At 71.6% G+C, this 55,828-nt stretch carries 57 protein-coding genes, 1 tRNA gene and 1 pseudogene (1 of these 59 cut by a window edge); 33 read left to right on the forward strand and 26 right to left on the reverse strand.

Features of this window, described 5'->3' with window-relative positions; translation table 11 throughout:
- The first annotated feature begins 198 nt into the window (after window positions 1-198).
- From urtB to urtE, 4 genes are read left to right on the forward strand one after another with little or no spacing between them, the layout of a single operon-like run.
- A complete protein-coding gene (urtB, locus tag ACIB24_RS00005) occupies window positions 199-1,080 on the forward strand; it encodes an urea ABC transporter permease subunit UrtB (RefSeq protein ID WP_398273312.1) in 882 nt (293 codons plus the stop codon).
- A complete protein-coding gene (urtC, locus tag ACIB24_RS00010; protein ID WP_398273315.1) occupies window positions 1,077-2,327 on the forward strand; it encodes an urea ABC transporter permease subunit UrtC in 1,251 nt (416 codons plus the stop codon). Before urtB ends, urtC begins: the two co-directional genes overlap by 4 nt.
- Window positions 2,324-3,109, forward strand: coding sequence for an urea ABC transporter ATP-binding protein UrtD (gene urtD / locus ACIB24_RS00015; RefSeq protein ID WP_398273318.1), 786 nt, complete (start codon window positions 2,324-2,326; stop codon window positions 3,107-3,109). Before urtC ends, urtD begins: the two co-directional genes overlap by 4 nt.
- 44 nt (window positions 3,110-3,153) lie before the next feature.
- Window positions 3,154-3,846, forward strand: coding sequence for an urea ABC transporter ATP-binding subunit UrtE (gene urtE, locus ACIB24_RS00020; protein WP_398276655.1), 693 nt, complete (start codon window positions 3,154-3,156; stop codon window positions 3,844-3,846).
- Here the strand turns inward: urtE and ACIB24_RS00025 are convergent.
- The 3 genes from ACIB24_RS00025 to ACIB24_RS00035 form a co-directional block, all read right to left on the reverse strand.
- A complete protein-coding gene (locus ACIB24_RS00025; protein WP_398273321.1) occupies window positions 3,813-4,898 on the reverse strand; it encodes an acyltransferase family protein in 1,086 nt (361 codons plus the stop codon). The genes urtE and ACIB24_RS00025 overlap by 34 nt on opposite strands.
- Before the next feature lie 77 nt (window positions 4,899-4,975).
- Window positions 4,976-5,458, reverse strand: a complete 483-nt coding sequence (locus ACIB24_RS00030) for an NUDIX hydrolase (protein WP_398273324.1) — start codon at window positions 5,456-5,458, stop codon at window positions 4,976-4,978.
- Between the two features lie 10 nt (window positions 5,459-5,468).
- Window positions 5,469-6,152 (reverse strand): TetR/AcrR family transcriptional regulator, encoded by a 684-nt coding sequence (locus tag ACIB24_RS00035; protein ID WP_398273327.1) that lies wholly within the window; start codon window positions 6,150-6,152, stop codon window positions 5,469-5,471.
- A gap of 99 nt (window positions 6,153-6,251) precedes the next feature.
- Between ACIB24_RS00035 and ACIB24_RS00040 the strand changes: the two genes are divergently transcribed.
- From ACIB24_RS00040 to ACIB24_RS00060, 5 genes are all read left to right on the forward strand, one after another.
- The gene (locus tag ACIB24_RS00040) at window positions 6,252-7,679 is read left to right on the forward strand and encodes an MFS transporter (protein WP_398273330.1); all 1,428 of its coding nucleotides are present in this window, start codon (window positions 6,252-6,254) and stop codon (window positions 7,677-7,679) included.
- 110 nt (window positions 7,680-7,789) lie between these two features.
- The gene (locus ACIB24_RS00045; RefSeq protein WP_398276658.1) at window positions 7,790-8,263 is read left to right on the forward strand and encodes a nucleoside deaminase; all 474 of its coding nucleotides are present in this window, start codon (window positions 7,790-7,792) and stop codon (window positions 8,261-8,263) included.
- 231 nt (window positions 8,264-8,494) lie between these two features.
- Window positions 8,495-8,797, forward strand: a complete 303-nt coding sequence (locus ACIB24_RS00050; protein ID WP_398273333.1) for an urease subunit gamma — start codon at window positions 8,495-8,497, stop codon at window positions 8,795-8,797.
- Window positions 8,798-8,809: 12 nt separating this feature from the next.
- Window positions 8,810-9,121, forward strand: a complete 312-nt coding sequence (locus tag ACIB24_RS00055; protein ID WP_398273336.1) for an urease subunit beta — start codon at window positions 8,810-8,812, stop codon at window positions 9,119-9,121.
- Window positions 9,118-10,839 carry an urease subunit alpha gene (locus tag ACIB24_RS00060; RefSeq protein WP_398276661.1) on the forward strand — a complete coding sequence of 574 codons (1,722 nt, stop codon included), beginning with the start codon at window positions 9,118-9,120 and terminating at the stop codon, window positions 10,837-10,839. Before ACIB24_RS00055 ends, ACIB24_RS00060 begins: the two co-directional genes overlap by 4 nt.
- A gap of 7 nt (window positions 10,840-10,846) precedes the next feature.
- On the opposite strand, the gene ACIB24_RS00065 is transcribed toward ACIB24_RS00060, so the two are convergent.
- Genes ACIB24_RS00065 through pnuC form a run of 3 tightly spaced genes read right to left on the reverse strand, consistent with a single transcriptional unit; the run spans window position 10,847 to window position 13,403 of the window.
- Window positions 10,847-11,581, reverse strand: coding sequence for an NUDIX hydrolase (locus tag ACIB24_RS00065; protein ID WP_398273339.1), 735 nt, complete (start codon window positions 11,579-11,581; stop codon window positions 10,847-10,849).
- Window positions 11,578-12,717, reverse strand: a complete 1,140-nt coding sequence (locus tag ACIB24_RS00070) for an AAA family ATPase (RefSeq protein ID WP_398273342.1) — start codon at window positions 12,715-12,717, stop codon at window positions 11,578-11,580. The genes ACIB24_RS00065 and ACIB24_RS00070 overlap by 4 nt, the downstream gene beginning before the upstream one ends.
- A 2-nt stretch (window positions 12,718-12,719) precedes the next feature.
- Window positions 12,720-13,403, reverse strand: a complete 684-nt coding sequence (pnuC, locus tag ACIB24_RS00075; protein WP_398273344.1) for a nicotinamide riboside transporter PnuC — start codon at window positions 13,401-13,403, stop codon at window positions 12,720-12,722.
- A 69-nt stretch (window positions 13,404-13,472) separates the two neighbouring features.
- On the opposite strand from pnuC, the gene ACIB24_RS00080 reads away from it, so the two are divergent.
- From ACIB24_RS00080 to ACIB24_RS00090, 3 genes are read left to right on the forward strand one after another with little or no spacing between them, the layout of a single operon-like run.
- Complete coding sequence (locus ACIB24_RS00080) at window positions 13,473-14,156, forward strand: urease accessory protein UreF (RefSeq protein WP_398273347.1); 684 nt, start codon at window positions 13,473-13,475, stop codon at window positions 14,154-14,156.
- 49 nt (window positions 14,157-14,205) lie between these two features.
- On the forward strand, window positions 14,206-14,886 hold the full coding sequence (gene ureG / locus ACIB24_RS00085; protein ID WP_398276664.1) for an urease accessory protein UreG: 681 nt from the start codon (window positions 14,206-14,208) through the stop codon (window positions 14,884-14,886).
- Between the two features lie 7 nt (window positions 14,887-14,893).
- On the forward strand, window positions 14,894-15,601 hold the full coding sequence (locus ACIB24_RS00090; RefSeq protein WP_398273350.1) for an urease accessory protein UreD: 708 nt from the start codon (window positions 14,894-14,896) through the stop codon (window positions 15,599-15,601).
- 52 nt (window positions 15,602-15,653) lie between these two features.
- On the opposite strand, the gene ACIB24_RS00095 is transcribed toward ACIB24_RS00090, so the two are convergent.
- Window positions 15,654-16,883 carry a glycoside hydrolase family 16 protein gene (locus ACIB24_RS00095; protein WP_398273353.1) on the reverse strand — a complete coding sequence of 410 codons (1,230 nt, stop codon included), beginning with the start codon at window positions 16,881-16,883 and terminating at the stop codon, window positions 15,654-15,656.
- A gap of 211 nt (window positions 16,884-17,094) precedes the next feature.
- Here ACIB24_RS00095 and ACIB24_RS00100 point away from each other — a divergent pair, with 211 nt between their 5' ends.
- Window positions 17,095-17,868, forward strand: a complete 774-nt coding sequence (locus tag ACIB24_RS00100) for a hypothetical protein (protein WP_398273356.1) — start codon at window positions 17,095-17,097, stop codon at window positions 17,866-17,868.
- A 9-nt stretch (window positions 17,869-17,877) separates the two neighbouring features.
- On the opposite strand, the gene ACIB24_RS00105 is transcribed toward ACIB24_RS00100, so the two are convergent.
- Window positions 17,878-18,333, reverse strand: a complete 456-nt coding sequence (locus tag ACIB24_RS00105; protein ID WP_398273359.1) for a peroxiredoxin — start codon at window positions 18,331-18,333, stop codon at window positions 17,878-17,880.
- Window positions 18,334-18,459: 126 nt separating this feature from the next.
- On the opposite strand from ACIB24_RS00105, the gene ACIB24_RS00110 reads away from it, so the two are divergent.
- The gene (locus ACIB24_RS00110; RefSeq protein WP_398273362.1) at window positions 18,460-19,893 is read left to right on the forward strand and encodes an MFS transporter; all 1,434 of its coding nucleotides are present in this window, start codon (window positions 18,460-18,462) and stop codon (window positions 19,891-19,893) included.
- Here the strand turns inward: ACIB24_RS00110 and ACIB24_RS00115 are convergent.
- From ACIB24_RS00115 to ACIB24_RS00125, 3 genes are all read right to left on the reverse strand, one after another.
- Window positions 19,872-20,438, reverse strand: coding sequence for a TetR/AcrR family transcriptional regulator (locus tag ACIB24_RS00115; protein ID WP_398273365.1), 567 nt, complete (start codon window positions 20,436-20,438; stop codon window positions 19,872-19,874). The two genes, ACIB24_RS00110 and ACIB24_RS00115, sit on opposite strands and share 22 nt — an antisense overlap.
- Window positions 20,439-20,466: 28 nt before the next feature.
- Entirely contained in the window at window positions 20,467-20,904 is a 438-nt protein-coding gene (locus ACIB24_RS00120) for a hypothetical protein (protein ID WP_398273368.1), read from the reverse strand.
- A gap of 138 nt (window positions 20,905-21,042) precedes the next feature.
- Window positions 21,043-21,273 carry a hypothetical protein gene (locus ACIB24_RS00125; protein WP_398273371.1) on the reverse strand — a complete coding sequence of 77 codons (231 nt, stop codon included), beginning with the start codon at window positions 21,271-21,273 and terminating at the stop codon, window positions 21,043-21,045.
- Between the two features lie 166 nt (window positions 21,274-21,439).
- Between ACIB24_RS00125 and ACIB24_RS00130 the strand changes: the two genes are divergently transcribed.
- From ACIB24_RS00130 to ACIB24_RS00155, 6 genes are all read left to right on the forward strand, one after another.
- Window positions 21,440-21,512 (forward strand) — tRNA-Arg (locus ACIB24_RS00130).
- A gap of 106 nt (window positions 21,513-21,618) precedes the next feature.
- Entirely contained in the window at window positions 21,619-21,984 is a 366-nt protein-coding gene (locus tag ACIB24_RS00135) for a nuclear transport factor 2 family protein (protein ID WP_398273374.1), read from the forward strand.
- A 44-nt stretch (window positions 21,985-22,028) separates the two neighbouring features.
- A complete protein-coding gene (locus ACIB24_RS00140) occupies window positions 22,029-22,511 on the forward strand; it encodes a hypothetical protein (protein ID WP_398273376.1) in 483 nt (160 codons plus the stop codon).
- On the forward strand, window positions 22,508-23,746 hold the full coding sequence (locus ACIB24_RS00145) for an NRAMP family divalent metal transporter (protein WP_398273379.1): 1,239 nt from the start codon (window positions 22,508-22,510) through the stop codon (window positions 23,744-23,746). The genes ACIB24_RS00140 and ACIB24_RS00145 overlap by 4 nt, the downstream gene beginning before the upstream one ends.
- 29 nt (window positions 23,747-23,775) lie before the next feature.
- Window positions 23,776-24,141 (forward strand): hypothetical protein, encoded by a 366-nt coding sequence (locus tag ACIB24_RS00150; protein ID WP_398273382.1) that lies wholly within the window; start codon window positions 23,776-23,778, stop codon window positions 24,139-24,141.
- Window positions 24,128-24,469 (forward strand): PRC-barrel domain-containing protein, encoded by a 342-nt coding sequence (locus ACIB24_RS00155; RefSeq protein WP_398273385.1) that lies wholly within the window; start codon window positions 24,128-24,130, stop codon window positions 24,467-24,469. Before ACIB24_RS00150 ends, ACIB24_RS00155 begins: the two co-directional genes overlap by 14 nt.
- Window positions 24,470-24,532: 63 nt before the next feature.
- Here the strand turns inward: ACIB24_RS00155 and ACIB24_RS00160 are convergent, their stop codons facing one another.
- Window positions 24,533-25,735, reverse strand: coding sequence for a permease (locus ACIB24_RS00160; protein WP_398273388.1), 1,203 nt, complete (start codon window positions 25,733-25,735; stop codon window positions 24,533-24,535).
- Between the two features lie 95 nt (window positions 25,736-25,830).
- On the opposite strand from ACIB24_RS00160, the gene ACIB24_RS00165 reads away from it, so the two are divergent.
- Both ACIB24_RS00165 and ACIB24_RS00170 read left to right on the forward strand, forming a co-directional pair.
- Entirely contained in the window at window positions 25,831-27,426 is a 1,596-nt protein-coding gene (locus ACIB24_RS00165; RefSeq protein WP_398273390.1) for a cation:proton antiporter, read from the forward strand.
- Between the two features lie 53 nt (window positions 27,427-27,479).
- Window positions 27,480-28,166, forward strand: coding sequence for a GTP pyrophosphokinase family protein (locus tag ACIB24_RS00170; RefSeq protein ID WP_398273393.1), 687 nt, complete (start codon window positions 27,480-27,482; stop codon window positions 28,164-28,166).
- 7 nt (window positions 28,167-28,173) lie between these two features.
- On the opposite strand, the gene ACIB24_RS00175 is transcribed toward ACIB24_RS00170, so the two are convergent.
- On the reverse strand, window positions 28,174-28,515 hold the full coding sequence (locus ACIB24_RS00175) for a YkvA family protein (protein ID WP_398276667.1): 342 nt from the start codon (window positions 28,513-28,515) through the stop codon (window positions 28,174-28,176).
- A 95-nt stretch (window positions 28,516-28,610) separates the two neighbouring features.
- Entirely contained in the window at window positions 28,611-29,057 is a 447-nt protein-coding gene (locus tag ACIB24_RS00180) for a hypothetical protein (protein WP_398273395.1), read from the reverse strand.
- Window positions 29,058-29,288: 231 nt separating this feature from the next.
- On the opposite strand from ACIB24_RS00180, the gene ACIB24_RS00185 reads away from it, so the two are divergent.
- Together ACIB24_RS00185 and ACIB24_RS00190 are read left to right on the forward strand one after the other, a co-directional pair.
- Complete coding sequence (locus ACIB24_RS00185; protein WP_398273398.1) at window positions 29,289-30,374, forward strand: glycosyltransferase family 4 protein; 1,086 nt, start codon at window positions 29,289-29,291, stop codon at window positions 30,372-30,374.
- 20 nt (window positions 30,375-30,394) lie between these two features.
- On the forward strand, window positions 30,395-32,527 hold the full coding sequence (locus tag ACIB24_RS00190; RefSeq protein ID WP_398273401.1) for an amylo-alpha-1,6-glucosidase: 2,133 nt from the start codon (window positions 30,395-30,397) through the stop codon (window positions 32,525-32,527).
- Between the two features lie 174 nt (window positions 32,528-32,701).
- Here ACIB24_RS00190 and ACIB24_RS00195 read toward each other — a convergent pair whose 3' ends face one another.
- A complete protein-coding gene (locus ACIB24_RS00195) occupies window positions 32,702-33,556 on the reverse strand; it encodes a hypothetical protein (RefSeq protein WP_398273403.1) in 855 nt (284 codons plus the stop codon).
- 134 nt (window positions 33,557-33,690) lie between these two features.
- Window positions 33,691-33,822, reverse strand: a complete 132-nt coding sequence (locus ACIB24_RS00200) for a hypothetical protein (RefSeq protein ID WP_398273406.1) — start codon at window positions 33,820-33,822, stop codon at window positions 33,691-33,693.
- Between the two features lie 236 nt (window positions 33,823-34,058).
- Here ACIB24_RS00200 and ACIB24_RS00205 point away from each other — a divergent pair, with 236 nt between their 5' ends.
- On the forward strand, window positions 34,059-35,366 hold the full coding sequence (locus tag ACIB24_RS00205; RefSeq protein WP_398273409.1) for a DNA adenine methylase: 1,308 nt from the start codon (window positions 34,059-34,061) through the stop codon (window positions 35,364-35,366).
- 7 nt (window positions 35,367-35,373) lie between these two features.
- Here ACIB24_RS00205 and ACIB24_RS00210 read toward each other — a convergent pair whose 3' ends face one another.
- The gene (locus tag ACIB24_RS00210; protein ID WP_398273412.1) at window positions 35,374-36,579 is read right to left on the reverse strand and encodes a site-specific DNA-methyltransferase; all 1,206 of its coding nucleotides are present in this window, start codon (window positions 36,577-36,579) and stop codon (window positions 35,374-35,376) included.
- A gap of 322 nt (window positions 36,580-36,901) precedes the next feature.
- Between ACIB24_RS00210 and ACIB24_RS00215 the strand changes: the two genes are divergently transcribed.
- Together ACIB24_RS00215 and ACIB24_RS00220 are read left to right on the forward strand one after the other, a co-directional pair.
- Entirely contained in the window at window positions 36,902-38,389 is a 1,488-nt protein-coding gene (locus tag ACIB24_RS00215; protein ID WP_398273415.1) for an acyltransferase family protein, read from the forward strand.
- A 63-nt stretch (window positions 38,390-38,452) separates the two neighbouring features.
- Window positions 38,453-39,088: a hypothetical protein gene (locus ACIB24_RS00220; protein ID WP_398273417.1), complete on the forward strand. Its 636-nt coding sequence runs from the start codon at window positions 38,453-38,455 to the stop codon at window positions 39,086-39,088.
- Between the two features lie 27 nt (window positions 39,089-39,115).
- Here the strand turns inward: ACIB24_RS00220 and ACIB24_RS00225 are convergent, their stop codons facing one another.
- Window positions 39,116-39,535, reverse strand: a complete 420-nt coding sequence (locus tag ACIB24_RS00225) for a hypothetical protein (RefSeq protein ID WP_398273420.1) — start codon at window positions 39,533-39,535, stop codon at window positions 39,116-39,118.
- A gap of 85 nt (window positions 39,536-39,620) precedes the next feature.
- On the opposite strand from ACIB24_RS00225, the gene ACIB24_RS00230 reads away from it, so the two are divergent.
- Window positions 39,621-41,933, forward strand: a complete 2,313-nt coding sequence (locus tag ACIB24_RS00230) for an ATP-binding protein (RefSeq protein WP_398273423.1) — start codon at window positions 39,621-39,623, stop codon at window positions 41,931-41,933.
- Here the strand turns inward: ACIB24_RS00230 and ACIB24_RS00235 are convergent.
- Together ACIB24_RS00235 and ACIB24_RS00240 are read right to left on the reverse strand one after the other, a co-directional pair.
- On the reverse strand, window positions 41,911-42,570 hold the full coding sequence (locus tag ACIB24_RS00235) for a hemerythrin domain-containing protein (RefSeq protein WP_398273426.1): 660 nt from the start codon (window positions 42,568-42,570) through the stop codon (window positions 41,911-41,913). The genes ACIB24_RS00230 and ACIB24_RS00235 overlap by 23 nt on opposite strands.
- 65 nt (window positions 42,571-42,635) lie before the next feature.
- Window positions 42,636-43,289 carry a response regulator gene (locus ACIB24_RS00240; RefSeq protein WP_398273429.1) on the reverse strand — a complete coding sequence of 218 codons (654 nt, stop codon included), beginning with the start codon at window positions 43,287-43,289 and terminating at the stop codon, window positions 42,636-42,638.
- A gap of 148 nt (window positions 43,290-43,437) precedes the next feature.
- Between ACIB24_RS00240 and ACIB24_RS00245 the strand changes: the two genes are divergently transcribed.
- The 4 genes from ACIB24_RS00245 to cydC are packed head-to-tail and all read left to right on the forward strand — an operon-like array spanning window position 43,438 to window position 49,340.
- Window positions 43,438-44,874 (forward strand): cytochrome ubiquinol oxidase subunit I, encoded by a 1,437-nt coding sequence (locus tag ACIB24_RS00245; protein ID WP_398273432.1) that lies wholly within the window; start codon window positions 43,438-43,440, stop codon window positions 44,872-44,874.
- Between the two features lie 16 nt (window positions 44,875-44,890).
- Window positions 44,891-45,928, forward strand: coding sequence for a cytochrome d ubiquinol oxidase subunit II (gene cydB, locus ACIB24_RS00250; RefSeq protein ID WP_398273434.1), 1,038 nt, complete (start codon window positions 44,891-44,893; stop codon window positions 45,926-45,928).
- The gene (cydD, locus tag ACIB24_RS00255) at window positions 45,925-47,670 is read left to right on the forward strand and encodes a thiol reductant ABC exporter subunit CydD (RefSeq protein ID WP_398273437.1); all 1,746 of its coding nucleotides are present in this window, start codon (window positions 45,925-45,927) and stop codon (window positions 47,668-47,670) included. The genes cydB and cydD overlap by 4 nt, the downstream gene beginning before the upstream one ends.
- The gene (gene cydC / locus ACIB24_RS00260; protein ID WP_398273440.1) at window positions 47,667-49,340 is read left to right on the forward strand and encodes a thiol reductant ABC exporter subunit CydC; all 1,674 of its coding nucleotides are present in this window, start codon (window positions 47,667-47,669) and stop codon (window positions 49,338-49,340) included. The genes cydD and cydC overlap by 4 nt, the downstream gene beginning before the upstream one ends.
- On the opposite strand, the gene ACIB24_RS00265 is transcribed toward cydC, so the two are convergent.
- Window positions 49,304-50,278, reverse strand: coding sequence for a helix-turn-helix transcriptional regulator (locus tag ACIB24_RS00265; protein WP_398273443.1), 975 nt, complete (start codon window positions 50,276-50,278; stop codon window positions 49,304-49,306). The two genes, cydC and ACIB24_RS00265, sit on opposite strands and share 37 nt — an antisense overlap.
- A 62-nt stretch (window positions 50,279-50,340) precedes the next feature.
- On the opposite strand from ACIB24_RS00265, the gene ACIB24_RS00270 reads away from it, so the two are divergent.
- Window positions 50,341-50,742 (forward strand): VOC family protein, encoded by a 402-nt coding sequence (locus tag ACIB24_RS00270; protein WP_398273446.1) that lies wholly within the window; start codon window positions 50,341-50,343, stop codon window positions 50,740-50,742.
- A 14-nt stretch (window positions 50,743-50,756) separates the two neighbouring features.
- Here ACIB24_RS00270 and ACIB24_RS00275 read toward each other — a convergent pair whose 3' ends face one another.
- The 5 genes and pseudogenes from ACIB24_RS00275 to ACIB24_RS00295 form a co-directional block, all read right to left on the reverse strand.
- A complete protein-coding gene (locus ACIB24_RS00275; RefSeq protein WP_398273449.1) occupies window positions 50,757-51,347 on the reverse strand; it encodes a DUF4760 domain-containing protein in 591 nt (196 codons plus the stop codon).
- A 143-nt stretch (window positions 51,348-51,490) separates the two neighbouring features.
- Window positions 51,491-52,822 carry a lipase family protein gene (locus tag ACIB24_RS00280; protein ID WP_398273452.1) on the reverse strand — a complete coding sequence of 444 codons (1,332 nt, stop codon included), beginning with the start codon at window positions 52,820-52,822 and terminating at the stop codon, window positions 51,491-51,493.
- A gap of 254 nt (window positions 52,823-53,076) precedes the next feature.
- Complete coding sequence (locus ACIB24_RS00285; protein ID WP_398273456.1) at window positions 53,077-54,504, reverse strand: class I adenylate-forming enzyme family protein; 1,428 nt, start codon at window positions 54,502-54,504, stop codon at window positions 53,077-53,079.
- Between the two features lie 32 nt (window positions 54,505-54,536).
- Window positions 54,537-55,406: pseudogene (locus tag ACIB24_RS00290) on the reverse strand (DNA-3-methyladenine glycosylase family protein); the annotation flags it as partial.
- Between the two features lie 29 nt (window positions 55,407-55,435).
- Window positions 55,436-55,828: the 3' portion of a DUF427 domain-containing protein gene (locus tag ACIB24_RS00295; RefSeq protein WP_398273459.1), read on the reverse strand. Its footprint extends 69 nt past the window's final position; the window shows 393 of its 462 coding nt (coding positions 70-462); the start codon falls outside the window, past its right edge; the stop codon is at window positions 55,436-55,438.

The following is a 55,828-nucleotide window of genomic DNA, read 5'->3' on the forward strand; positions in this document are numbered from 1 at the left end:
CCCGGCGCCCGCCGCCCCGGCGCCGATGGCCCCGGCGCCCGCCGCCCAGCCGGCGGCCCCGGCGGGGGCGGCGGGGCCCCCCCCCCCCCCCCCCCCCCCCCCCCCCCCCCCCCCCCGGGGGGGGGGGGGGGGGGGCCGCCGCCCCCCCCGCCACCGCGTGCTTTACCCCAAAACCATTCCCCCGGAGGCGATCACAGCATGCTGCTCGTCAACCAGCTCATCACCGGGATCGGCATCGGAGCAGTCCTGCTGCTCGTCGCCCTCGGGCTGTCCCTGACCTTCGGTCAGATGGGCGTCATCAACATGGCGCACGGCGAATTCATCATGGCCGGCGCGTACACCGTCTACTGCCTGCAGCAGGTCATCTCCAGCGTCGGCGTCTCGTTGTTCGTGGCCATCCCCGTCGCCTTCGCGGTCGCGGGCCTGATGGGAGTCATCCTCGAGGTGACCCTGATCCAGCGGCTCTACGCCCGCCCGCTCGACACGCTGCTCGTCACCTGGGGCGTCTCGCTGATCCTCCAGCAGGCGGCCCGCAGCATCTTCGGCGCGCCCAACAAGCAGGTCGACGCACCCGAGTGGCTGACCGGCAGCATCGACATCGGGGGCGCCTCGATCGCCGAGAAGCGGCTCTTCATCCTGGTTCTCGCCGTCCTGGTCGTGCTGGCCCTGAGCGCGGCGCTGAAGTACACGCCGCTGGGCCGCCGGATCCGCGCCGTGGTGCAGAACCGCAACCTGGCCGCCGTGTCGGGCATCCCGACCGCCACGGTCGACCGGCTCACCTTCTTCATCGGTTCCGGCCTGGCCGGCGTCGCGGGCGTCGCCCTCACCCTGCTCGGGCCGATCGGCCCGAACCTGGGCACCGTCTACATCATCGACGCCTTCCTGGTCGTCGTGGTCGGCGGCATCGCCCAGCTGAAGGGCGCCGTCATCACGGCGTTCGCCCTGGGCATCCTGCAGGCCTACATCGAGTTCGAGACCGCGGCCACCAGCGCGAAGGTCATCGTCTTCGTCCTGATCGTCGCCTTCCTGCAGTGGCGGCCGCAGGGCCTGTTCACCGTGCGGACGAGGAGCCTCGCATGAGCACCGTCACCGAAACCGCCGCCCCGTCACGCTTCTCGGTGCGCAGCCCGCAGGCCCGCGCGCTGGCCGGGTTCGCGCTGGCCGCCGTCCTGCTGTTCGCCGTCGCCCCGGCCGCCCTGCCGCAGTTCCGCCTCGACCTGCTCGCGAAGTACCTGTGCTTCGGCATGGTCGGCATCGGCATCGGGCTGGCCTGGGGCCGGGGCGGCATGCTCGTCCTGGGCCAGGGCGTGTTCTTCGGCCTGGGCGGCTACGCGATGGCCATGCACTTCAAGCTGGCCGACGCCGCGGCGCTGGGCGGGCCGGACAGCCTGCCCGACTTCATGCAGCTGTACGGCAGTTTCGACGCCGTCCCGTTCTGGTGGGAGCCGTTCCGCTCACCGGTCGTGGCCCTGATCGCCGTGGTCGCCCTGCCGATGCTGGTCGCCTTCGGGCTCGGCTCGATGATCTTCCGGCGCCGGGTCCGGGGCGCCTACTTCGCGATCCTGAGCCAGGCCCTGGCCGCGGCCCTGGCCCTGCTGATCGTCGGCAGCCAGGAGAAGACCGGCGGCACCAACGGTCTCACCGACATCCAGGCCTTCTTCGGCTACAGCCTCGACGACCCGGTCAACCGGACGATGATCTACTACATCGCCGCCGCGATCGTGCTCGTGCTGGTCGCGGTCGTGCGCCAGCTGATGCAGAGCCGCTACGGCGAGGTGCTGGTGGCGGTGCGCGACGCCGAGGAGCGGGTCCGCTTCCTCGGTTACGACCCGGCCAACATCAAGATCTTCGCCTACGTCGTGGCGGCCGGTATGGCCGGCATCGGCGGCGCGATGTTCGTGTCGGTGGTCGGGGCGATCAACCCCTCCAGCATCGGCATCGTGCCCTCGATCGGTTTCGTGATCGGGGTCGCGGTCGGCGGTCGGAGCTCGCTGCTCGGGCCGATCGTCGGCGCCGTCGCGGTGGCCTGGGCCAGCACCTCGCTGTCCGAGGCCTACCCCGACTCGTGGAACTACTTCTACGGCGCGCTGTTCATCGTCGTCGTGGCCTTCCTGCCCGGCGGGGTCGCCTCGCTCGGCCCGATCATCCGGCAGCGGCTGGCCGGGGTGCCGAAGGAGGACGTCGTCCTCGAGGTCCCGCCCGGCCCCGACGGGGCCGCGGTGCTGGAGGCGGGCATCGAGGCCGAGACCGCCGCCGAGGACGACGAGACCGGCGATCCGGCACCGGAGACCGACGAGCCCGAGACCGTGAAGGGAGGCCAGGCATGACCGACCAGATCTTCGCCGGCCTGAAGATCCGCGACCTCAAGGTGGTGTTCGACGGTTTCGTCGCCGTCGGCGGCGTCGACCTCGAGGTGCCGCGCAACGACATCCGGTTCCTGATCGGCCCGAACGGCGCCGGCAAGACGACCATCGTCGACGCGGTCACCGGGCTCGTGAAGTCCACCGGCACCATCGAATTCGGCGAGCAGAAGCTCCACGGCAAGAAGGTGCACCAGATCGCCCGGATGGGCATCGGGCGCACCTTCCAGACCGCGACCGTGTTCGAGGAGCTCAGCGTGCTGCAGAACCTCGACATCGCCGCGGGTGCCGGGCGCGGGGTGATGACCATGCTGCGCAAGCGCAAGGGCGTGCCCGAGGAGGTCGCCGAGGCGCTGGACACGATCAAGCTGACCAAGCAGCTGAACACCCCCGCTGGCATCCTGTCGCACGGCCAGAAGCAGTGGCTGGAGATCGGGATGCTGCTGGTCCAGGACTCGAAGCTGCTGCTGCTCGACGAACCCGTCGCCGGGATGAGCCACGACGAGCGCGACGCCACCGGTGAGCTGCTCAACGAGATCGCCGGTACCCGAACGGTCGTCGTGGTCGAGCACGACATGGACTTCATGCGGAAGTTCGCCCGCAGCGTCACGGTGCTGCACCAGGGCACCAAGCTCAGCGAGGGCACGGTCGCCGAGGTCCAGGGCGACCCGAAGGTCCAGGAGGTCTACCTGGGGCAGGCCGCGACCGAGGAGGCCATCGCCTCCGGCATGGTGAAGGAGAAGGCATGACCGCGACCGCCACCGAGCCCGAGGTCGTCAGCACCGGCGGCTCGATGCTCGAGTTCGTCGACGTGGAAGTCGGTTACGGCCGATCCATGGTGCTGCACGGGGTCTCCGTCTCCGTGCCCACCGACGGCGTCTCGGCCGTCATGGGCCACAACGGCGCGGGCAAGAGCACGCTGCTACGCGCCGCCACCGGCATCCTCAGACCGCGGTCGGGCAAGATCCTGCTGGCCGGTGAGGACATCACGAAACTGGCTCCGCACCAGCGGGTCGCGCGCGGCATGGCCTACGTCCCGCAGGGGCAGCAGTCGTTCCCGCACCTGACCACCACCGAGAACCTCCAGCTGATCGCGGACGGCCGCAAGAACGGCAAGAAGTCGATGGCCGAGGCGATCGAGATGTTCCCGATCCTGAAGGAGCTCGGCGACCGACGGGCGGGCCTGCTGTCCGGCGGTCAGCGCCAGCAGCTGGCCATCGCCCGGGCCCTGATCACCGAGCCGAAGCTGCTCCTGCTCGACGAGCCGACCGAGGGCATCCAGCCGTCGATCGTCTCCGAGATCGAGGACAAGATCATGATGCTCGTCGAGCGCGGCGGGCTCTCGGTGCTGCTCGTCGAGCAGCACGTCGGGTTCGCGCTGAAGGCGGCCCAGCACTACTACGTGCTGGAGTCCGGCCGGGTGACCAGCGAGGGCGCGGGCGGCGAGCAGGCTCAGGCCGCCGTGCGGGCGGCCCTGTCCGTCTGAGCACCGTCGACGGGTGCGGGGACCCGACGGCGTAGGGAACGCAGCCGGGCGGTGAGCCCGGCCGGTGGGCGGTACAGCCAGCCGGCCGGGCTCACCCGCGTCAGCCTGTGCAGGCCCAGGGACACCAGGACGGCGAACGCGGCCACCGGGGGCGTGTACGCCCAGCCGTCGGCGCGCGACGTGTCCCACACGGTGAGGCCCCACACCACCAGCACGATCACCGGCGTGTGCGCGAGGTAGACCGGCAGGGTTCGCGACCCGAGGTAGCGCAACGGCCGCACGCCGGTCAGTTGCGTGGCCAGCGCCACCCCGGCGACCAGACCGGCGAGCCGCACCAGCAGACCGACGCCGGGGGCGCCGTCCCAGCCCTGCCACTGCACCCCGGCCGCCAGGCCGGCCCACACCGCGACCAGACCGAAGGCCCGCGCCGGGCGCATCGTCTCGCCCAGGGCCAGCAGCCGGCCGCGCAGGTGCAGGCCGATCAGGAAGAAGACGTAGAACCGGACCAGGCCGTCCCAGCCCTGGTTCAGCTGCGGGACCAGGTCGGAGAAGAACACGGCCGACGCGACACCCGCGACGCCGAGTTGCACGGGCACCGGCACCCGCCGCGTCGCGCGGGCCAGAAGCAGCGCCATCACCAGGACCCAGAGGAACCAGAGCTCGAACCGGGGCCGGACGACGACCGCCAGGTACGACTCCAGCATCCGCAGCGGGTACAGGTGGTCGCCGGTGATCTGCGCGGCGGCCAGGGCGCTCGCCGAACCGACCGCCTCCCAGACGAGGTACACCCAGGTCAGCAGGAGGACCCGCCCGGTCAGCAGGTCGCGCCACGACTCCTGGACGCGCCGGGCCGCGAGGAGGCCGGAGATGGCGAAGAACAACGGCATCCGGACACCGGTGGCGAAGACGTGGAAGGTCGTCCACGCGGCCGAGGGCCGGCCGGCGGTCGCGAGCCATTCGGTGGTGTGCAGGAGCACGACGAGGGTGATCGCGAGGCCACGACCGACGTCGAGCCACGCGGTACGCGCCGCGGGGCGCGAGGGACTTGCCATCCTGGAGTGAGCCGTTCATCCGTGTCGAGAAAGATCGAATGTTCGGACAAATACCAGAACGCCGGACGGACCCGCAGTTAAACCGGGTCGAAGTACGTCCGTCCGGTGGAGGCGTGCTCGGCAGCCCAGCTCAGCAGGCCGGGGGTGCGCTTGGCCAGGGGTTCGGGCAGCTCGTCGGGGGCGAACCAGCCGACGTCGAGCGACTCGTCGTCGGCCACGTGCGCCTCGCCGTCGAGGTAGCGGCACCGGAACAGGTGGTCGACGTAGGCGGTCACGTCCCCGTTGGGGTACGTGATCGGGGGGACCGTGTGGACGGCGATCAGCGCCTCGACCGCGACGCTCACCCCGGTCTCCTCCCGCACCTCGCGCGCGATCGCCGCGGCCATCCCCTCCCCCGGGTCCGGGATGCCGCTGGGCAGCGCCCACCGGCCCGAATCGGCGCGCTGCCCGAGCAGGAGGCGACCGGCGTCGTCCTGCACGAGGGCGGTGACCCCGGGCAGCCAGAGCTGGGCGTGGCCGACGTGTGAGCGCAGCTCGACGATGAATTCGGGTACGGGCACGACCGACAGGTTAGGCGGGCGCCTGACCGCGGATGCCGGCCATCAGCGTGCGCATCCCGAAACCCAGCCACTCGTCGGTGGCGGCGCAGTCGGTCAACGGCCCGGCCGACTCGATGATGTGTGGGTACTTCTTCGGCGGGAGCGCCTGCAGGGCAGCCCATTTCGTGCGCATCTCCTGCTCCCGGGCCTCCTCGTCGGTGCCGAACGACAGGCCGGGCATGCCGGTGACCATGCTGGTCATGAACAGCAGCGCGTAGACGGCGAGCTGGGAGGCGCGCTCGGCGTCGAACCCACCGGCCCGCAACAGGGTCAGGGCGCGTTCCGTGATCTCGCGGCCGGGTTCGCTGAGCAGCACCCGCTTCTTCAGCAGCTCGGCCACCGCGGGGTGAGCGGCCAGCGGCGTGAGCAGCGCGTCGAGCAGGGCGCCCAGGCGAGCGTCCCACGGGCCGGTCGGGTCGTCGTCCGGTAGCCGCACCTCGAGCAGGACCGCCTCGGCGATGCCGTCGAGCAGCGCGTCCTTGTCCTTGAAGTGCCAGTACAGCGCCATCGGCGTGACCCCGAGATCGGTGGCCAGCCGCCGGATGGTCAGGGCGTCGATGCCCTCCGCATCGGCCAGGGCGAGCGCCGCCGAGGCCACCGCCTCGCGGCTCAACCGCTCCTTGGCCTGGGCTTTTGCCGCCGTCCGAGTCACCACGTTGACAACTATACACCGTACATGGTTGCCTGTGCGACGTAGATGTACGACGTACAGGTACGTCGACCAGTTACTACGTACGAGAGAGAGTTGAGGACGATGCGCAGGAGTCCTTGGGCCACGCTGGCAGTGCTGGCGCTCGCCCAGTTCATGGTGGTTCTGGACGTCACGATCGTGAACGTCGCGCTGCCCGACATGCAGGTCGAGCTCGGGTTCAGCGCCGACAACCTGCAGTGGGTGATCAGCGCCTACACGCTGGCCTTCGGCGGCTTCCTGCTGCTCGGCGGCCGGCTGGGCGACCTGCTCGGACGGCGCCGCGTGTTCGCCTCGGGGCTGGGGCTGTTCACCGCCGCGTCGCTGGCCGGCGGGCTCGCAACCTCCCAGGGGGTCCTGATCGCGGTGCGCGCCGTGCAGGGCTTCGGCGGGGCGCTGATGTCGGCGGCCGCGCTGTCGATCCTGACGGTGACGTTCGCCGCCGGGCGGGACCGGAACATCGCCATGGGTATCTGGGGCGGCCTGGCCGGCCTCGGCGGCACCCTCGGGGTCGTGGCCGGGGGTGTGCTCGTCGACGCCGCCGGCTGGGAGTGGGTGTTCTTCGTGAACGTCCCGATCGGGGTCGCCCTGCTGGCCCTGACTCCTTCGACCGTCGGCGACAGCCGGGTCGTGACCGACGGACCGCGCTCGTTCGACGTGCTCGGCGCCGTACTCGGTACCGGTTCGGTGCTGGCCATCATCTACGGCGTGATCCGGGCCGAGTCGCAGGGTTGGGGTTCCGCGGAGGTGCTGTCGTCGCTCGTCGGCGGGGCCGCGCTGCTGGCCCTGTTCATCGCCGCGGAGGCCCGCTCGACGTCGCCGCTGGTGCCGCTGCGGTTGTTCCGGTCACGCACGCTCAGCACGTCGACCGCCGCACTGGCCCTCAACGGCGGGGCGTTCCTCGCGATGTTCTTCCTGTCCGCACTGTTCCTGCAGCAGGTGAAGGGCCTCTCCGCGCTGGAGACGGGCCTGCAGTTCCTGCCCATGGGGATCGCGGCGATCGCCGGGGCCATGGTCGCGTCGGCCCTCGTCCCCCGGATCGGCACCCGACCCACCCAGGTCGTCTCGGCCGTCATCGGCGTCGCCGGGTTGCTGCTGCTGACGCAGGCCTCGGCGACGGGGTCCTACGTGACCGAGCTGCTGCCGGGCTTCCTGCTCTACGGCGCCGGCATCATGGGCATCGGCGTCCCGGCGCAGATCGGGGCCGTGTCGGAGATCTCGCACGAGGACGCCGGGGCGGCCGCGGGCATCGTCAGCACCGGCTACCAGGTCGGCGGCGCGCTCGGGCTGGCGGTCATCTCGACGCTGGCGACGTCGGTGGTGACGTCGTCCCTCACCGCGGGTGCCACCCAGGTCGAGGCCCTGGTCGACGGGTTCCACCGCGGCCTGCTGCTGGCCGCCGTGCTCGGCGCCGGCAACCTGCTGCTCGCCGCGGCCTCCCGCCAGCTGGTGCCGACGGAGGAGGAGCTCGCCGAGGCGATGGCCGTCGCCTGACCCTCGTTCGTGATCATGCAGAAACGCACCGTGCGATCGGGGTGAGCTCACCGCTCACCGCGACCTGCAGGGTGCGTTTCTGCATGATCACGAAGGAAGATGGGACGGTGATCAGTGACGAGGACCGACGACACCTGCTGCGCTGCGTCGAGCTGGCCGAGGAGGCGCTCGAGGCCGGGGACGAACCGTTCGGGTCCGTCCTCGTCGACGCGGACGGCGCGGTGCTGGCCGAGGCCCGCAACCGGGTGAACACCCTGGCCGACGAGACCGAGCACCCCGAGTTCACGCTGGCCCGCTGGTCGAACCGGCTCCAACCCGACGTCCGGGCCGCCGCCACCGTCTACACGTCGGGCGAGCACTGCCCCATGTGCTCGGCTGCCCACGCCTGGGTCGGGCTGGGCCGCATCGTCTACGCATCATCGAGCGAGCAGCTCACCGGTTGGCTGGCCGAGTTGGGTGTACAGGGCGGGCGCGTGCGCCCACTACCCGTGCAGGACGTCGCCCCGCACGTGCCGGTCGACGGCCCGGCCCCCGAGTTCGCCGACCGCATGCGCTCCCTGCACGCCAGACTCCACGGCGCCTGATCATCGTGTGGATTCGGCGGCGCCATGAGCCACCGGAGCCACACAGTGATCGCCTGGCCGGACATCGCGCTCACCACCGACGGGCAGAGGCCCGCCCGGGTGAACCGGGTGCCCACCTGAACCCCGCCGAGCGACGACACACGGTTGTCATCTGCGGGCCCTACCGTGCTCAGGCCGCCACGATGGACGAGGCATCGACGCACGCCCGGACAGCCCACGAACAGGACCGACATGCAGCTCTCACCGCACGAGCAGGAACGGCTGATGATCAGCTACGCCGCCGACCTGGCGTGGCGGCGCAAGGACCGCGGGCTGAAGTTGAACCACCCCGAGGCCACCGCCGTGATCGTCAGCTTCCTGCTGGAGGGCGCGCGCGACGGGCGCCGGGTCGCGGACCTGATGCAGGCCGGTCGCGAGGTGCTCAGCCGGGACGACGTGATGCCGGGGGTGCCCGAGATGCTCGTCGAGGTCCAGGTCGAGGCCACGTTCCCCGACGGCACGAAGCTCGTCACCGTCCACAACCCGATCCCCTGACGGAGGCCCGACATGCATCCCGGTGAGGTCATCCCCGTCGAGGGCGGCATCACGCTCAACGAGGGCTCCGAGGTCACGGTCGTGCACGTGACGAACACCGGCGACCGGCCCGTCCAGGTCGGCAGCCACTTCCACTTCTCCAGCTCGAACAAGGCCCTGGAGTTCGACCGCGAGGCGGCGTTCGGGAAGCGGCTGAACATCGCCGCCGGCACCGCCGTCCGGTTCGAGCCCGGCGTCGACCGCGACGTGGAGCTGGTCCCGCTGAAGGGGGCGCGCGTCGTCCCCGGCCTGTCGATCCCCGCGCCCGGAGAGTTGGATTCCTGATGGAGCTTTCGAGGGCTCGCTACGCCCAGCTGTACGGCCCGACGGTCGGCGACAAGGTGCGCCTGGCCGACACCGACCTGCTCATCTCGCCCACGGAAGACCTCTGCGGGGGGCCCGGAAAGGCCGGTGAGGAGGCCGTCTTCGGCGGCGGCAAGGTGCTGCGTGAGTCGATGGGCCAGGCCCGGGCGACCCGCGGCGAGGGCACGCCCGACCTGATCATCACCGGCGCGCTGGTGCTCGACCACTGGGGCGTGGTCAAGGCCGACGTGGGGGTGCGCGACGGGCGGATCGTCGCCCTCGGCAAGGCCGGCAACCCCGAGACGATGGACGGCGTCCACCCCGACCTCGTGGTCGGCCCCAACACCGAGATCCTGGCCGGGAACGGGAAGATCCTGACCGCGGGCGCGATCGACTGCCACGTGCACTTCATCTGCCCGCAGATCGTGCCCGAGGCGCTGGGCAACGGCATCACCACGCTGATCGGCGGCGGCACCGGGCCGGCCCACGGCACTCTGGCGACCACGGTCACCCCGGGCGCCTGGTACCTGGCCCGCATGCTCGAGGCGATGGACGGCCTGCCGGTCAACGTCGCCCTGCTCGGCAAGGGCAACACCGTCTCGCACGAGGCGATGTGGGAGCAGCTGCGGGCCGGCGCCTCCGGCTTCAAACTGCACGAGGACTGGGGGACGACGCCCGCGGCCATCGACGCCTGCCTCACCGTGTGCGACGAGTCGGGGGTGCAGGCCAGCATCCACACGGACACGCTGAACGAGGCCGGGTACGTCGAGTCGACGCTGGCCGCGATCCGCGGGCGCTCGATCCACAGCTACCACACGGAGGGGGCCGGCGGCGGGCACGCGCCCGACATCATCACCGTGGCAGGGCTTTCCAACATCCTGCCCAGCTCGACGAACCCGACCCGGCCGCACACCGTGAACACGCTCGACGAGCACCTCGACATGCTGATGGTCTGCCACCACCTGTCGCCGAGCATCCCCGAGGACCTGGCCTTCGCCGAGTCCCGCATCCGGCCGAGCACGATCGCCGCGGAGGACCTGCTGCACGACCTGGGCGCGATCTCGATGATCGGCTCCGACGCGCAGGCGATGGGCCGCATCGGCGAGGTCGTGCTGCGCACCTGGCAGACGGCGCACGCCATGAAGGTGCGCCGCGGCCTGCTGGAGGGTGACACCGACAACGACAACCTGCGGGCCCGCCGCTACGTCGCCAAGTACACGATCTGCCCGGCCGTCGCGCACGGCATGGAGCGGGAGATCGGCAGCATCGAGAAGGGCAAGCTCGCCGACCTGGTGCTGTGGGACCCGGCGTTCTTCGGCGTCCGTCCGCACGTCGTGGTCAAGGGCGGCATGATCGCCTGGGCGCAGATGGGCGACGCGAACGCGAGCATCCCCACGCCGCAGCCGGTCCTGCCGCGGCCGATGTTCGGCGCCGCTCCCCCGGTGGCCGCGGCCACGAGCGTGCACTTCGTCGCCCCGCAGGCGATCGAGGACGGCCTGGCCGAGCGGCTGAACGTGAACCGGCGCCTCGTGGGCGTCGAGAACGTGCGCAGCCGCGGAAAGGCCGACATGCCCGAGAACACCGCGACCCCGCACATCGAGGTCGAGCCCGACACCTTCACGGTGCGGATCGACGGCGAGGTGTGGGAGGAGCAGCCCGCCGAGACCCTGCCGATGGCCCAGCGCTACTTCATGTTCTGAGCGCCGGTCACGGAGCCGGCCGCAGCAGCGGCGGGTTGAGCGTGGTGGCCCGGCCGGCCCGGTAGAGGGCGGCCGGGCGGCCACGACCGGCCGTCAGCCGCGGGTCCCCGCCGTCCGGGCGGACCATGTCGTCGGCGGACAGCACCTTGCGGCGGAAGTTGGCCCGGTCGAGCGGCACCGCCCAGACCGCCTCGTAGACGGCCTGCAGCTCGCCGAGGGTGAACGTCGGCGGCACGAAACGGGTGGCCAGCGTGGAGTATTCGAGCTTCGCGGCGACCCGGTCGACGGCGTCGGCGAGGATCAGCGCGTGGTCGAAGGCCAGCTGCGGGCCCTGGTCGGATCTCCCGGGGGCCAGCTCACCGACCGGCCACCACCGGGCCCGGGCCGCGTCGGTCCCGGCCTGCGGTTCGGGCAGGTCGGGGGCGAGCGCCACGTGGGCCACCGACACCACGCGCATCCGCGGGTCGCGGTCGGGAGCGGAGTAGGTGCCGAGCTGCTCCAGGTGCACCCCGGCCGCGGCGACGTCCACCCCGGTCTCCTCGGCGAGTTCGCGGCGGGCGGCGGTCGCCGCGTCCTCGGACTCGAGCAGGAAGCCCCCCGGCAGCGCCCAGGCCCCGGCGAACGGTTCCCCGCCCCGCTCCACCAGCAGGACCGTGAAGACCCCGTTCCGGATCGTGAACAGGGCCAGGTCGACGGTGACCGCGAACGGCGGGAACGCCCGCGGGTCGTAGCCGGTCGTCACCCGGCCCTCGCGGGCCCGGGCGGCGGGGACAAGCCCCAGTCGCCGGCGACCAGGGCGTCGACGTGCGCGAGGGCGGCGGCGACGCGCTCGTCCTCGGGCCCCGACAACAGGTGCCACGGCCGCCCGGACGCCTCGAGCTGCTCGGCGAACTCGCGAGTCATCCAGGCCCGCAGGTGTTCCCCGTCGCGCAGGCTGTCCTGGACGAACGGCACCCCGGCGTCGTCGGTCAGCAGGTACAGGTCGGCCGGGCGCCGGTCGGCGACCGCCCGGACGTCCCGGTTGTAGGTGCCCAGGTAGCGCCGGTGCCACACGTCGGTCGCGAAGGCGTCGGTATCGCACACGAGAACCGGCCCACCCGAGGCGGATTCCAGCGCCTCGAGCCGAGCCTGGCGTTCGGCGACGGCCACGAAGTCCTCCGGGGTCCAGGTCAGGCGGTCCATCGCGGGCGGGGCCTCCCCGACGGCCACGGCCAACGCCGCGGCCACCGCCAGCCTGCCCTCGGTGTAGGCACGACCGTACTCGGGAACCCAGCCGGTCGAAGACCACACCCCGCCCCACCGCCGCAGGGCGGCGGCCACCCGACGCGAGACCGTCGTCGTCCCGGTGGACTCGGCGCCCACGAAGGCGACCCGCCGGGCCAGGCCGGTGCGCACCGGCGGGGCGAGGTGGGCCCAGGCCGCGACCGGGTCGGCCCGGACCGCCGTACCGGACACCGGGTGCGTCGACCGGTCGAGGTCGACCGCGAGGTGGTCGGCCCCGAACCGCAGCGCCAGTTCCTCGCCGTAGGTCTCACTGCTGGCCACCAGGTCGACGACAGCCGAGGCCGCCGGCCGTCCCTGCAGCACGCAGTCCCGTTCGAGGGCGGCCCGCATCAGGGCCACGTGCGCCGCCCAGACCCGGTCGGACTGCAGGTCCATCTCGAGGTCGTCGGTCACCCCGACGACGCTGACCTGCGGGTGTCGCGCCCGCATCCAGTCGACGCGGCGGGCCAGCGGCACCGATTCGCCGGTGGCGGCCATCACCAGCACGGTGAGCCGCTCGCACCGCGCGGCGGCGACGTCGACCAGGTGGTGGTGACCGGCGTGCGGCGGGTAGAACTTGCCGATCACGAGGCCGTGGCGCCACCGGTCGGACACGTTCAGGCCACTCTCTCGACCACGAGTTCCCTGGTGGAGCGGGCTTTCTCCTGCTCGGCGAGCAGCCGCCACCACGCCAGGAGGCCGTAGCCGCACAGGCCCAGGAAGAGCAGGTACAGGCCGGCGGTCAGCGCCAGGTCGCGGGACAGGTAGAGCGGCACGTAGATCAGGTCGGCGGCGATCCACAGCCACCAGGACTCGAGCTTGCGGCGCACCTGCCCCCAGGTGGCCAGCAGCGACAGGACGGTGGTGAGCGCGTCGAACCAGTACACGGTCGACGTGGTCGCGTGCCGGACGACCAGGGCCATGAGGAGGGTGCCCGCCGTCCCCGCCGCGACGAGCACCCCCCACTGGTACCCCGTGACCCGGGTGATCGGCAGTTCGGTGCGCTGCTCCCCTCCGTGCAGCCACGACCACCAGCCGAGCAGACCCAGTGCGATGTAGACGAGTTGCAGCACCGAGTCGGCGAACAGGCCCGCCGTCCAGAACACCAGCAGGTAGTAGCCCGACGAGACCACCCCCACCGGCCAGTTCAGGACGTGGTTGCGGGCGACCAGCCACACGCACAGCAGCCCGGTCGCGAACCCCGCCACCTCGCCCCACGTCGTCCCGACCCCGAAGGCCGTGAAGGCCACCGAGTTCGCGGCGTCGAGGAACGCCTGAACCCACCCTTGAATTAGAGTCACTTCGACAATATATGCCGGACCGGGCGCGTGAAGTCAACAGCCGTAACACGGGGCGCTTACCCTTCCCGGGTGCTCCCGACCGCTTCCGCATCGCTCCTGGCGCTGGCCGACCAGCGCCTGCCCAGCGGCGGGCACGTGCACTCGGGCGGCATCGAGCAGGCCATCACCGACGGCCTGGTGCACGACGTCGGCACGCTCGAGGCGTTCCTCGAGCGGCGGCTGCTGAGCCAGGGCCTGGTCACCGCCGGAGTGGCGGCCGAGGCGACGCGGCTGGCGAGCCGGGCGGCCGACCCGGCCGGCGTCGTCCGGGCCCTCACCGTGCTGGACGCCGAGACCGACGCGCGCACGCCCTCCCCCGCCCAGCGGGCCGCCTCCCGGGCCCAGGGCCGCGGGTTGCTCCGCACGGCCCGGGCCGCGTGGGCCGCGCCCAGCGCCGCGCTGAACTGGACCGACCTCGGCGCCCGCCCGCACCACCCCGTCGTGCTGGGCTGCGCGGCCGCCGCCGCGGGCGACTCCCCCGAGGCCGCCGCCCTCGTGGCCGCCTACCTGGCCGTGTCCGCGCCGAGCACCGCGGCCCAGCGGCTGCTGGCCCTCGACCCGGTGTCGGTGGCGGCCGTGACGGTTCGCCTCGGCGACGCCGTCGAGACGGTCGCCCGCGAGGCCGCGCACGGCCTGCCCGACGACTCAGACCCCCTGCTCGACCTCCTGGCCGAGCGCCACGCATCCCGTGAGGAGCGACTCTTTGCGTCCTGAACTGCACCCCGGTGACAGCGCCCGGTTCGGCGTCCCGCGCCCGGCGGCCCTGCCGCACGAGATCACGCCCGACGACCCGCACGCGCCGCTGGCCCCCGGCAAGCTCTCCGGACCGGACGGTCCGCTGCGCATCGGCATCGGCGGACCGGTCGGCTCCGGCAAGACCGCCACGGTCGCCGCGCTGTGCCGGACGCTCGGCGCGCAGCTGCAGCTCGGCGTCGTCACCAACGACATCTACACGACCGAGGACGCCGACTTCCTGCGCCGCAACGCCGTCCTGCCCGACGAGCGCATCGTCGCCGTGCAGACCGGCTGCTGCCCGCACACCGCCATCCGCGACGACATCACCGCGAACCTCGACGCCATCGACGACCTGATCGAGCGGCTGCCCCCGCTCGACCTGGTGCTGGTCGAGTCGGGCGGTGACAACCTGACCGCCTCGTTCTCCAAGGGGCTGATCGACGCGCAGATCTTCGTGGTGGACGTGGCCGGCGGCGACAAGGTGCCGCGCAAGGGCGGGCCGGGCGTCACGACGGCCGACCTGCTCGTGATCAACAAGACCGACCTCGCCCCGCTGGTGGGTGCCGACCTCGACGTGATGAGCGGCGACGCCAAGGTGGTCCGCGGTGAGAAGCCGGTGATCATGCAGAGCCTGCGCGACGACCCCTCGGCCGGCGACGTCGCGCACTGGGTGCTGCACCAGCTCGACCACTCGCACGCGCACGCGTGAGGCGTTCGTGAAGTCGCGGATCGAGGTGGTCGCCGAGCTGCGGGGCGGCTCGACGGCGATCACGTCGGTCCGCAGCGAGGGGCGCTCGGGCGGCCACTTCGCCGGGCGCCAGACTGCCCGCGGACAGATATACCTGGTCGGCACGGCGGCCGGGCCGCTCGGCGGCGACGAGGTCCTCGTCTCGCTGCGGGTGGGCGCCGGGGCGTCGCTCGACGTGCGCTCGGCGGCGGCGACCGTCGTCTACCCGGGCGCCGCACAGCCGGACTCGCGCCTGCTCATCGAGGCCCAGGTGGACGACGGGGGCCTGCTCGAGCTGGCGATGGAACCGACCGTCGTGTGCGCGGGGGCCGCGCACGAGGCGGTCACGTCGGTGACCCTCACCGGGGACGCGCAGCTGCGGCTGGTCGAGCAGGTGGTGCTCGGCCGGGCCGGTGAGGGCGGCGGCGACTGGGTGGGCCGGACGGCGGTGCTGCGCGACTCCTCGCCGGTGCTGCGGCACACGCTGCGCTCGGCGCTGCTGCCCGAACGGTCGGTGGTGACGCTGGTCGACACCGCGCTGGAGGTCCGGCCGGCGACGACGGGCCACAGCGTCGCGATGCCCCTGGCCGCGGGCGGAGTACTGGTGACCGGCGTCGGGGGTTCGGCGACCGGCGTCCTGGCCGAGGTCGAGGGCGCGTTGGCGCTGGCCCGCGCGCCTGTCGTCGGCGCGGTGTGACACTGCGCCCACCCGGTGAGCGCGGTGTCACACCGCGCCCAGCCGGGACGCGCTAGGAGCGGTCGGTGAACAGCGGGTTCGACGGCTGCTGGATGGCCCGGGTCGGCGGCGCCGGCTGATCCCGCCGGGGCCGTTCCGCCGGGGGGCGCCGATCGGCCGGCGGGCGCGGCCCGGGGCGCGGCCCGCCCGGTGACGGCTGCCGACCCCGACCGGGCGCCGGCCGGCTCGGCGCAGGGGGCGCCGACGTGCGGACCTGGGTGCGCTGCGGGGCCGGCGGGCGTTGCGGCGCCCGGGAGGCGGGCCGCCGCCCCCGGTCGCGGCGCCCCGGGTAGCTGAGCAGCAGCATCGCCGACCCGGCGATCACGCTGCCGCCGAGCAGCCACGGCCACATCCCGCCGGCCAGCGCCGGGCTGTCGCCGGTCTGCGCGGTCAGCGCGGTCGGGGCCGGCGTGGTGGCCGGCGCCTTGGCCGGGCCCTCGGTCGACGGGGCCGCCGAGGCCAACAGGGCCTTGTCAGCGGCCGTCACCTTCGGCGGGTGGCCGGTGTAGGAGGAGACCTTCACGCGGTCGATCTGGAAGGTGGCGGGCAACTTGGTGGTGGCATCGGGGACGCCGGTCAGCTGGTCGCCGTTGCTCATCACCAGGCCGAACCAGCGGCTGCCCTTGTAGGCCTGCTGCGAGTAGAAGACCTCTTTCTTGTCCACCAGGACGCGCAGGTGTTTGGGGGCCCACTCGACCACGTAGGTGTGGAACTCGTCGGAGTAGCTGCCGTCGACGTGGGCCGTCTCGGCCTGCTTGCCGTAACCGTTGGTGATGTAGGCGGTCTCCGTGCCGGGGGCCAGGAGCTCGATGCCGGTCCAGGCGTTGGTCTCGCTCTTCTTCGGCTTCGCCGGGACCAGCGTGATGTACGAGTCGATGCCCTTGCCGGCCGGGATCTTCGCGCGCACCTCGTAGCGGCCGTACTTCTGCGCCCAGCCCCAGCAGCCGACCCCGCCCGAGGTGTAGGCGTTCTTGCCCGACTTCCGCTTCTCCAGCTTCAGCTTGAGCAGGCCGCCCTTGACGTCGACGTCGTCCCGCTTCCAGGTGCTCGCGCCACCCGCGTACTTGCCCGAGTACGACTCACAGCCCTTCGGCAGGGACGAGCCCGAGAACTCCTCGGTGCGGACCGTCTTCCAGCTCGAGGCGGCCTCCGCCGGCGTGGCGGTCAGCGCGGCGAGGGCGGGACCCAGGACCAGCGCGCAGGCGAGGAGAGCGGTCCGCCGCCAGCGGCGTGTGCCTGCCATCTCCCGCCCCTCACCCGGTCCGACGCGACAAACGGGCACATTACGCGGATCGTGCCCAACCCGGAAACCGGCGATCGGGTGACGGGACGACTACGCGAGCGGCGCGCTGCGCCGTCCGGGTGACTGCGGTTCGGGGCTCGGCGGGACGGCGCCGGGCCCGCCGATGGGTCAGCGAGGCTCGCTCTCGACCCACCCTCCGGAGGCACCTGCGATGGCACGCGCGTCGGCGACGCGGTACGGCCTGGCCGTGCTCGCGGGTCTGGCCGGCCTGACGGGTTGGCTGCTGGTCAGCGGCGCCCTGTCGCCGGTGATCGGCTCCGTCGTCGACCGGTTCTCGTCGTCCGACCAGGCCCTGAACCTGCAACCGGTCGCCTCGTACAGCTACCCCCTCGACTCCGAGCACGACTGGTGGGGCGACGGCTGGATGAACAACGACAAGAGCCAGGAGTGGTCGATCTGGCGCGGGGTGCCGCAGGTCGGGACCGGGTCGTCGAACGGGCCGAGCAAGCCGACCCTGCCCTCGCGCCCTGCGATCGACGTCCCCGAGAACCCGAAGAGCTGGCTGCGCGGCGGGGTGCCCACCGGTAACGCCGAGTGGAAGTTGAAGCCCCGCTCGTCCTGCTTCCAGCCGCGCGGACCGGGTAACCAGGTGCAGAACCTGACCATCACGCCCGGCAAGGGCACGGCGACGATCAGCTGGTGGGACATCGGCGATCCCGACGCCAGCACGTACGACGTCGTCGGCGTGCCCATGGGCGGCGGCGGTCAGCAGACCGGTGACCCACTGGCCGAGGGGCGCAAGGGCGTCGCGAAGGTGATCACCCTCAAGGCGCCCGGCACCTGCACGAAGGTGCAGACCACGATGACCGGGCTGCAGAGCGGTCAGCCGTACGTGTTCTGGCTGACGGCGGCCACGAAGTCCCGGCTCAACAACCTCACCTACAACATCACCCGGGGCGAGTCGGACCTGATCACCGTTCTCTGACGGTCCTTCTCAGAGGTTGAGCTTGAGCGCCGCGAGGGCGTCGTCGGCGTGCTTGTCCATCCGCAGCTCGCTGGCGATCGCCTCGACGATCGTGCCGTCGGTGCCGATCACGAAGGTCGCCCGCTTCACCGGGGTGGGCCCGAACCGGCGGCGGACGCCGAACGCCTCGGCCACGGTGCGGTCGGGGTCGGACAGGAGCGGGTAGTCGAACGAGTGCTTGTCGGCGAACGCGCGCTGCTTGTCCACCCGGTCGGCACTGATGCCCAGACGCTGGGCGCCGTACTGCGCGAATTCGCCGGCCAGGTCGCGGAAGTGGCAGCTCTCCGCGGTGCAGCCGGGCGTGAACGCGGCCGGGTAGAAGAAGAGGACCACCGGGCCGTTGACCAGCAGCTCGGACAGCGTGACGGGCTTGCCGTCCTGGTCGGGAAGGGTGAAGTCGGGGGCGGTGTCTCCGGCGCGCAGCATGACTCGACCTTGAACATTTCGGACCTTGATCACAAGTGGAGGCTCCGCACGGGTCAACGGCGTTGACAACGCGTCTGTCAACGCTGTTGACTTGGAGGGTTCCTCCGCTTCCTTGAAGGGTCCTCCATGACTTCCGCGCCGGTCCTCGACGCGTCCGACGTCGACGAACGCATTTCCGCCTCGGCGATCATCACGGTCGTCACGCTCTGCTTCGGCGGGCTGAGCGCGGCCCTGACCCAGACGATGGTGATCCCGATCCAGGGTGAGCTGTCGCAGCTGCTCGGGACGTCGGCCGCCAACGCCTCGTGGGTCATCACCGCCACGCTGCTCACCGCCGCCGTGACCATGCCCGTCGCCGGGCGCCTCGGTGACATGTTCGGCAAGCAGCGGGTTCTCGTGGTCAGCGCCGGACTCCTGGTGGTCGGCTCGCTCGTCGCGGCGCTGTCCAGCTCGCTCCTGCCGATGCTGGTCGGCCGGGCCGTGCAGGGCATGGCGATGGGCTTCATCCCCGTCGGCATCTCGCTGATCCGCGAGGTCACCCCGCCCAAACTCACCGCCACGGCGATCGCGGCGGTCTCCGCGACGCTCGGCGTCGGCGGGGCCATCGGCCTGCCGCTGTCGGCGTGGATCGCTCAGGACTTCGACTGGCACGTGCTGTTCTGGACGTCGGCCGCCCTGGCTCTCGTCGTCACCCTCGCCGTGGTCGTGTTCGTGCCGGCCGTCAACGACGCCCAGGGCGGGCGGATCGACGCGGTCGGCGTGGTCGGCCTCGCGGTCGGTCTGGTCTCGGTGCTCGTCGGGGTCTCGAAGGGCAACGACTGGGGCTGGGCCACCGGGCGCACGCTCGGTTTCCTGGTGGTCGGCGTGCTGGTGCTGCTGGCCTGGGGGTTCTACGAGCTGCGCCAGGACGAGCCGCTCTGCGACCTGCGGGTGACCGCCCGCCGTCCGGTGCTGCTGACCAACATCGCCGCCGTGGCAGTCGGTTTCGCGCTCATGGCGCAGTCGATCGTCGTGCCCCAGCTGCTGGAGATGCCGACCGCGACGGGGTACGGGCTCGGGCAGAGCCTGCTGGCCACCGGCCTCTGGATGGCGCCCGCCGGGCTCATGATGCTGGTCTTCGCCCCGGTCTCCTCGACGCTGATCAACCGGATCGGCGCCCGGGGCACGTTGATGATCGGCGCCGCGGTCGTCGGGGCCGGCTACATCGTCGCCGTGTTCCTGATGTCGGCGCCGTGGCAGCTGCTGATCGCCAGCGTCGTCTCGTCGTCCGGCATCGGCATCGCCTACGCGGCCATGCCCACGCTGATCCTCGGCTCAGTACCGCTGGCGGAGGCGGGCTCCGCCGTCGGGATCAACGGCCTGATGCGTTCCGTCGGAACGAGTATCGCTTCGGCGGCGATGGTTTCACTGCTGACGTCGTCGACGTTCGACCTCGGCGGCCACGCGATCCCGACACAGAGCGCGTTCCGGCTGTGCTTCGTCGTGGGGGCCGTCGCGGCGTTCGTCGGGGTGGCGATCACCGCGCTCGTGCCGACCCGTCAGCCGTCGACGAGCGCCTGAACCGCCCGCCCGTACACGGCGACCAGCCTGGCCCGCTCGACGTGGGTCAGGCGGTCGTCGTCCATCCCCAACGCGATGAGCAGGCCGTTCATCTGCGCCCCGATCAGTCGGGCCCGCAGGTCGGCGTCGGGCCCCGCGAGTTGGGCGCGCAGCGGGTGGATGAACGTGAGTTCGCCGATTTCCCGGACCTTCTCACGCACCGCGTCCGAGTCCGAGGCGCGCATCAGGGCCCCCATCGTCGCCAGCCGCTCGGGCAGATTTCCCGACAGCATCGCCTCGACGATGCGTTCCCCCAGGCTCTCCAGCGGCCCGTCGAAGGCCTTCGCGATCGGCAGCGGGAGCCGCACGGTCTCCAGGAAAAGCCTTTCCTTGGAACCGAAATAGCGGACGACGAGCGCCGGGTCGATGCCCACGGCCGCCGCAATGGCCCGCACGCTCGTGCCGGCGTAGCCGTGCTCGGCGAACAGGTGGGACGCCGCCTCGGCGATCGCGGCGCGGGTCGTCGCCCCCTGACCCGAAGGCCCGTGACCGGCGACGTTCGACACGGCCCGAGCCTACCGGGTGTGGATCACGTCAGACGGTGTGCAGGGTGCGGTCGATCGTCTTCTCCCGGTCGACGACGTGGCGCAGCATCGCCTCGTCGTACTTGCCCTCTTGCTTGCGAGCCTTCTTCAGAGCCTTCTCCGCCGCCCGCCGGGCATTCTTGAGTCTCTTGTCCAGCTCGGGCTTCTCGCGCTTCAGCTTCTTCAGCGCCGCCTCGTCGTGCTCGATCTGCTTGCGGGCCTGCTTGAGGCTGCGTCGGCGGGCGGTCACCCTCGCCTCGTGCGTGACGAGCGCCAGCTGCGCGTGCTCGACCGCGGCCTCGCCGGCCTCCAGCGAGGCGCGGGCCGCCTGGGAGCGGACGCGGGCCCGGTCGAGGTCCTGATCGGGCGGCGGGACGGTCAGCGCCGGGTCGGTGGAATCGTCGGTCGTGGGTACCGGTCGGTCTTCGAGGGATATGTCCTTGGCCATGCTTCGACGGTAGGTCGAGCGGCACGCACCGCAAGCGCGCGTGACCGGCCCGGCCGGCGTCGTCCGCCGGGCCCTTGGTGCCCCGACCGGGGCGGAAGCCCTGATGCAACCGCCCCGGTCAGGGGTCTGCGGGACGCCTCAGATGTAGGCGTCGACGTGGCCGCTCGAAGCGGCGCCGGTGAGGTCGGTCTCGTTCGCGAGCGCCTGGCGTTGCGCGACCAGGTGCGCGAGCGGACCGGCCGGGTTACCGGCTGTACCGGCGAGGTCCGGACGGGCCGCCAGCACCGCCACCACCGAGGCGAGCGACGCGGACGGGTTCGTGACCTGCGCGGTGAAGAGGGTCGTGGGGGAAACTGCTCCGATGCTCATCAGCCACCTCCCGGCTGAGGTTCTGCCCCGAGTTCTTCCGTGAACCAGTTGGGCAGATCAATCGGTGCCCGCCGGGTGCGTCTTGAGGGGCCGAACGGGTGAACCACCGTTCCGGTAGCCTGCTGGACGGCGGTTGGGCTCGGGTTGGTGCCCGATCGGCCGCCATGCCCTCGTAGCTCAGTGGATAGAGCAACGGTTTCCTAAACCGTGTGTCGGAGGTTCGATCCCTCTCGGGGGCACCCCGTTGCCCGGCCCCCGTCTTGTCGGTCCGGTTGGGGGGCGAGTGCCGCCACCCCACCCGCGCCTCTTCCGCGCCCCGCCCGGCGGTGGGCAGGCTTCAGGGGCATGACCACCGACACGCTGCGCGCGTTCCTGGATGCCTTCAACGCTCACGACCTCGACCGGATCATGAGCTTCTTCGCCGATGACTGCGTCTTCGAATCGCCCCGCGGGCCCGACCCGTGGGGCGCCCGTTTCACCGGCCAGGACGAGGTGCGTCGCGGCCTGGCGCAACGGTTCTCCGGTTTACCCGACGTCAGCTACACCGACGACGAGCACTGGGTGTGCGGCGCGCACGCGGTGTCGAAGTGGTTGCTGACCGGCACGACACCCGACGGCGAGCGGGTGGTGGTGCGCGGCTGCGACCTGTTCGACCTGACCGACGACGGGCGGATCCGCCGCAAGGACTCGTACTGGAAGATCGTCACCTGACCGTGCGCCGTGCGCGAGCGCCTTCGCGGGGGCGCCATTAGGGTTTGAAACCCGTCCGGAGGAGGTGCACGATCCGCGCTCGCCTGCCCCTGACCGGCTTCGGACTGCTGGCCATCCTGGTCGGCTGCGTCTGGTACACGGCCGCTCCCCCGCTGACCGCCCAGGGGTACCGGCACGAGGCCCGCCAGACCTTGTCGTCGTTCAGCAGCCAACTGGCCACAGCTCAGTTGTGGGGTCGCGAACTGCAGGCCGGGCGCAGTCCGCTGCGCACGACCCGCACCGGTCTGGCCGAGCTGGAGACGGACGCCGGGGGCACGCTGAACCGCTTCGCCGCCTACGAGCCGGTCGGCGGTCAGACCGAGCTGCGGTCCCAGGTCGTCACCCTGGGCGACCAGGTGGAGGAACGGCTGGCTCAGCTGCGGATCGCGGCTCGCGCCGGTCGCACCGGCGACGTCGTGCAGGAGGCTGCCGGCCTGGATGAGCTCCGCACCCGGACCGACACTGCGCTCGGAGCGTTGAACTCGTGAAACCGTCGAAGGTCTTCGCGTTCACCCTGGGCACGCTGTCGGCCATCGGCGGGTTCATCGACATCGGCGACCTCGTCGCAGATGCGTTGGTGGGCGCCCGTTTCGGGTTGCGGCTGGCCTGGGTGACCGTGCTCGCCGTCATCGGGATCATGTGTTACGCCGAGATGTCGGGGCGGATCGTCGCGGTCACGAAGCGGCCGGCGTTCGATCTGGCCCGCTCGCGCCTCGGACCACGGTACGGTCTCGTGGCCCTGGTGGGTTCGTTCCTGGTCACCGGTCTGCTGGTGATGGCCGAGCTGAGCGGGATCGCACTGTCCTTCCAGCTCGTCACCGACATCAGTTACCTCTTCTGGATCCCCCTGGCGACGGCCCTGGTCGCGGTGTCGTTGTGGGCTCTGCCCTTCGAGGTGCTGGAACGGCTCTACGGCATCCTCGGCCTGTCGATGCTGGTGTTCGTGGTGGCCGTCTGGCAGCTCCACCCGGACTGGGGCGATCTGTGGCACTCGGCGACGACCGTCGCCCCCACCGCGGGCGAGACCTGGCCCGTGTACGCCTTCTTCGCGATCACGTTGATCGGGGCCCAGATGACCCCCTACGAGATGTTCTTCTTCTCCTCGGGCGGCGTCGAGCACGGGTGGGGACCGAAGTCCCTCGGCGAGATGCGTACCAACGTCCTGATCGGTTTCCCGCTGGGCGGCCTGCTGGCCATCGCCATCCAGGCCGCTGCCTACGTCGTCTACTACCCGGCGGGCATCGAGGTGAGCCACATCAGCCAGACCGCCCTGCCCGTGGTGGTCGCGCTGGGCAAGGTGGGCCTGGCGCTGGCCGCCATCGGCATCTTCGCCGCGACGTTCGGCGCGACCATGGAAACCCTGTTCGCGACGGGCTACGACGTTGCGCAATACTTCGGCTGGTCGTACGGGAAGGTCCGCCCGCCCGCCCAGACCGCTCGCTTCACCACGGTGGCGGGGGCGCTTCTGCTGGTGTCGGCGGCGCTGGCGTTGACCACCCTGGATCCCATCCGGGTGACGATCGTGGCCGTGGTCTTCAGCGCCATGCTGCTGCCGCTGTCGCTGCTGCCGCCGCTGCTGGTGGGCAACGACGAGACCGTGATGGGTCGATACCGCAACGGGCGGCTGTCCAACGGGGTCGGCGTCGTCACGCTGGCACTGACCTGCCTGGTCTCGCTGGCGGCGTTGCCCCTGTTGATCCTTACCCGTGGAGGTGCGGGATGAGCCCGGACACCGGCCGGCCCCGTGCGACGATGAGCTTACGGCTCGACATCCTCGACCAGCAGGTGGTCGACGCCGAGGAACGGCCGATCGGCCGTGTGGACGACGTCGAACTCGCCGAGGACGGCGCGCCCCGCGCCCTGCAGGTCGGTCTGTCGGCCCTCGCCCCCCGGCTCGGAGGCGCCCTCGGCCGCCTGAGCGCCGCGACCGCCGTCCGGCTGGCCCCCGGAACGCAGCCGCCCGCCCCGCCCCTGCCGATCACGCTGGTGGAGAGCTGGAACCCGCTGATCCGGCTCGAACGTCCCCTGCACCTCCTGCCGGGCGTGGCGCCGCTGGAACGCTGGCTCGGCGTCCACCTGGTCTCCCGACTTCCCGGGGGTGGCGATGCACGCGAGTGACCTGCTGGGCCGCCCGGTGCTGGACGCCGACGGTCGCGACCTGGGCCCGCTGCGGGACCTGCGGGTCGACCCGCACCTGCAGGACGGGCGGCTGCCGGTGCGCTGGCTGGTCGTCGGCGGGCACGACCTGGCCCACCGCTTCGGGTTCGTCGACGGGCGGACCCGCGGCCCCGCCGTCCTGCTGAGACTTCTGCGGGGCGGCCGGCGAGACACGGCGCTGGCCGTGGCCGCCACGGACGTCGCCTCCTGGGGGCCGGATGTCGTGCGTCTGCGCGGCGCCGCGGCCGACGTCACCCGCAACGTCGCCGACGTCTCCGGGGAGTGGTGAGCGTGCTGACCACCGCCGAGGCCGTCGTGTTCGGCTGGGGGCTGCTACTGGCCGGGGTGCTGCTCATCGGCCTGCTGACTCGTCGACGTCGCTAGGTTCGGGCTGGTCAGCGTCGTCGTCGTGCGCGGGACCGCCCCCCATCATGCGCAGCATGGGCACGCCCCCGGTGCGGACGAACCGCACCACGAGAACCGCGGCCACGGCGAGGAACACGATGTCCAGCCAGGTGGTGTAGTTCCAGGAGAGCGAATGCTCCGCGACATGCGCGTCGCGCTCCTGCGGCCGCAGACCGGTCACCCAGAACAGCGTTTCGACCAGATAGCCCGCGACGACCATCGTCGTGTAGAAGCAGCCGAGAAGGACCAGCGTCATCCGGGTGCCGTAGTACTTCCGGTAGATCAGCAGGATCGGCAGGATGATGAGATCGGCGAACAGGAAAGAGATCACGCCTCCGAAGCTGATCCCCCCGTTCCACAGCACCCCGGCCAGGGGGACGTTGCCGACCGAGCAGACGAAACTCAGGACCGCGATGAACGGCCCGACGACCGGCCCCCACAGCGTGGCGAGCACGTCGTGGTCGGTGAGGAACAGCTTCTGCCAGAACGAGTCCGGGACCCATGCGCTGACCGCTCCGGCCAGCAGGAGGCCGAGCACGATGTCGCGCAGCACGGCCGCCCACTCCATCACGAACACGTGACTGACCGCCGTGAACCCGTCGCGCGAGACCAGCCGGCGCAGCGGCCCGCCGTCGCCCCCGACCGACATGTCCATCGCCGCGTGCCCTTCCATCGCCCCGGCCAGCCCTCGGTCGGCCTGCTCACGGGCCTGCTCGATCAGCCGCTGCCGGACCACGAGCCGGAACAGCACGGCCAGCAGCACGATGATGATCGGGCCGCCGACGAACTCGGCCAGCGTGAACCGCCAGCCGAGCAGCAGAGCCAGGATGATGCCCAGTTCGATCACGAGGTTGGTGCTGGCCACCTCGAAGACCACGGCCGCGGTGAAGCTGGCTCCCTTGCGGAAGAGTGAGCGGGCCAGGGCGACGGCCGCGTAGGAGCAGGACGAGGACGCAGCCCCCAGGCCGGCCGCTCTCGCGAGCGTGGTGGGCCGGTCGTCACCGAGCAGCCGGGAGACGGCGTCCCGCGCAACGACGGCCTGCACGACCGCCGAGAGGGCGAAACCCAGGACCAGCGACCAGCCGATCTGCCAAGCCATCGTCCCACTCGTGGCCAGCGCCTCCCCGATCGCGTGCAGCACGTCCGCCATATCCTCTTCCCTGCGCTCCGAGGCCACCTGTCGCCTGACATCATGTGCACGACTACATGGATTCGGCCTGCGGAGCCGACCGGAGGGTGACCAACGTGCACGACCTCGACCAGTTCCTGCTGCCGGTGGCCCTCGTGACCGGGGTCGTGGTGCTGACCCCGGTAGCCGAACGGGTCAACGTTCCGCACCCCGTGCTGCTGCTGATCTACGGCCTGCTGCTGCCGTTGCTGCCCGGTCTGCCGGACACGTTGCCGCAGCTGCAGGCGGACTGGATCCTGCCCGCCGTGCTGCCGCCGTTGCTGTTCGCGGCCACCCAGCGCACGACGGTCGGACAGTTCCGGGACGCCGCCGCACCGGTCGCGCTGCTGGCCGTCGGTCTCACGGTCGCCAGCGGGGCGGTGGCCGCGGTCGCGGCCCGTGCGTGCGGTCTGAGCTGGACGGCGGCCGTCGTCCTCGGCGCGATCCTGTCGCCGCCCGACCCGGTCGCGGCCACGGCCGTGGCCCGCCGGCTGCGACTGCCGGAACGGCTCGTCACCGTGCTGGAGGGCGAGGGGATGTTCAACGACGCCACCGCACTGGTGATGTACAAGGTCGCTCTGGCCGTGGCGGTGACCGGCGAGTTCAGCGCCGGGTTCGCCGTCGAGGAACTGCTGCTCGCGCTCGTGGTCGGGGTGGTGGGCGGGCTCGTGATCGGCTGGCTGACCACCTACGCGCTCGGCCTCCTGCACGACGCCGAACCGGAGACGACCGTCACCCTGGCCGCACCCTTCGTCGCCTACCTGGGGGTCGAGGAGTTCCACGGCTCGGGTGTCCTGGCCGTGCTCACGCTCGGCCTGTTCCTGCGCAGCAAGGCCCACCCGGCCATCACCGCACGCGGCTGGCTGCTGGGCCGCTCGGTCTGGGAGTACGCCGACTTCCTCATCACCGGGCTGGTCTTCGTGCTGCTCGGCTACGAGCTCACGGCCAGCGTGCGCGGGGTGGACGTCGACGCGCTCCCGGTGGGGTCGGCGCTGGTCGTGATCGGCGCACTGGTGTTGTTGCGACCGCTCTACCTCTTCCCCGGGGCGCTCGCCTCGCGCGCCATGTCCCGCCGCCGCGAAGCACCGGTACCGATCGGCTGGCGCGAGACCGCGGTCGCCTCGTGGGCCGGGATGCGCGGGGTGGTCACCGTGGCCACCGCACTCGCCCTGCCGGTGGTGGCCGACGACGGATCGGACCTGGCCTGGCGCACCGACGTGGTGCTGATCGCCCTGGCCGGGGTGCTGGTCACCCTGCTCGGGCAAGGCCTGACCCTGTCGTTCCTCGTCCGCCGGCTCGGCGTGGGCGACCCGGCCGACGAGGCGTCCGAAGTCCGGCACCTGCAGATGCGCGCGCTCGAGGCCGCCGTCGCCACCCTCCAGGAGGCGTGCGCCGACGGCGAACCCGGCACGCGCGCGGCGCTGGCCCAGTACGAGGGGCGGCTGCGCGCCCAGCACGAGCTGGACCAGGCCCTGACCGGCGACCGGCCGCCGGGCCACGCGCCCGATCCGTCGGGCCCGGCCGGCCGGCGGTACGCCGCGGCGTTGCGGGTCGCCACGGACGCCGAGCGCGAGGTGGTGCTCTCGGCCCGGGCTCGCGGGGAGGTGAGTCCGGCCACCGCGGACACGGTGCTGGGTGACGTGGAGGGCCGGGCCGCGCGACTGGCGATCTGAGCCGACCTTCCGGAACCGGGTCGAACGGCCGGAGGAACTACATTCAGAGGCCTATGAGCAACCCGACCGACGAGACCGGCCCGGCCCCCGACGTCCCGGCGCACCCGGTACAGCTGTCACCCGAGGACCTGCACCGGATGCAGGGGCAGCTGCAGCGGTTCATGTACGAGTACGAGTTCGGCCTGCGCGAGGTCGAGACCAAGATCTCGATCCTGAGCGACGAGTTCCGGCACATGCACGACTACAACCCGATCGAGCACGTGACCAGCCGGGTCAAGTCGGCCGACAGCATCACCCGCAAGGTGATCCGCAAGGGCGTCGCGCCCGACATCGACTCGATCCGGCAGCACATCGTCGACATCGCGGGTCTGCGGGTCACGTGCAGCTTCACCCAGGACGTCTACCTGATCTTCAACCTGCTGACGAAGCAGTCGGACATCACCGTCCGGGAGGTGCGCGACTACATCGCGACGCCGAAACCGAACGGCTACAAGAGCCTTCACGCCATCGTCGAGGTGCCGGTGTTCCTGTCGACCGGCACGATCAGTGTGCCCGTCGAGGTCCAGTTCCGGACGATCTCGATGGACTTCTGGGCCAGCCTCGAGCACAAGATCCACTACAAGTACGACGGCAACGTGCCCGCCGACCTCGTCGCCGAGCTCAAGGACGCCGCGGACGCGGCGCAGGAGCTGGACGCCAAGATGGAGGCCCTGCACCGCGAACTGCACGGCGCCCGCTGAGACCGGATCAGTCGGCGCGTTCCTGGGGGCGGCCCAGCAACCGCTCCAGCAGGCGCGGCTCGGCCGGCCACGCCGCGAGCAGCTTCTCGCGCGGGATGCTGCGCCCGGCGTAGCGCAGCAGTAGGACGACGGCCACCACGTCGTCCAGCGGGCCGATCACCGGCAGGAACTCGGGCAGCAGGTCGATCGGCGACAGCACCCACAGGACGGCGATCAGCAGCGCCACCTTGGCCCGGCGCGGGACGTCCGGGTCCTGACGCAGGCGGCGGGCCGTCGTCACGCAGGCCGGCAGGAACTCGGCCAGGTCCCGCAGCAGGCCGGGCGGTAGCCGGTGCGCGAACAGGACCATGACGAGGCAACTCAGCGCCCAGAGACCGATGGCGACCCCGGCGATGATCAGCAGACGTTCCACAACCCATCAGCCTGCCCGACGACGAGGAGGGCTCAAGCGCGGCGCAGCCGGGCCTTCACGAGCCACTCCTTCAGCGGGTCGGACGAGAAGAGGCTGTCGACGGCCGGGATGAACAAGGCGGCGAAGGCCAGGACGAACGCGCGCTGCCCGGCGCCGGTGCCGCCGCTCAGGCCGAACGTGGTGGCGACGGCGTCGATCGTCGCGGCCGCCCAGAAGAGAAAGGCGAAGGTCGCCAGCACGTAGAAGTAGTTCTCCGGGCGCGTCTCGGGCGGCTGCTGCACGCCGATCGCGACCAGGTAGACGGCGTTGGCCACCGTCGCCACGGCCAGCCAGAAGTACACCCAGCCCCTACCGACCTGGAAGACCGCGAAGAAGCTCGTCGCCAGGGTGATCACCTCGACGGGCACGTACTTGGCGAGCTTCGACGCATAGCCGTCGGCGCCGCGGTTGCCCTGGTCGTAGACGACGGTGCGCGCCATATCGGTCTCCCTGCAGGAACGTTCGGTCGGATTCCGGACGAAAGCCATCCTTCCGGGTTCCGTGGTCAAGGAGGGGTGGAACACCGCCGAAGGAGCATCCGCCGTCGCGGAATGCGTCCTTTCCTTTCCGTTCGCCTAGGCGAACGTCAACGCTGGGTCAGGTCGAGCTGCGTAACGTTACGGCGTCGCTAGCCTCAGCGGCTTAGGCTCACTGTCGAGTCAGGAGACGCAATGCGCGTAGGTCTGATCGCCCCGCCGTGGATCCCGGTGCCCCCCACCGCTTACGGCGGGACCGAAGCGGTGGTCGACCACCTGGCCCGGGGGCTCGCCGCCGCCGGCCACGACGTCCAGCTGTTCACCGTGGGTGACTCCACCTGCCCCGTGCCTCGCCTGCACCTGCACGAGCACGGCGCCGAACCGATGGGCGACAGCGCCGCCGAGGCGGCGCACGTCCTCGAGGCCTACGAGGCGCTCGCGGACGTCGACATCATCCACGACCACACGGTTCTCGGGCCGATGCTCGCCCTGCGGGCCTGCCCGAACCTGCCGCCGGTGGTCGTGACCAACCACAACCCGTTCAACCCGACGAACACCCGCATCTTCACCGAGATCGCCCGCACCGCAGACGTGGTCGCGATCTCGAAGTCGCACGCGCGCTCGGCGGTCGACGTACCGATCACCGACATCGTGCACCACGGGATCGATCTCGACGTCTACCGACCCGGACCCGCCGCGACCGCCGGCAGCGGTGACTACCTGATGTTCATGGGACGGATGTGCGCCGACAAGGGCGTGCACACCGCCGTCCGGGTCGCCCGCGAGACCGGGCATCGGCTGGTGATCGCCACGAAGATGCGCGAAGCGTCTGAGCGGCAGTACTTCTCGGACTGCGTCAGCCCGCTCCTCGGCCCGGACGACGTGCTGCACGTGGAGGCGCCGCTCGACGTGCGCCTCGACCTGCTGCACCGGGCCCGGGCGTTGGTGAACCCGATCGCCTGGCGGGAACCCTTCGGCCTGGTCATGGCCGAGGCGCTGGCCACCGGGACGCCGGTCCTCGCCTCACCGCTCGGCGCGGCACCCGAGATCGTCGACCACGGCGTGACGGGGTTCCTCTGCCACGACGGCGGTGCCATGATCGCGGCCGTCGGCCGGTTGGAGGCGATCTCACGCGCCGACTGCCGGGCCGCGGCCGTCGAACGGTTCAGCATGGAGCGGATGGCGCGCGACTACGCGGACCTCTACCGGCGGATACTGGACAGCCGGCCGAAGCGAGCGATCGGGCTTTCGGTGCGGACCGTCGTCCAGGCCGCCCGCTGAGGGCTCGGAGGTGAGGTCGCTTGTCGCAGTGGACGTTCGAGGGTGAACCCGCCGGGGCCGCCGGCGCCGGCTCGGCGGTCACCCTGGTCGAGGGGTCGACGTTCTGCATCAGCGAGGTAGACGGCGACGTCGTACCCGGGCGCCCGCAGGGGCTGTTCGTGCGCGACACCCGGGTCGTCTCCCGCTGGGAGCTGACCGTGCAGGGCGAGCGGACGACGTCGCTCGGCGTGCAGAGCGCGGCCCCCTTCACGGCCACCTGCCTCAACCGCGTGCACCCTCAGACCGGGCTCGGCGACAGCTCGCTGCTGGTCGTGCGCCGGCGCTACGTCGGCGACGGGATGCGCGAGGACCTGACCATCCGCAACACCAACGGACACCCCGTCGAACTGGACGTCCTGCTGCGTGTGCAGGCGGATTTCGCCGATCTCTTCGAAGTGAAGGAGGGCCGCTCGCAGCACCCGGACGACGTCGTCGCGGACGTCTCGCACGAGGGGCTGTACCTGCACCGGCGGCGCGGCCACCGGGAGGAGGGCCTGCTCGTGCGGGCGTCCGGGGACGCCGAGCTCCAGGTGGTCGGGGACGGCGGGTTCGTCTCGTGGCAGGTGTCCCTGGACCCGCGCACCGAGTGGCACTCCGTCGTCGAAGCCGTGCCGGTGATCGACGGCTCGCGGATGACTCTGGCCTACCCGGAGGGGGTTCCGGTCGACGAGGCGGCGCCGGCCCGGTCGCTGGCCGCCTGGCGGGCCGCCAGCCCGCGCATCGAGACCCCGCACGCGGGGCTCAAGGCCACCCTGAAGCGCTCGCTCGAAGACCTCGGCACGCTGAGGATCTTCGACCCCCGCTCCCCCGAACGGGCCGTCGTGGCCGCCGGGGCGCCGTGGTTCATGGCCCTGTTCGGTCGGGACTCTCTGCTGACGTCACACATGCTCGTGCCCGTCGATTCGTCGTTGGCGCTGGGCACGCTGCAGACGCTGGCCGACCATCAGGGGCGCACCATCGACGCGAAGTCGGAGGAGGAGCCGGGAAAGATCCTGCACGAGATCCGGTTCGGGCCGTCGACCGACTTCGCGCTGGGCGGTCGCAGCGTCTACTACGGGTCGATCGACTCGTCGTCGCTGTTCGTCATGCTGCTCGGCGAGCTGCATCGCTGGGGCCGGCACCCCGTCGAGGTCGCGGCGCTGCTGCCGGCCGCCGACCGGGCGCTGGCGTGGATCACCGAGTTCGGCGACCGGGACGGCGACGGGTTCGTCGAGTACCAACGGCTCACCGATGCCGGGCTCGTGAACCAGGGCTGGAAGGACTCGGGCGACGGGATCACCTTCGCCTCAGGGGCCGTCGCCGAGCCGCCGATCGCGCTGGCCGAGGTGCAGGGCTACACGTACGCCGCGTTCCGGGCCCGAGCCGCTCTTGCCCGTGACGCGGGCGATGCCGAGCTGGCCGAGCACTGGACGTCGCGCGCCGACCTGTTGAAACGGCGCTTCAACGAGGCCTTCTGGTTGCCCGACCGGGGCTACTTCGCGGTCGGACTCGACGGCGACAAGCGGCCCGTCGATTCGCTGACGTCGAACATCGGGCACTGCCTGTGGTCCGGCATCGTCGACCGCGAGAAGGCCCCCGCCGTCGCGGCGCACCTGTTGTCGGACGACATGTTCTCCGGTTGGGGTATCCGCACGCTGGCCGCGTCGAACGGCGCCTACAACCCGATGAGCTACCACAACGGGTCGATCTGGCCGCACGACAACGCCCTCTGCGCGGCCGGCTTGATGCGGTACGGGTTCACCGGCCAGGCGCAGCGGGTCATCACCGGCCTGCTGGACGCCGTGTCGTACTTCGGATGGCGGCCGCCCGAGCTGTTCTGCGGCTTCGGCCACGACGAGTTCCCCGAGCCCGTCCCCTACCCCGCCGCCTGCTCTCCTCAGGCGTGGGCCGCGGCCACGCCGTTCTCGTTCCTACGATCGTTGTTGCGGCTCGACCCGGCCGTCCAGGAGCGGCAGATCTACTGCGACCCGCACGTCCCGGAGCAGTACCTGCCCCTGGAGGTCCGGGGATTGCGCCTGGAGGACCTGTCCCTGGACGTCGAGGTGACGCCACACGGGTGGCACCTGGCGGGGCTCGAAGGGTCCGGCATCGCCTCCCTCGCCCCGCCTGCGTGACCGCGTACAGCCGAGCAAACCGGCGTAGACTTGTGGCGTCGAGGTCGCTGCGACGACCACCTACGAGAGTCGGAGCTGGACGCATGAGCACAGGTGAGACGTCCTCCCGCGGTGGCGGCGGGGGCAACTGAACTGAGAGTCGAGCGGGTGCCCTCCTGACGGAGGGCACCCGCTTCACGTTTGGAGCGTGACGTCCCAGACGTAGCGTTCGCCCTCGGGGGTCGGGTCGTGCCACTCGACCACGAAGGGCACCTCGCCGACGCGCGGATGGGTCGTGACCCCCCGAACGCCGTCCTCCTCGATGGCGCCGTGCGCGCCGTCCGGGAACACGAACTTGACCCGGAAATCCTCGAACGTGCCGGCGTCGCGCAGCCCAAGAGGGCTGCGGGCGTCCCAGAAAATCCGGTCCACGCCCTGCTCCCGCAGGGTGTCGAACAGGCCCCGCGACCGGTAGCTCAACGTCCACGCGAACTGTTCGCGTACCTCGGGGTCGAACACGATCAGAATCCGGATCTCACTGGCCCGTTCGGCCAACGGGACGAGCGTCGCGCGCACGTTGTCGGGGTCGTCGAACGCCACCCGCAGGTCCAGGTCGTCGAACGTCAACGGCACCAGGGTGTCCTGCGGGATGACCGGACGCAGCGACCGGAACGACAGGTACGGCGTGGGCGTGATGACGCGGCGCTCGACCACTCGGTCCCCGTCGGAGTCGGCGCCGATGACCAGGGTGATCTCCAGCGACTCGGTGTACTGCAGCGACTGCCGGTCGACGAGCCGCTCGACGGCCCCGATGTATCGACCCCACTCGGCGTCCTTCGCGGCCCGGTACTCGGCGAACTCGTCCCGCAAGGCCGCGGCCTGAGCACGCAGCCGGCGGCGCTCCTGCAGCAGGTACCGATTCACCAGGCCGACGAGCACATAGCCGAGCGCGACGACGGCGATGATCCGCAGGGAGAGCTTGCCGAGCGTCCCGCCGGCCAGGAGACCGCCGACGCCCGAGACCAGGCCTATGAGCGACGCGGCGAGCACCGCTGCACCCCGCAGCAGACTCCAGCCCGACGACGCGACCCCGCGCCCGTCGTCCGGGCCCGAATCACCGGCTTCCCTGCCGCCTTCGCGAGCCACCCAGCGCCCCCGTCCCGTCGAGTCTGGGAGCGGTCAGGCTAACGCAGGGGTAGGACAACCAGCAGGGCCAGGATGACTAGATCGAGCCCGATCGCGACCCGCAGCGACCACGTCAGCCAGCCACCGCCGTCCGACGGCGTGAGCTGGGTGTGCACGCTCTGAACAGCCACGAATCGAGTATCCGCCTGGGCCCGGCAGCCGTTCAAGAGTCGCTGATCAGCTGGATCTCGTCGTTGTCCGTCACCGCTCCCCACGTGACGTATCGGACCTGAGGGTAGTCACCGCAGAGGCGCCGGGCATCGCCTGATCGGAGGCCGTATCAACGATCGTTGATGCGCCTCGCGACGACGCCGAGCCGGCGGACGGCGAGCCGGAGGCGTTCGACGCACCTGTCAGACTCACGCCCATGGACGAGAGCGTGGTGACGCCGGCCGCGCGCTCCGGGGACCTCCGCCCGATCCATTACATCGGCAACAAGTCCCGCTACCTCGACGCCATCGAGCAGGCCGTCGACCGGGTCGCGGGGCCGGGGCGCGCGGCGTGCGACCTGTTCGCGGGCACGTCGGTGGTCAGCCGGCGGCTCGCGCAGTCGCGGCCGGTCGTCAGCGCCGACATCCAGACGTACTCGCAAGTCCTCGCGCGCGCCCTGACTCGGCCAACGGCCTTCTCCGCGGCCGAGACCGAGGCGCTGCTGCGCATCGCGCGAACCTGGCTGGACGACGTCCGCCCGGCTTTCGCCGACCTCCTCGCCTTAGAGGCGGGGGCCGTCAGCGACGCGGACCCGACCCGGCTGGCGGCGCTGATCGAGGGCGGTTCATTCGAGCTAGCCGCAGCCGGGGCGCCGGAGCTGGAGCAGGCCAAACGTCGGGCCCTCGAGTCCGCCGACTCCGCGCGGACCACGCTGACCTGGTACTACGGCGGCGTCTACTTCTCCTACGCCCAAGCTCTGGAGCTCGACGCGCTCCGGCACGCGATCCGGGGGGACGGCCGTGACGACACGGCGGTGGCGGCGGTGATGGGCGCGGCCAGCGACGCGGTGTCGACGGTCGGCAACCACTTCGCGCAGCCGGTCCAACCGCGCCGCCGCGACGGGTCGCTTAAGGGCAGCTGGGTCACCTCGGTCGCCCGGCGCCGCCAGTACTCGGTGCTCGACGGGTTCGCGCGCCGGCTGGCCCGCTACGCCGAACTGACGCCGACCGCGCACCCGTGCACGGCCGTGCGCTCCGACTTCCAGGAGACCCTGTCGGCGCTCGGCCCGGAGGTCGGCGTGATCTACGCGGACCCGCCGTACACCCGCGACCACTACAGCCGGTTCTACCACGTGCTGGAAACCATTGCGCTGGACGACGATCCGGGCGTCTCGCTCGCGCCCGGCACCTTCGGCCCGAGCCGGGGCCTCTACCGGGCCGAGCGGCACCAGTCGCCGTTCTCGATCCGCACGCAGGCGCGCCCGTCGTTCCGGCACCTGATGGCCGAGGCGAAACGACTCGGCGTACCGCTCGTGCTGTCGTACTCGCCGATGAGCGCCGGCACGAAAGCCCGGCCCGAGACCCGGCTGATATCCGTCCACGACCTGGTGTCCATCGCCGGTGACTACTTCACCGACGTGAGCCTCGTCGACGTCGAGGCGTCGTCGCACAGCCGGTTCAACCGGGTCGACCTGGGCGCCGAGATCGACCGCGCGGCAGAGATTCTCGTCGTCGGGCAGAACTAGCGCCGCGCTAGAAGGCGCCGAAGGCGAACCCGCCGCCCGGGGCATCGGCCCACGCGGCGTGCAGCCGCGGGAGCGTGAACTCCTCGACAGTGCGCGCGCTCTGCTCGACCCCGATCCAGCGGCGCCCCAGGCGCTGGGCGGCGACGGCCGTCGTCCCCGACCCCAGGTAGTAGTCGAGCACCAGGTCACCGGGGTCGGTGGCCACCGAGACGATGCGCTCCAGCAGGCCGAGCGGCTTGGGGGTGTCAAACGCCTGCAGACCCGGGAACTCGCTCAGCAGAGCCCGTTTCGCGCTGCCGGTGTCGCCGACCTCGTCGGCCGTCCAGATGGTGAACGGGGCCAGACCGGTGACCTCCGACTGGTAGCGCTTCAACCGCGGTTTGCCGTCACCGCCACGGGGCCAGTACACCCGCCCGTCGGCGACCAGTTCGGCCAACCGCGGCGCCGTGTACGTCCAGCACCGGCCCGGGGGCGGGTCGTGCCGGACCCCGGTGGGGGTCGTCACCGTGTAGAACTGCCCGGCGGTGGCGTGCCCGGCCTGGACGTTCATCGGCACGGAGCGCCACGGGCCGCGGGGGTCGCCGTCCGGGTTGCTGAAGGCACCCTCGTCGGGCAGCCCGTTGCGCACCGACTTCCACACCTTCGGCCCGGCCGGCGCGTACACGTGGATGTAGTCGTGCATCGAGCTGAACGCCTTGCGGTTGTCCCGGCTCGTCCGCTTCTGCCAGATGATCGTCGCGACGAACGCCTCCTCGCCGAACACCTCGTCGAGGACGCAGCGGGCCCGGTGCTGCTCGGAGTCGTCGAGGTGCAACCACAGGCTGCCGTCGGCGGCCAGCAGCTCCCGGGCCAGCAGCAGGTGGTCGCGCAGGGTGCTCAGCCAGGCGGCCCGGTCGGAGCGGTCGTCGTAGTGCGCGAACCGCTCACCGGTGTTGTAGGGCGGGTCCAGATAACAGAGTTTCACGCCGCCGTCGACGGCGCCGGGAGCGGCCAGCAGTTCGGCCAGGGCGACGCCCGCGTCGGCGCGTAGGAGCAGGCTGTCGGCGCGCTCACCGCAGACCAGGCGCCCCCGCACGTCCCAGCTGGCCCGGGCCGGCGACGGGACCGGCACCAGCCCGGCGTGGTGGCCCACCCGCTTCCCGGGCCAGGTCAGCTCGGCGGTCGCCCGTGATCGGCGGTCGCCGGCCGGCGCCGGAACTGGTTCACTGCGCACGCTTCGGCTCCGATCCTGGTTCGCGGTGCACGCTACCCGGAAGCCGTTCTATCCCGGGCACCGACATCCACTACGCCGGACGAGTGAACAGCCATCCTCACCTGTCGATCAGGTGTCCAACACATTCAAGGCGTGCGCGACCTGGCCCGATGCCCCCGGAATCACGGGGCGGAAGGGTCTGGAGGAGCGGTGAAGTTCACGGGCCGGCACGCACGCCACCAGAGGATCACCAGACCCGACGACGTCGACCTGATGAACGACGCTGTGCTGGCCGGCGCCTTGGAGGGCATCGCTCGGTACCGGTTCGTTCGTCTGGGGTCTCGTGCTGACCCAGCAGGACGCCGGACGCGCCTACTTCGACCCGACCACCCGCGGCTGGGAACTCGCCGCCGGAGCCGTCCTTGCGACCGTGGCGGCGCAGCTGGAGACGATCCCCGCCGTGGCCGGCCGGACGCTGCGCTGGATCGGGCTCGGGGCCGTCGGCTACTCGGTGGTGACCTTCACCGAGGGGACGGCATTCCCCGGCTGGCACGCCGGGATCCCCGTCCTGGGCGCCTGTCTCGTGATCGCCGGGGGCGTGGTCTCCCGCAGCCGGCTGCTCGAAGCGGAGCCGATGACCATGGTCGGCGAGTACTCCTACGGGTGGTACCTGTGGCACTGGCCGGCGCTGATCATCGCGCCGTACCTGCTGGGCCACGACCTCACGCTCGGCGAGGGGCTCGGCGTCGCCGGGGCCACGCTGCTGCTGGCCCGCATCACCTTCGCCCTCGTCGAGCAGCCGGCCCGGCACTCGACGCTGCGCACGAAACCGGTTCTGGCCGTGCTCCTCGGCCTCGCTCTGGTCGGCGCATCCATCGGCACGGCACGCACCGTCCTCGACCTGCCGTCCCGGGAGTCCGGTGCGGCCGCCGCCGCACCGGTCGCCGACCTGACCACGGAGTCGAAGCCCGACCGCCGGCTCGCCGCCGCACTGGAGAAGGCGGTCGGCGTGCAACGGGTCCCCAGGAACCTCACCCCCAAGGTGACGATGGCCCGTTTCGACGCGCCACGGGTCTACCGCGACGGGTGTCACCTGGAGGCGAAGCCGATCTCGTGGTCCAGGAGCTGCGAGCGGTACGGGAGGGCCTCGGCCCACGCCCGCAGGACGGTGGTGCTCTTCGGGGATTCGCATGCGGCCCAGTGGTTCCCGGCCCTGGAACGGATCGCACTGCAGCGTGGCTGGCGGTTGGTGAACCTCACCAAGGGCGCCTGCACGGCCGCCGACGTGGAGATCTACTTCGACTTCTTCAAGCGCGGGTACACCGAGTGCGTCGAGTGGCGGCAGCGCGCGCTCGACCGGATCGACGAACTCCGTCCCGCGCTCGTGGTCACCTCCTCGAACTACGACGGCGGCACCGCGTTGAACCCCGACGGCACCGAGATCGCCCCCGACAAGCAGAACGACGCCTGGATCGCCGGCTGGCACAAGACCCTGGCCCGCCTGATCTCCGACAGCCGCCGCACCGTTTTCATCGAGGACACCCCGTGGCAGCACGACAACGTCCCCGACTGCCTGGCCGAGAACCTGAAAGACGTTCCCGCGTGCGTGACCACGCGCGACAGGGCGACGACCGGCGAGCGGCGGACGCTGTTGCGCGAGGCCGCCCGGCAGGACGGGGCGGAGGTCGTGGACCCGGCGTCGTGGTTCTGCACCGAGACGGAATGCCCCGTGATCTACGGCAACATCCTGATGTACCAGGACGCCTCACACGTGACGCCCGAGTACGGACGGATCCTGGCGCCGGTGGTCCGGGCGCGGCTCAAGATGTGAGTCGGGCCCCTTGTGCCGGCTCGGACACCCCTCATACTCGAGGGTGGGGCGAGGAGGCACGCGATGAGGGCTTGGCCGGTGGTCGTGGCGGTGCTCGTGCTCGCCGGGTGCGGGAGCACCCAGGGCGGGCTGGGCGCCGACGGCACGGCCCCCGCCGAGACGGCACCGGCGCCCGCCTCGGCAGCCGGCGGCACGTCGTCCGGTAGCTCCGACGGCGAGAAGGCGCAGTTGCCCGACCTCGTCGGCAAGGGACTGCAGGTCGCCCAGGACGACGCCCAGGCCGCCGGTTTCGACCGGCTCACCTCGCACGATGCGCTGGGGCGCGGCCGCAGCCAGCTCTGGGACCGGGACTGGCAGGTGTGCTTCCAGTCCCCCGCCGCCGGCCAGCGACCCACCGACACCGAGATCGACTTCGGCACGGTGAAACTCGACGAGAAGTGCCCGAAGTCCGACGGGGGCGCGGGCGAGGTCGAGAAGGCGGGCGACACCATGCCCGACCTGATCGGCACGAGCCTCAACATCGCTCAAGAGTCCCTCGGGGACAACGTGAGCCTGAGCGTGACCGACGGAAAGAACCGGCACCGGCCGATCCTCGTGCTGTCGAACTGGCAGGTCTGCACGCAGAAACCGAAGCCGGGTGGGAAGTTCGGCGGCGTCCCGGTCAGCCTGACCGTCGTGAAGTTCGACGAGAAGTGCTGAGCGAGCGCCGCCCACTCCTCCCGACGCCTACCGCTCCACGCGACGTGGGCCCGCGAGACCCAGCACAGCGAGGTACGTCGCGATCATGAGCAGTCCGGTGTAGACGTCGTTCTCGAACCAGCCGAAGGTGGTCTGCTGGTCGACGCGGAACGTGGTCGGGTAGAAGAACACCGACACGACGAGCAACACGGCGAGGTACCCGAGCAGCGTCCATCGGGCCCAGCCCTCGGGGCGCCGTGCCAGCCAGGCCGACGCGAACCCGACGGCGTAGAACACGTAGGCCACCGGGGTGGTGACGGTGAACCGCGGGTCCTCGATGCCGACGAGGTAGCTGTAGACGGTGTGCACGACCGACAGCGTGAACGCGGCGGTGAGCACCCACGAGATCTGGACGCCGAACGGGCTGCGGATGACGGACGAGGACTGGACATGCGCGTAAGTGGTCATGTCGTTCAGCCTCGGGCGCCGCGGCGACGCAGCCCACCCACGCCACCCCCACACCTGGCCCACAGCCTCGGTTACCGTCGTCGACGTGCCCGAGCCCTTCGCCGCTGTGCTGCGCCGCCTGCGCGAGGCCCGCGCCCTGACCCAGGAGGAATTGGCCGAACGGGCCGGCCTGACGGTCAAGGCCGTCGGCGCCCTGGAGCGCGGCGAGAGGCTGCGCCCCTACCCGCACACGGTCCGCGCGCTGGCGGATGCCCTGGGCGCCGATGCGGCCGAGCGTGGCGCGCTCGTCGCCGCCGTGCCGCCGAGGACCGGGGGACGCCGCCCCTCCGCGGCCGCCTCGCCGGCACCGACGGTCACCGCCGGCGGTCGGACGCCGTTCCTGGGGCGAGACGCGGAAGCGGCTCACCTCACGTCCCTGGTCACCGGCGGCGCGAGCGGCCGGGTGGTCACCGTGACCGGGCCGGGCGGGGTGGGCAAGACCCGACTGACGACGGAGGTGACCCTGCGGCTGGCCGGCGCTCCCGAAAACCCTTTTCCGGGTGGCATCGTCACGGTCGAACTGGCAACCGTCCGCGAGCCGGACGACGTCCTGCCCCGGCTCGCGTCCGCCCTGGGGGTGCCCGAGAACCGCGCGGCACCCACCGTCTCGGCGCTGGCTCCGTACCTGACCGGGCGCCGGATGCTGCTCGTGCTGGACAACCTGGAGCAGCTGCTGGACGCGGCGCCGGTGATCGACCGCCTCGTGGCCGCCTGTCCGGACCTCGTGGTGCTGGCCACCAGCCGGGCGCCCCTGCGCATCCGGGCGGAGCACGAGATGCGACTGGAGACGCTGGCCCTGCCCGAGGCCGAGTCCGTGGAGGCGGTGACGGCCTCTGCGGCGGTCGGCCTGTTCCTCGACCGGTCCGCGGCTGCCGGCGCCCCCCTCGACGTCGACGCCGGCAACGCCGCGGTCCTCAGCCGGATCGCCACCCGCCTGGGTGGCCTGCCCCTGGCGCTGGAACTGGCGGCCGCGAGCAGCCGCCTGCTGCCGCCGTCCGCCCTGCTGGCGCGCCTGGAGCGGCACGCGCCGGGCGGCGGTCTGCGGGACCTGCCCGACCGGCAACGCACCATCACGGCCACGCTCGACTGGAGTCATGACCTGCTCGAACCCGAGGAGCAGGACCTGTTCTCGCAGCTGGCGCAGTTCGCGGGCAGCTTCTCCCTGACCGCGGTCGAGGCGGTGGCCGGCCGCGACCCGTTGCCGGCTCTGGGGGGATTGCTCGACCAGTCGCTCGTCACCCGGGCCGCGACGATCGCCGGCGAGCCGCGGTTCCGCCTGCTGGAACCCGTGCGTCAGTACGCCACAGCCCGGGCGCCCGCACCGCCCGGTGTGCGCTCGAAGCTGGCCGAGCACTTCCGCACCGTCGCCCTCGACGGTCGCCGTGACCTGCGCGGGGCCGAGGTGACGACGGCGCTGGACGGGCTGGAGGCGGACCAGGCGAACCTGCTCGCGGCCTATCGGCACCACCTGAGCGTCGGGCGGTTCGGGGAGGCGGCCGACGTCCTGTGGGGTTCGTGGTTGTACCTGGCGATCCGTGGGCACGCCCTTGAGGGACTGGCCTGGACGGCCGGCCTCGACGAGGATGTGCCGCCCCAGGCGCGCGCCCAAGCAGCGGTGGCCCGCTCCGGCCTGCTGTGGGTGACCGGTGACATCGCCGGGATGCGGGCGCTGGCCGACGAGGCCGTGACCCTCGCCCGCGCGCTCGACGACCCGGCGACGGGAGCGGAGGCGGGCATCCTGGCCGGTTCGGCTGCGGTCTTCGACGGCGAGCCCGCCGCCGCCGGCCCGCTTCTCGAGCGGGCCCTGGTCGATGCGGACCGGGCCGGCGATCGGTGGGCGACCGCGCACGCCCTGATCGCCCAGGGTCAGGTGGGTCTGGTCACCGGCGACCTCGACGGCGCACGTGAGCGGCTCGTCGAGGCCGAGCGCCGGGCCCGCGCCATCGGCAACGCCTTCACGCTGGCGACCGCGCTCAACGTGCGGGCCACGCTGACCGCCGTCGAGGGCGACCACCGGACGACGGCGGTCCTGCTCAGCGAGTCCACGGAACTGTCGGTGAGAGGCCGGCTCAACTGGACGCTCGGCTACTCGATACCGGGGCTGGCCGCGGTGGCCGCCCAGCTCGACGAGTTGGAGACCGCGGCGGAGCTGTTCGGCGCCTCGGCCTCACTGTCCGCCGACCACGCCGTGGACGAGACGTTCCCGGCGTCCCGTGACCTGTCGGCCGGTGGGCTCGCCCGGGTCCGGGACCGCCTGGACGAACAAACCTTCCGCCGACACTGGGACGCGGGGCGCCTCGCGTCGAACAGCCAGATCGCCGCCCGCGCGGCCGAGCTCATGCAGCGCGCACGCGGCTGATGTACCGCCGGTACTGCCGCTCACCGAAGCCCTTCATCGCCCACCGCACCGGCAGCGGGAGGTTGGCGAACATCCGGGCCCGCTCGTCGTCGTCCGTCTCCTCCAGCAGCGCGCCGAACATCAGAGGCAGCTGACGGGCCGGCATCTCGCCGCGGCCGTGGTCCGCGAGGCTCTGCCACTCCGCGACCGTGATGTGCCGCAGCACCAGCGGTAGGATCTCGCGCTCCTCCAGCTCGAGATGTTCGAACAACGCCTCCGTGAAATGCTCCACGGCCCGGGCCAACTGCTCGCCACGGACGGTCGAGGCGCTCCGGCACCAGGCCTGCCGAAGAGGTTCGACAGCGGACGAGTGCTCGTCGACGCGTGCGTGCTGGGCCTGCATGGTCTCGACGAGTTCACGCGAGGGGGCAGCGCGCTGCAGCAGCAGCGGCCAGAGCACCTCGTCCTCACCCGTGTGGTGCAGGTGCAATCCGTTGACGATCAGCCGCAGGTGCTCGGCGACGACCGCCGCGCGCCGGGTGTCACCTTCGCCGACCCGGCGGATCAGGGTCGGAAGGGCCGCGAACTCGCGCCGGAAGACGCGGTGCACGACGTACATCTCGTTGATGTCGGGGACGTTCTGCTGAGTGGTTTCCATGTCGTCCAGCGTCACGGCCGGCCGCGCGCCGTCCCACCCTCAGCGCCCCCACATCACCACCACACTCACAGGCGGCCGTCGGGCGCCCTACCGATCAGCTTGCTCGCCAGCACCGCCGCCTGGGTGCGCCTTTCGAGCCCGAGCTTGGCCAGCAGCGACGAGACGTAGTTCTTGACCGTCTTCTCCGCCAGGAACATCTGCTCGCCGATCTGCCGGTTCGTCAGCCCCTGCGCGATCAGCTCCAGGATCTTGCGCTCCTGCGCCGTCAGGTCGGCCAGTTCGTCGGGTTCGGCGGGGGCGCCCGTGCGGATGCGCTCCAGCACCTGCGCGGTGACGGCCGGGTCGAGCAGGCTCTGCCCGGCGGCGACCCGTTTCACGGCGTCGACCAGGTCGGTGCCCCGGATCTGCTTCAGGACGTAGCCGGCGGCGCCGGCCATGATCGACGCGAACAGGGCCTCGTCGTCCGAGTAGGACGTGAGGATCAGCGCGTTGATGGAGGGGTCGGCCGAGCGGACCTCGCGGCAGACGTCGATGCCGGAGCCGTCGGGCAGGCGGGCGTCGAGCACCGCGACGTCCGGCCGCAGCGCCGGGATGCGCCGGGCGGCTTCGAGAGCCGAGCCGGACTCGCCGACCACCTCGATCTCACCGCCCGATTCGAGCAGGGCGACGAGGCCACGACGGACGACCTCGTGGTCGTCGAGCAGGAAGACACGGATCACCACTCCGTTGTACCCCAGCCGCGAGGCCGCAGGCAGGACCCTTCGGCGGCCCGGTTCGGGACTTTCGGCCCGGGACCGGCGCGGGTCACGGCCAGCAGGGTTGAACCGTCTCACTGAACACATCGTCGGTAACCCCTGGGAGCAACCCGTGGACGCGCTCGATCTGGCCCGCTGGCAGTTCGGCATCACCACCGTCTACCACTTCATCTTCGTCCCGCTGACCATCGGCCTGGCCCCGCTGGTCGCGATCATGCAGACGATCTGGGTGCGGACGGGCCATGAGCGCTGGCTGCGCCTGACCAAGTTCTTCGGGAAGCTGTTCCTGATCAACTTCGCGATCGGCGTCGTGACCGGGATCGTGCAGGAGTTCCAGTTCGGCATGAACTGGTCCGAGTACTCCCGGTTCGTCGGCGACGTGTTCGGCGCCCCGCTGGCCATGGAGGGGCTGGCCGCCTTCTTCATCGAGTCGACGTTCCTGGGTCTGTGGATCTTCGGCTGGGACCGGCTGCCGCAGAAGGTGCACCTGGCCTGCATCTGGATGGCCGCGATCGGCGTCAATCTCTCGGCCTACTTCATCATCGCCGCCAACTCGTTCATGCAGCACCCCGTCGGAGTGCGTTGGAACCCGGACAAGGGCCGGGCCGAGCTCACCTCCATCTGGGAGGTGCTGACCAACCCGACGGCCCTGGCGGCGATCCCGCACACCCTCACCGCCTCGCTCCTGACGGCGGCCACCTTCGTCGCCGGAGTCGGGACCTGGTGGATGGTCCGGGCCCACCGCGCCGGAAACGGCACGGACGCGAGCATGTTCCGGACCGTGACCCGCTTCGCCCTCGTCGTCCTGATCGTCGCCGGCGTCGGCGTGGCCATCACCGGGGACCAGCAGGCGAAGCTGATGTTCAAGCAGCAGCCGATGAAGATGGCCGCGGCCGAAGCCCTGTGCCACACCGAGAAGTCGGCCGGCTTCAGCATCTTCGCCATCGGTGACGTCGAGAACAACTGCGACGTGAAGTCCCTGACCGTTCCCGGGCTCACCTCTTTCCTGGCCACGGGCGACTTCAACGCCACGGTGACAGGCGTCGACGAGCTGCAGGCCCAGTACCAGCTGAAGTACGGGCCGGGCGACTACCGGCCGCTGATCGCGGCCACCTACTGGAACTTCCGGCTCATGATCGGGTTCGGGGCCCTGGCCGGTCTCCTCGCCCTGGCCGGGCTCTGGTTCACCCGCGGGGGCCGGACGCCGTCGAGCCGCCGTCTCGGCCTGCTCGGCCTGGTGCTCGTCCCGGCTCCCTTCCTGGCCAACCTGACCGGCTGGATCTTCACCGAGATGGGCCGTCAGCCGTGGGTGGTCGCGCCGAACCCGACGGGCGACCCGAACATCCGGATGAAGACCGCGGAGGGCGTCTCGCTGCTGGGCCCCTGGTCGGTGGGCACGTCCCTGATCGTCTTCACCCTGCTGTACGGAGTCCTGGCCGTCGTCTGGTTCGGGCTGATCCGCCGCTACGTCGTGGAGGGCGCGCCTGACGTGACGGCGACCGCCGAGCCCGACGAGGCCGACGTCGTCCCCCTGACCTTCGCGTACTGAGAGAGGTGCCACCGCAATGGAACTGACCACGTTCTGGTTCGGCCTGATCGGGCTGCTCTGGGTCGGCTACCTCGTACTCGAGGGCTTCGACTTCGGCGTCGGGATGCTGATGCCCTTCCTGGCCCGCAACGAGACCGAGCGCCGCGTCGTGATCAACACGATCGGGCCGGTGTGGGACGGCAACGAGGTGTGGCTGCTGGTGGCCGGTGGGGCAACCTTCGCAGCCTTCCCCGAGTGGTACGCCAGCCTGTTCTCGGGCTTCTACCTCGCCCTCCTGCTCATCCTGGTGGCGCTGATCCTGCGGGGCGTCGCCTTCGAGTACCGCGGGAAGATCGACAGCGAGACCTGGCGGCAGCGCTGGGATCTCGCGATCATCGTCGGCTCGTTCCTGCCCGCGCTGCTGTGGGGCGTGGCCTTCGCCAACATCGTGCGCGGCGTGCCCCTCGACGCCGACCACCAGTTCACGGGCACCCTGCTCACGCTGCTCAACCCGTACGCCCTGCTCGGCGGGCTGACGACGCTGTTGCTGTTCGCCCTGCACGGCGCACTCTTCCTGGGCCTGAAGACGCGGGGGCCGATCCAGGCCGAGGCCGTGTCGGTGGCGTTCAAGCTGGCCGTTCCGGCGGTGGGCGTCGCCGCGGCCTGGGCCCTGTGGACCCAGCTGGCCTACGGCGCCGGGTGGACGTGGCTCGCGGTGCTCGTGGCCGCCGGTGCGCTGATCGGCGCCGCCGTGGCCGCCTTCCAGCGCCGGGAGGGCCTCGGGTTCGCGCTGACATCGCTGGCCCTGGCCGCCGCCGTGGTGCTGATCTTCGGCAGCCTGTTCCCCGACGTGCTGCCCTCGACCACCGACCCGGCCTTCTCGCTGAACACGACCAACGCGTCGTCGACGCACTACACGCTCGTCGTGATGACCTGGGTGGCCGTGCTTCTCACCCCGTTCGTGCTGCTCTACCAGAGCTGGACCTACTGGGTGTTCCGCCGCCGGATCGGCACCGAGGACATCCCGCCGACCGCGGGCCTGCCGAGGCTCATCCAGGCGCCGGCCGAGCGGTGAGGCCCCTCGACCCCCGGCTGCTCCGGCACGCGCGCGCCGCACGGCCCTACGTCGTCCTGACGGCGGCCGTCGGCACCCTGACCGCAGCGGCGGTGGTCGGCCAGGCGGCGGTCGTGGCTCACGTCGTGGCCGAGGCGGCCGGGTCGCAGGGGCGGGGCACGATCACCCGGACCGTCCCGTGGCTGGTCGGTTTCGGGGCCCTGGTCGGTGTCCGGACCCTCCTGACCTGGGTGCAGGAGCGGTTCGGACACCGGGCGGTCACCGCCGTCACCGGACAGCTGCGGGCCGCCGTCCTGGCCAAGGTCGTGGCCGACCGGCCGTTCTCGACGACGTCGGACGGCACCGCCGAGGTGACGACCCTACTCACCCGGGGCCTCGACGGGCTCGACGGGTACCTGACGAAGTACCTGCCGCAGCTGCTACTGGTCTCGACGGTCACGCCGGTCGTGCTGGCCGTGATCTGGTGGAACGACACCATCGCGGGCATCACGGTGCTGCTCACCCTGCCCCTGGTGCCGCTGATGATGGCGGTCGTCGGGTTGAGCACGCAGGCCGCCTCGCAACGCCGGCTGGGCACCCTGCAGCAGCTCGGTGCGCAGGTGCTCGACCTGATCGCCGGGCTGCCGACGCTGCGGGCCCACGGTCGGGAGTCGTTTCAGGGCCGGCAGGTTCGCGCGATCGGGGACGCGCACCGTCAGGCAACCATGCGGACCCTGGCGTCGGCGTTCCTGTCGTCGCTGGTGCTGGAGACGATGACGACGCTGTCGGTCGCCCTGGTCGCCGTGGGCGTCGGCCTCCGCCTGGTGAACGGCTCCCTCGACCTGCGGACCGGGCTGCTGGTGCTGATCCTCGCCCCCGAGGCCTTCCTCCCGCTGCGCATGCTCGGGGTGCATTACCACGCCAGCGCCGACGGATTGGCCGCATGCGCCCAGGCTTTCGCCGTCCTCGAGGCCCCGGCGCCGATTCGCGGCCGCCAAGCCGCGCCCGACCTGCGCGGAACGACCGTACGGCTGGCCGACGTCCGGGTGGAGCAGCCGGGCGGCACCTGCGCCCCCGACGGTGCCTCGGGCGTGATCGCCCCCGGCCGGGTCACGGCCCTGGTCGGCGCGAGCGGCTCGGGCAAGTCGACGCTGCTCGCGGCGCTGCTCGGGCTGCGCCCGGTGTCGTCCGGACGGATCGTACTGGAGCCGGCTTCGGCTGCACCCGTGGCGCTTTCGGATGTCGACCCGCACAGCGTCTGGGCCCAGGTCGCCTGGGTGCCGCAGCAGCCGTCGCTCGTGCCGGGCACGGTGCTGGACAACGTGCTGCTGGGCTGTGACGAGTTCGACCCGAGCGTCCTCACCGCGGCGGCGGTGCGCACCGGCCTGGCCACCGTGGTCGCCGGGCTGCCCCACGGCTGGCAGACGACCGTCGGCACCGGCGGGGTCGGGCTGTCCGCTGGGCAGCGCCAGCGGCTGGCGGTCACCCGGGCGCTGCTGCGCGATGCGTCGCTCGTCCTCCTCGACGAACCGACGGCGCATCTCGACGCCGAGGCCGAGGCTGCGATGCACGCCGGCCTGGCCGCGCTGCGGAGCGAGGGCCGCACCGTCGTCGTCGTCGCGCACCGGCCGTCGCTGGTCGCGCTCGCTGACGACGTCATCGAGATCCGTGCTCATGCTGCCGAAATGCACACTCACGACCCCTCCAACGCCCTCGAAAGTGTGCATTCCGACAGCATGAGCACAGGGGTGGTGGCGGCATGAGGAACGATCCGTTGGTGCGGGTGGTGCTGGCCATGCGGCCGTCCGCACGGCGGCTGACCGTTGCCGTGGTCACCGGGACGGCGGCCGTCGCGGCGGCTGTCGCGCTGCTCGCGGTCTCGGGCTGGCTGATCTCGCGAGCCGCTCAGCAGCCCCCGATCCTCTACCTGATGGTCGCCATCGTGGCCGTGCGGGCCCTCGGCATCGGCCGCGGCCTGCTGCGCTACGGCGAACGGCTCGCCACCCACGACGTCGCCCTGCGCGGCGTGGTCGACCTGCGCGAGACCCTCTACCGGTCACTGGCTTCCGCAGACTCCCGGAAGGTCGCGGGCTTGCGCCGCGGCGACCTGCTGGCCCGGCTCGGGGCGGACGTCGACACGGTCGCCGACGTCGTCACGCGCGCGCTGCTCCCGTTCGCGGTGGCGGCGGTCAGCGGCGTGGCGGCCGTGGTGGCCCTGGGGCTGATCCTGCCGGCGGCAGCGGTCGTGCTGGTCGCCGGGTTGGCGGTCGCCGGCGGGCTGGCCCCCTGGCTGGCGGCTCGCGCCGCGCGGGAGGCCGAGCGGGCCACCGCCGGCACCCGGGCGGCGGTGACCACCGGAACCCAGGCGCTGCTCGACGGGCTCACTGAACTCAGCGTCGCGGGAGTCGCCGACGACCACCGTGCGCGGCTGCGGGCCCTCGACGAGCGGGCGGCCACCGAACTCGACCGGGCCGCCCGTCCGGCCGCCCTGGCCGCCGGACTGGTCACGGCCGCCACCGGTCTCACGGTGCTCGGCAGCCTGGTCCTCGGCGTCCAGGCGGTGGACGCCGGGCGTCTCGCTCCCGTGATGCTGGCCGTGGTCACATTGTTGCCGCTGGCCGCGGTGGAGATCACGGCGGGGCTGCCGGCCTCGGCCGTGGCGCTGGTGCGGGGACACGTGGCCGCCGAACGCGTGGCTCCCCTGCTGGAACGACCGAGTTCGTCGCAGACTCGTCAGGACGTCGGCCCGGGCCCGACGGAACGACACTCCCCCGGCGACCTGGTGGCGCAGGCGCTCGACTGCGGCTGGCCCGACCGCGCACCGGTGCTGCGCGGCGTCGACCTGACCCTCCGCCGGGGCACACGGACGGCGCTCGTCGGCCCGAGCGGGTCGGGCAAGACCACTCTCCTCATGACCCTCGCGGGGCTCGTGCCGCCGGTCGCCGGGAGTGTCGAGGGTGGCGACCTGCGCGCGAACGTCGTCCACATCGCGGACGACGCCCACGTCTTCACCACGTCGGTACGCGAGAACCTGCGCCTGGCGCACCCCACCGCGACGGACGTCGAACTCCACGACGCCCTGCGCCGCTGCGGCCTCGGTGGCTGGCTGGCCGGCCTGCCGGCGGGGCTCGACACCGTGCTGCGCGCGAGTACCGAGGGCGGCAGCCCCCTGTCCGGCGGCGAGCGCCGTCGGCTCCTGCTGGCGCGGGCCGTGCTCAGCCCGGCGCCCGTCGTCCTGCTCGACGAGCCCGCCGAGCACCTCGACCCCGAGACGGCCGACGACCTGGTCGGAAAGGCCCTGAGCGGTGCACTGTTCGGTGACCGGACGGTCGTCGTCGCCACCCACCGGCTCGCCGCACTCGAGGGTGCCGACGCGGTACTGGTCGTCGCGGCCGGTCACGTCCGGGTGGCCGAGCCGGCATCGGCCCACTGAGCCAGCCGGGCAGCCAGCTCCGCCACCAGAGTGCGCAGCTCGGCAGGGGTTTCGATGACGAAGGGCCGGTCGAGCTGCGCCAGGAGAGCAGGCAGCCAGTCGAGGCGCTCGGCGCGGATCTCGACGCGGAACCGGCGGCCGTCGCCGGTCAACGGTTCCAGGCGGGCGACGCTCGCCGGGAGCCGGCGCCGGATCTCGGGCTCGGTCGCCTCGACGATCAGCACCACCGGGTGTCGGTAGGGCGCGCTCGCCATCCCGTCGAGCACGTGCTGCGCCGCGTCGAAACCGGCCGGGGGGCGGAAGGTTCCGGCCTCGGACCGGGCCCAGGTGATCCGGTCGAGCCGGAAGGTCCGGGACTCGCCGCGTCCGACATCCAGGCCCGTCACGTACCAGCGGCCGGCGTGTGAGACCAGCCCGTACGGGTGCAGCGACCGCCGCTGCGGCGCCTCGCCGTACCGCAACGAGACCGGCCGGTGCTCGCGGACGGCCTCGGCGACGGTGAGCAGGACGGCGGCGTCGGGGGTGGCGTTCTCGTGAGGACCGTCCGTGTACTCGGCGGTCTCCAGCACGGCGTCCAGGCGTCGGACCAGCCGTTCCGGCAGCAACCGCCGGACCTTGGCGAAGGCGGTCTCGTTGGCGGTCGCCGAGGCCGTCGACGAACCCGCCCGCCGGGCGGCCGCCAGCCCCAGCACGACCTCCAAGGCCTCCTCGTCGCTGAGCATCAAGGGGGCCGTCCGAAACCCGCGGGCCAGCCGGTACCCGCCGTAGCGGCCCCGCACCGCCTCGACCGGCACGTCGAGCTCGAGCAGGTGCTGCACGTAGCGGCGCACGGTGCGCTCGTCGACGCCCAACCGATCGGCCAGCTCGGCGACCGTGCGGGTGCCGCCGGACTGCAAGAGCTCCAGCAGCGTGAGCACGCGGGACGTCGGGCGGGCCATGCGTCAACTATGCCGAGAATACCGGGCCGAATCTGCCCGGTATTGCTCGTAGCGTCGCCGCCATGAATCTCGTCTCGATCCGCATTGCCACCGACGATGTGCCGCGCCTGGTGGGGTTCTACGAAAAGCTCACCGGGCTTAGACCGGAGTGGGCCAACGACCAGTTCGCCGAACTCGTCACAGATGGTGCGGCCATCGCGATCAGCAGCCGGCAATTGACCGACCGGTTCGCAGCCGCCTCGGTGGAACCCGCGGCCAACCACGCGATGATGATCGAGCTGCTCATCCCCGATGTCGACGCCGTGCGTGATGCCGTGGCCGAGCTCGCGGGCGGCCTCGTGATGGAGCCGACAACGCTGCCGTGGGGCAATCGCTCGCTCCTGGTCAAGGACCCTGACGGCAACGTGGTCAACCTGTTCACGCCCGTCACCATGGAGGCGCAGGCCAAGTTCGGTGCGCGCTAGCGCCGGGCCAGGACCTATTCGTCCTCGCGAGGGTCCGGGTCAACCGACTGGTCACGGCTGACGTCGGCCGAGGCCCCGATCGGCACATGGAAACCGGAGCGACGCCATCGCGCGAATAGTCGCCGCCTCACGTACGGCTCTCGCTCAACGAGGATCCCGTAGAACTCCTCCAGGCTCTTCATCCAGTTCTTGCCTGCCGCCGGATTCTGTAACCGTTCGGCCTTCACGAAAGGCTCGAGTCGCTTCCAAGCGAACAGAACCCTGTGGTGATAGATGTCGAGAATCCGCGGGTCTTTCAGCACTCCGAGTTTGACCATGAGCGCGATGCCGTGGAAGTAGTAGAGGACTCGATAGACCGCGTCCTGCGCAGGCGCCGGCAGAGCCCTCACACCGCGTTCAGGTGAATGGGTCGCCTCGAGTTCCATAGTCACGAAGTAGAAAGCTTCATGCCATTCTCGCTGCTGGCCATGAAGATTCAGATCACTAATCACAGCCATGTTCGCACGTTCCTGCGCCCCGGCTTGACGCGCCGCCAAGAGGGTGGACAACGCAAGAGCAGTAAGCGAGACCCCGAGAGTCACTACGTTGGTGATATCGATCTTCACCTCACGAGTCTGACAGCGGTGATCACCACCGGAAAGAGTCAGACATTGCTCATGCGTTTCTGCATGATCAATTCATGAGCAAGGGTGAGCCGGTCACCGTCACACCGTCAGGGTGGCGTGGCGATGACCGGCCCGAGGGAGCCCTACGGCTGCAGCGGCATCGTCCAGCAGTTGGACGCGACCGCCTTGCCCTTCAGTCGCGCGGTCAGCCAGTTGAGCGACGCGGTCTGCTCGGTGAGCAGCGGCAGCACGTGGTTCACGGTCGGGCTGCCGACCTTCGGCTCGGTGATGTTGCGGTAGGTCACGTTGGCGCCCTTGGCGCACCAGTCGACCGCCAGCTGCCGGGCCTGACCGTGCGGGACCAGGTTGTCGTAGTAGCCGGTCATGACCTGCACCGGGCTGGTCGGCTTCAGCAGGCCGATGCGCTGCTTGTTGATCTCCGCCTGGATCGCCGGCTCCGCCGCGATGATCTCGCTGATCGACTGGCCGGTCTTCGTCCAGTTCTTGCTGTGCGCGTTGGCGTACTTGAGGCTGTCGCCGACACACATGGTGGACGTGTTCTTCAGCGCGGCCACCCCGGCGGCGTTGAGGTACTTGTCGAGCAGCGGCTGCAGCGACGGGTCCGACTGCACGAAGCCGTTGATCGACCAGCCGAGGGCGGCGGCCAGTTCGCTGCCGTCGATGGCCTTGGTGACGTCGGTCAGGTTGGCCGGCGGCGCACCGGCGAAGGTGCCCTTCAGGTTGACGTCGGGCGCGTACGAGGGCTGCAGCTCGGCGGCCGAGGCGACGGCGCCGCCGCCCTGGCTGTAGCCGTAGAGACCGACGGCCGAGGTCGACGTCACCGACGTCGTCGGCAGGCTCTTGGCCGCACGCACCGCGTCGAGCACCGCGTGGCCCTCGTCGAGGCGGTCGACGTAGGTGTGGACGCGGTCGGTCGTGCCGAGCCCGATGTAGTCGACCAGGACGACGGCCACCCCGGAGGTGATCAACCGGTAGACCGCGACGTCCTCGTAGCCGGCGGAGAGCGTGAAGTCCTTCAGGCTGTTGACCTTCACCACGACACCCCGCTCGAGAGCGAGGGACGGGGCACACTGGTCGCCCTGGCCCATGGTGCCGGGAGCGACGGCCACGATCGGCCGGGTGCCCGGGCCCTTCCACTTCGCGGTGGGCTCGACGTAGGCGGCCGTCGCGGCGACCGGCTTCCCGTTGTTGTCGGTCGTCTTGTACATGAGCCGGGTCGCGTGCCCCGGCAGGCCGCCGGCCCAGGCGGGCAGCTGCGCGACCAGCTTCATGGGCTCGCTGCGCACGATCGCCCCGTTGGCGGCCGGAAGGGCGGCGGGCGGGTTGTAGAAGGTCGGGATGACGACGCCGTGCGAGACCACCGGCACGTCGACGGCCTGCGCCTGCGGGACGGCGACGAGCGCCCCCGACGTCGCGACCACTCCGGCGAGCAACAGCCGTGTCATTCCGGGCATCGCGTGGGCCTCCATCGGCTCATTCGTCAACTCTGGGTAGCCACCCGAACACCCACGTGTAGACAGGTGTCCAACCGGCTACCGGACAGTAGCGAAGGCGAGCCCCCGACCGGTAGGGGTTCGCCGGAAATCAGCCTCACCGGCGAGCGAAGCGAGTGCTAATCAGCCCGCCCAGCGAGCGAAGCGAGTGCTAATCAGCCCGCCCAGCGAGCGAAGCGAGTGCTAATCAGCCCGCCCAGCGAGCGAAGCGAGTGCTAATCAGCCCTCAGCTGCGCCTTGACCACCTTGCCGAGAGCGTTGCGGGGCAGGGCCGTCACCAGGACGACGGTCTTCGGCCGCTTGTAGGGCGCGAGCTGCGCTCGCGCATGGGCCAGGAGCTCGGCTTCGGCGACCCCCGACGCCTCGACGAACGCGGTCACCGCCTCACCCCAGGTGGCGTCGGGGACGCCGATCACGGCCGCGTCCCGCACGCCGGGGTGAGCACGCAGCACCTCCTCGACCTCGCGCGGGTACACGTTGTACCCGCCGCTGATGATCAGCTCCTTGCGGCGGCCGACGATGCTCACGTATCCGTCGGCGTCGAGCGCGCCGACGTCACCGGTACGGAACCAGCCGTCGGAGAACGACTCGGCCGTGGCCTCGGGGCGCTGCCAGTAGCCGCGCATCACGCTCGGGGCGCGCAGCAGGATCTCGTCGGTGTCCTCGTCGAGCCGCAGGTCGACCCCCGGCAGCGGTAGCCCGACGGTGCCCGGCTTGCGCTCACCCTCGTAGGGGTTGGACACGGTGATCAGCGTCTCGCTCATCCCGTACCGCTCGAGGATCCGCTGCCCGGAGGCCTTCTCGACCGCGTCGAACAGAGCGGGCGACAGGGCGGCGCTGCCCGAGACGGCCAGGCGTAGCGCGGAAAGCTCACGCAAGCGGGGTGATTCGGCCAGCCTGGCGTACATGGTCGGCACCCCGAAGAACAGCGATCCGGCGTGCGCGGCGACCGCGTCGAGCACCCCCGACGCCTCGAAACGCGGCTGCAGGACGGCGGAACCGCCCGACAGGAGGGTGCCGTGCAGCCCGACGCACAACCCGTGCACGTGGAAGAGGGGCAGGGCCAGCACCAGCCGGTCCTGCGCCGTCCAGTGCCAGGCCGTCGTCAGGGCCCGCGCCCCGGCGAGGAGATTCGCGTGGGTGAGGGACGCCCCCTTGGGAGCGCCCGTCGTCCCGCTGGTGTAGACGATCAGCGCGAGATCGTCGGCCCCGGCGACGTCGAGAGCCGGGGCCGGGCCGTCGGGCAGGTCGACGTCGAGCCCCGTGACGACGACTCGCGGCCCCCCGGCGTCCCGGACCCAGCCGGCCGCCTCGGGCGAGGCCATCACGCCCGCCGCCGGGCGGCAGTCGGCCACGACGTGCGCCACTTCGCGAGCCCCGTAGGCGGGATTCACCGGGACGACGACCAACCCGAACCGCAGCGCCGCGAGATGGGCCGTCACGAAACCGATCCCGGTCGGACCCGACAGCAGGAGCCGGTCGCCGGGCGCCAGCCCGGCCGCCGCGAACCGGCCGGCCACGACCCGGCTGCGCTCCTCCAGTTCGGCCCCGGTGAACCAGCGCCCGTCGTGCAGGACCGGGACGTCGGGCGCCTCGGCCCAACGCCGGGCCCCGGCGTTCGGCAGCGTGTCGGGCGTGCTCATCCCGGAAGTCTGGCACCCGCGATCGCCCGGCCTCACGGCGGAAGCCGGTTGACCGCGTGCTCGCCGGTGGCCCACAGGTACTGCACCGCGTACGCGCGGTAGGGGCTCCACGCCTGCGAATAGCGCTTCAGCGCACCGGGTGTGGACGGCAGGCCCAGCCGCTTGGCGGCCACCACGACGCCGAGGTCCGTGGGCAGGAAGGCGTCGCCGTCCCCGAGAGCGCGCATGGTGACGGTGTGCGCGGTCCACGGCCCGACGCCGGGCAGCGCGACGAGATCCCGCTCCGCGGCGGCCGACGACGACAGGTCCACCGCACCGGCCGCGAAGGCCGCCGCCACCCGCAGCACCGTCGCGCGCCGCGACGCCGGCATCGCCAACAGATCGGGGTCAGCGCCGGCGAGTGCCGCCGAGGGCGGGAACAGGTGCGTCAGCCCTCCGTCCGGGTCTACGACCGGCTCCCCCGTCGCAGCCACGAGCCGGGCCGCGTGCGTCCGTGCGGCCGCCGTCGAGATCTGCTGTCCGAGAACGGCTCGCACGGCGAGCTCGGCCGCGTCGGGCGAACCCGGCACGCGTCGTCCAGGCGCAGCCTGCACGAGGGGCGCGAGCACGCCGTCCGCCGCGAGCAGCTCGGCCACGACGAGCGGGTCGACGTCCAGGTCGAGGATGCGGCGGGCGGCGAGCACCGCCGACGGTTCGTCGTCCCGATGGCTCAACCACAGGGTGGCCGGTACGGAAGAGCCTTCGGGGAGCCGGAGATCGAGGATCGCCGGACCGCCCGGCAGGCGGACCGTGCGCCGGTAGGCGCCGGCCCGCCACTCCTCGACGCCCGGGACGGCGGTGGCGACCAGATGCCCGTACAGGTTGTCCGGCATCAGTGGCGGGCGGAAGGACAGCCGCACGTCCCGCCGGAGCACCGGTCCGGTCCCGGCTGTCACCACCCCAGGGTGCCCGGCGCGCCCTTGAACGGGCCGACCACCCGCGACGTGATCCAGCCGCCGTAGAAGTCGCCCTCCTGCGCCTGCACCGTCTCGCCGTCCACCGTGCAGCGGTCGACCCGGCCCGGGTAGATCGCCACGTGCCGGTGCAGCCGCTCGTACCGGGGGGTGGGTGACGGGTAGTACCAGGCGGCCGACGGCGAGACGCCGTCGCCGACGACGAGGTCGAAGTACCGCGCCCGGCCCTTGAACTCGCACCAGGACGTGCCTGCGGCGTCGGCGAACGCGGTCAGGTCGACGTCGTCCATCGGCAGGTAGTACGTGGGCGGGTGACTGGTCTCCAGCACGCGGACCGGGGCCCGGGTGTCGGCCACCACCAGCCCGCCGAA

Origin of the sequence: Spongisporangium articulatum (assembly GCF_044465595.1) — a bacterium.
Taxonomy (GTDB): Bacteria; Actinomycetota; Actinomycetes; order Actinomycetales; family Kineosporiaceae; genus Spongisporangium; species Spongisporangium articulatum.

Coding starts and splice junctions, on each gene's coding strand:
- ACIB24_RS00120 (WP_398273368.1), bottom strand. CDS start 20,904: ATGGCCAAGGACATATCCCTCGAAGACCGACCGGTACCCACGACCGAC.
- ACIB24_RS00175 (WP_398276667.1), bottom strand. CDS start 28,515: ATGGTCCTGTTCGCGCACCGGCTACCGCCCGGCCTGCTGCGGGACCTG.
- ACIB24_RS00135 (WP_398273374.1), top strand. CDS start 21,619: ATGACCACCGACACGCTGCGCGCGTTCCTGGATGCCTTCAACGCTCAC.
- urtD (WP_398273318.1), top strand. CDS start 2,324: ATGACCGACCAGATCTTCGCCGGCCTGAAGATCCGCGACCTCAAGGTG.
- ACIB24_RS00160 (WP_398273388.1), bottom strand. CDS start 25,735: ATGGCGGACGTGCTGCACGCGATCGGGGAGGCGCTGGCCACGAGTGGG.
- ACIB24_RS00270 (WP_398273446.1), top strand. CDS start 50,341: ATGAATCTCGTCTCGATCCGCATTGCCACCGACGATGTGCCGCGCCTG.
- ACIB24_RS00225 (WP_398273420.1), bottom strand. CDS start 39,535: ATGACCACTTACGCGCATGTCCAGTCCTCGTCCGTCATCCGCAGCCCG.
- cydC (WP_398273440.1), top strand. CDS start 47,667: ATGAGGAACGATCCGTTGGTGCGGGTGGTGCTGGCCATGCGGCCGTCC.
- ACIB24_RS00220 (WP_398273417.1), top strand. CDS start 38,453: ATGAGGGCTTGGCCGGTGGTCGTGGCGGTGCTCGTGCTCGCCGGGTGC.
- ACIB24_RS00095 (WP_398273353.1), bottom strand. CDS start 16,883: ATGGCAGGCACACGCCGCTGGCGGCGGACCGCTCTCCTCGCCTGCGCG.
- cydB (WP_398273434.1), top strand. CDS start 44,891: ATGGAACTGACCACGTTCTGGTTCGGCCTGATCGGGCTGCTCTGGGTC.
- ACIB24_RS00110 (WP_398273362.1), top strand. CDS start 18,460: ATGACTTCCGCGCCGGTCCTCGACGCGTCCGACGTCGACGAACGCATT.
- ACIB24_RS00100 (WP_398273356.1), top strand. CDS start 17,095: ATGGCACGCGCGTCGGCGACGCGGTACGGCCTGGCCGTGCTCGCGGGT.
- ACIB24_RS00185 (WP_398273398.1), top strand. CDS start 29,289: ATGCGCGTAGGTCTGATCGCCCCGCCGTGGATCCCGGTGCCCCCCACC.
- ACIB24_RS00180 (WP_398273395.1), bottom strand. CDS start 29,057: ATGGCGCGCACCGTCGTCTACGACCAGGGCAACCGCGGCGCCGACGGC.
- ACIB24_RS00170 (WP_398273393.1), top strand. CDS start 27,480: ATGAGCAACCCGACCGACGAGACCGGCCCGGCCCCCGACGTCCCGGCG.
- ACIB24_RS00205 (WP_398273409.1), top strand. CDS start 34,059: ATGGACGAGAGCGTGGTGACGCCGGCCGCGCGCTCCGGGGACCTCCGC.
- ACIB24_RS00125 (WP_398273371.1), bottom strand. CDS start 21,273: ATGAGCATCGGAGCAGTTTCCCCCACGACCCTCTTCACCGCGCAGGTC.
- ACIB24_RS00285 (WP_398273456.1), bottom strand. CDS start 54,504: ATGAGCACGCCCGACACGCTGCCGAACGCCGGGGCCCGGCGTTGGGCC.
- ACIB24_RS00025 (WP_398273321.1), bottom strand. CDS start 4,898: ATGGCAAGTCCCTCGCGCCCCGCGGCGCGTACCGCGTGGCTCGACGTC.
- ACIB24_RS00150 (WP_398273382.1), top strand. CDS start 23,776: ATGAGCTTACGGCTCGACATCCTCGACCAGCAGGTGGTCGACGCCGAG.
- urtC (WP_398273315.1), top strand. CDS start 1,077: ATGAGCACCGTCACCGAAACCGCCGCCCCGTCACGCTTCTCGGTGCGC.
- ACIB24_RS00235 (WP_398273426.1), bottom strand. CDS start 42,570: ATGGAAACCACTCAGCAGAACGTCCCCGACATCAACGAGATGTACGTC.
- ACIB24_RS00105 (WP_398273359.1), bottom strand. CDS start 18,333: ATGCTGCGCGCCGGAGACACCGCCCCCGACTTCACCCTTCCCGACCAG.
- ACIB24_RS00265 (WP_398273443.1), bottom strand. CDS start 50,278: ATGGCCCGCCCGACGTCCCGCGTGCTCACGCTGCTGGAGCTCTTGCAG.
- urtB (WP_398273312.1), top strand. CDS start 199: ATGCTGCTCGTCAACCAGCTCATCACCGGGATCGGCATCGGAGCAGTC.
- ACIB24_RS00040 (WP_398273330.1), top strand. CDS start 6,252: ATGCGCAGGAGTCCTTGGGCCACGCTGGCAGTGCTGGCGCTCGCCCAG.
- ACIB24_RS00055 (WP_398273336.1), top strand. CDS start 8,810: ATGCATCCCGGTGAGGTCATCCCCGTCGAGGGCGGCATCACGCTCAAC.
- ACIB24_RS00155 (WP_398273385.1), top strand. CDS start 24,128: ATGCACGCGAGTGACCTGCTGGGCCGCCCGGTGCTGGACGCCGACGGT.
- urtE (WP_398276655.1), top strand. CDS start 3,154: ATGCTCGAGTTCGTCGACGTGGAAGTCGGTTACGGCCGATCCATGGTG.
- ACIB24_RS00050 (WP_398273333.1), top strand. CDS start 8,495: ATGCAGCTCTCACCGCACGAGCAGGAACGGCTGATGATCAGCTACGCC.
- ACIB24_RS00280 (WP_398273452.1), bottom strand. CDS start 52,822: ATGCCCGGAATGACACGGCTGTTGCTCGCCGGAGTGGTCGCGACGTCG.